Annotated in this window: 57 protein-coding genes (2 of these 57 running past the window's edge); 33 read left to right on the top strand and 24 right to left on the bottom strand. The window is 53.9% G+C overall.

Features of this window, described 5'->3' with window-relative positions; all coding sequences use genetic code 11:
- On the bottom strand, positions 1-10 hold the 5' end (the start) of the coding sequence (locus NQ230_RS10255) for a hypothetical protein (protein ID WP_257261030.1). The gene continues 113 nt to the left of window position 1, outside the view; 10 of the gene's 123 nt are visible here — the first part of the coding sequence; it begins with the start codon at positions 8-10; its stop codon lies beyond the left edge, outside the window.
- A 163-nt stretch (positions 11-173) separates the two neighbouring features.
- Between NQ230_RS10255 and NQ230_RS10260 the strand changes: the two genes are divergently transcribed.
- Positions 174-608, top strand: coding sequence for a hypothetical protein (locus NQ230_RS10260; RefSeq protein WP_257261032.1), 435 nt, complete (start codon positions 174-176; stop codon positions 606-608).
- Between the two features lie 159 nt (positions 609-767).
- On the opposite strand, the gene NQ230_RS10265 is transcribed toward NQ230_RS10260, so the two are convergent.
- Positions 768-1,157 (bottom strand): hypothetical protein, encoded by a 390-nt coding sequence (locus tag NQ230_RS10265; protein WP_257261034.1) that lies wholly within the window; start codon positions 1,155-1,157, stop codon positions 768-770.
- 112 nt (positions 1,158-1,269) lie between these two features.
- Here NQ230_RS10265 and rluB point away from each other — a divergent pair, with 112 nt between their 5' ends.
- Positions 1,270-2,145 carry a 23S rRNA pseudouridine(2605) synthase RluB gene (gene rluB / locus NQ230_RS10270; RefSeq protein ID WP_023312076.1) on the top strand — a complete coding sequence of 292 codons (876 nt, stop codon included), beginning with the start codon at positions 1,270-1,272 and terminating at the stop codon, positions 2,143-2,145.
- 36 nt (positions 2,146-2,181) lie between these two features.
- Here rluB and cobO read toward each other — a convergent pair whose 3' ends face one another.
- On the bottom strand, positions 2,182-2,772 hold the full coding sequence (gene cobO, locus NQ230_RS10275) for a cob(I)yrinic acid a,c-diamide adenosyltransferase (RefSeq protein ID WP_024907116.1): 591 nt from the start codon (positions 2,770-2,772) through the stop codon (positions 2,182-2,184).
- Entirely contained in the window at positions 2,769-3,530 is a 762-nt protein-coding gene (locus tag NQ230_RS10280) for a YciK family oxidoreductase (protein ID WP_213820836.1), read from the bottom strand. The genes cobO and NQ230_RS10280 overlap by 4 nt, the downstream gene beginning before the upstream one ends.
- 251 nt (positions 3,531-3,781) lie before the next feature.
- Here NQ230_RS10280 and sohB point away from each other — a divergent pair, with 251 nt between their 5' ends.
- On the top strand, positions 3,782-4,828 hold the full coding sequence (gene sohB / locus NQ230_RS10285; RefSeq protein ID WP_257261037.1) for a protease SohB: 1,047 nt from the start codon (positions 3,782-3,784) through the stop codon (positions 4,826-4,828).
- A gap of 34 nt (positions 4,829-4,862) precedes the next feature.
- Here the strand turns inward: sohB and NQ230_RS10290 are convergent, their stop codons facing one another.
- Positions 4,863-5,114, bottom strand: a complete 252-nt coding sequence (locus NQ230_RS10290; RefSeq protein ID WP_023312072.1) for a YciN family protein — start codon at positions 5,112-5,114, stop codon at positions 4,863-4,865.
- Positions 5,115-5,513: 399 nt separating this feature from the next.
- Between NQ230_RS10290 and topA the strand changes: the two genes are divergently transcribed.
- The 6 genes from topA (at position 5,514) to acnA (ending at position 12,999) form a co-directional block, all read left to right on the top strand.
- Positions 5,514-8,111: a type I DNA topoisomerase gene (gene topA, locus NQ230_RS10295; protein ID WP_029740526.1), complete on the top strand. Its 2,598-nt coding sequence runs from the start codon at positions 5,514-5,516 to the stop codon at positions 8,109-8,111.
- Between the two features lie 187 nt (positions 8,112-8,298).
- Complete coding sequence (gene cysB, locus NQ230_RS10300) at positions 8,299-9,273, top strand: HTH-type transcriptional regulator CysB (RefSeq protein ID WP_024907120.1); 975 nt, start codon at positions 8,299-8,301, stop codon at positions 9,271-9,273.
- A gap of 338 nt (positions 9,274-9,611) precedes the next feature.
- Positions 9,612-9,752 carry a YmiA family putative membrane protein gene (locus NQ230_RS10305; protein WP_213327741.1) on the top strand — a complete coding sequence of 47 codons (141 nt, stop codon included), beginning with the start codon at positions 9,612-9,614 and terminating at the stop codon, positions 9,750-9,752.
- Between the two features lie 2 nt (positions 9,753-9,754).
- Positions 9,755-9,925, top strand: a complete 171-nt coding sequence (locus NQ230_RS10310) for a YciX family protein (RefSeq protein WP_257261041.1) — start codon at positions 9,755-9,757, stop codon at positions 9,923-9,925.
- A gap of 138 nt (positions 9,926-10,063) precedes the next feature.
- Positions 10,064-10,162, top strand: a complete 99-nt coding sequence (ymiC, locus tag NQ230_RS10315) for a small membrane protein YmiC (protein ID WP_032623144.1) — start codon at positions 10,064-10,066, stop codon at positions 10,160-10,162.
- 161 nt (positions 10,163-10,323) lie between these two features.
- Positions 10,324-12,999 carry an aconitate hydratase AcnA gene (gene acnA, locus NQ230_RS10320; protein ID WP_257261043.1) on the top strand — a complete coding sequence of 892 codons (2,676 nt, stop codon included), beginning with the start codon at positions 10,324-10,326 and terminating at the stop codon, positions 12,997-12,999.
- A gap of 36 nt (positions 13,000-13,035) precedes the next feature.
- Here acnA and ribA read toward each other — a convergent pair whose 3' ends face one another.
- Positions 13,036-13,626: a GTP cyclohydrolase II gene (gene ribA, locus NQ230_RS10325; protein ID WP_121423974.1), complete on the bottom strand. Its 591-nt coding sequence runs from the start codon at positions 13,624-13,626 to the stop codon at positions 13,036-13,038.
- A 197-nt stretch (positions 13,627-13,823) separates the two neighbouring features.
- On the opposite strand from ribA, the gene pgpB reads away from it, so the two are divergent.
- The 5 genes from pgpB (at position 13,824) to yciH (ending at position 17,473) form a co-directional block, all read left to right on the top strand.
- The gene (pgpB, locus tag NQ230_RS10330) at positions 13,824-14,591 is read left to right on the top strand and encodes a phosphatidylglycerophosphatase B (RefSeq protein WP_121424395.1); all 768 of its coding nucleotides are present in this window, start codon (positions 13,824-13,826) and stop codon (positions 14,589-14,591) included.
- A gap of 148 nt (positions 14,592-14,739) precedes the next feature.
- Complete coding sequence (locus NQ230_RS10335) at positions 14,740-15,048, top strand: LapA family protein (protein WP_023312067.1); 309 nt, start codon at positions 14,740-14,742, stop codon at positions 15,046-15,048.
- Between the two features lie 6 nt (positions 15,049-15,054).
- Positions 15,055-16,224, top strand: coding sequence for a lipopolysaccharide assembly protein LapB (gene lapB / locus NQ230_RS10340; protein ID WP_023312066.1), 1,170 nt, complete (start codon positions 15,055-15,057; stop codon positions 16,222-16,224).
- 185 nt (positions 16,225-16,409) lie between these two features.
- Positions 16,410-17,147, top strand: coding sequence for an orotidine-5'-phosphate decarboxylase (gene pyrF, locus NQ230_RS10345; RefSeq protein WP_159514348.1), 738 nt, complete (start codon positions 16,410-16,412; stop codon positions 17,145-17,147).
- Complete coding sequence (gene yciH, locus NQ230_RS10350) at positions 17,147-17,473, top strand: stress response translation initiation inhibitor YciH (protein WP_257261044.1); 327 nt, start codon at positions 17,147-17,149, stop codon at positions 17,471-17,473. Before pyrF ends, yciH begins: the two co-directional genes overlap by 1 nt.
- Before the next feature lie 105 nt (positions 17,474-17,578).
- On the opposite strand, the gene osmB is transcribed toward yciH, so the two are convergent.
- From osmB to NQ230_RS10365, 3 genes are all read right to left on the bottom strand, one after another.
- Positions 17,579-17,797 carry an osmotically-inducible lipoprotein OsmB gene (osmB, locus tag NQ230_RS10355; RefSeq protein ID WP_008501216.1) on the bottom strand — a complete coding sequence of 73 codons (219 nt, stop codon included), beginning with the start codon at positions 17,795-17,797 and terminating at the stop codon, positions 17,579-17,581.
- Positions 17,798-18,060: 263 nt separating this feature from the next.
- The gene (yciT, locus tag NQ230_RS10360; RefSeq protein ID WP_257261047.1) at positions 18,061-18,813 is read right to left on the bottom strand and encodes a DNA-binding transcriptional regulator YciT; all 753 of its coding nucleotides are present in this window, start codon (positions 18,811-18,813) and stop codon (positions 18,061-18,063) included.
- A gap of 43 nt (positions 18,814-18,856) precedes the next feature.
- Complete coding sequence (locus tag NQ230_RS10365) at positions 18,857-19,039, bottom strand: YciZ family protein (protein ID WP_121423970.1); 183 nt, start codon at positions 19,037-19,039, stop codon at positions 18,857-18,859.
- 193 nt (positions 19,040-19,232) lie between these two features.
- On the opposite strand from NQ230_RS10365, the gene NQ230_RS10370 reads away from it, so the two are divergent.
- Positions 19,233-20,102, top strand: coding sequence for a crotonase/enoyl-CoA hydratase family protein (locus NQ230_RS10370; protein WP_257261049.1), 870 nt, complete (start codon positions 19,233-19,235; stop codon positions 20,100-20,102).
- Here the strand turns inward: NQ230_RS10370 and pdeR are convergent.
- The 7 genes from pdeR to crrC form a co-directional block, all read right to left on the bottom strand.
- The gene (gene pdeR, locus NQ230_RS10375) at positions 20,099-22,090 is read right to left on the bottom strand and encodes a cyclic di-GMP phosphodiesterase (protein WP_032658288.1); all 1,992 of its coding nucleotides are present in this window, start codon (positions 22,088-22,090) and stop codon (positions 20,099-20,101) included. The two genes, NQ230_RS10370 and pdeR, sit on opposite strands and share 4 nt — an antisense overlap.
- A 322-nt stretch (positions 22,091-22,412) precedes the next feature.
- Positions 22,413-24,347, bottom strand: coding sequence for an exoribonuclease II (locus NQ230_RS10380; protein WP_257261050.1), 1,935 nt, complete (start codon positions 24,345-24,347; stop codon positions 22,413-22,415).
- A gap of 88 nt (positions 24,348-24,435) precedes the next feature.
- On the bottom strand, positions 24,436-25,422 hold the full coding sequence (locus NQ230_RS10385) for a CMD domain-containing protein (protein ID WP_257261052.1): 987 nt from the start codon (positions 25,420-25,422) through the stop codon (positions 24,436-24,438).
- Between the two features lie 153 nt (positions 25,423-25,575).
- Complete coding sequence (fabI, locus tag NQ230_RS10390) at positions 25,576-26,364, bottom strand: enoyl-ACP reductase FabI (RefSeq protein ID WP_003856831.1); 789 nt, start codon at positions 26,362-26,364, stop codon at positions 25,576-25,578.
- Between the two features lie 270 nt (positions 26,365-26,634).
- Complete coding sequence (locus NQ230_RS10395) at positions 26,635-29,730, bottom strand: multidrug efflux RND transporter permease subunit (RefSeq protein ID WP_257261054.1); 3,096 nt, start codon at positions 29,728-29,730, stop codon at positions 26,635-26,637.
- Positions 29,731-29,734: 4 nt separating this feature from the next.
- Positions 29,735-30,646, bottom strand: coding sequence for an ABC transporter six-transmembrane domain-containing protein (locus NQ230_RS10400; RefSeq protein WP_121423961.1), 912 nt, complete (start codon positions 30,644-30,646; stop codon positions 29,735-29,737).
- Positions 30,647-30,769: 123 nt separating this feature from the next.
- Positions 30,770-31,156: a colistin resistant protein CrrC gene (gene crrC, locus NQ230_RS10405; protein ID WP_201283096.1), complete on the bottom strand. Its 387-nt coding sequence runs from the start codon at positions 31,154-31,156 to the stop codon at positions 30,770-30,772.
- A 271-nt stretch (positions 31,157-31,427) separates the two neighbouring features.
- Here crrC and NQ230_RS10410 point away from each other — a divergent pair, with 271 nt between their 5' ends.
- On the top strand, positions 31,428-32,132 hold the full coding sequence (locus tag NQ230_RS10410; protein WP_121423960.1) for a response regulator: 705 nt from the start codon (positions 31,428-31,430) through the stop codon (positions 32,130-32,132).
- Complete coding sequence (locus NQ230_RS10415) at positions 32,129-33,193, top strand: ATP-binding protein (RefSeq protein ID WP_213820854.1); 1,065 nt, start codon at positions 32,129-32,131, stop codon at positions 33,191-33,193. The genes NQ230_RS10410 and NQ230_RS10415 overlap by 4 nt, the downstream gene beginning before the upstream one ends.
- On the opposite strand, the gene NQ230_RS10420 is transcribed toward NQ230_RS10415, so the two are convergent.
- From NQ230_RS10420 to pspF, 7 genes are all read right to left on the bottom strand, one after another.
- Complete coding sequence (locus tag NQ230_RS10420) at positions 33,174-34,115, bottom strand: ATP-grasp fold amidoligase family protein (protein WP_257261058.1); 942 nt, start codon at positions 34,113-34,115, stop codon at positions 33,174-33,176. The two genes, NQ230_RS10415 and NQ230_RS10420, sit on opposite strands and share 20 nt — an antisense overlap.
- Before the next feature lie 149 nt (positions 34,116-34,264).
- Entirely contained in the window at positions 34,265-35,071 is an 807-nt protein-coding gene (gene sapF, locus NQ230_RS10425) for a putrescine export ABC transporter ATP-binding protein SapF (protein WP_023312051.1), read from the bottom strand.
- Between the two features lies 1 nt (position 35,072).
- Positions 35,073-36,065 carry a putrescine export ABC transporter ATP-binding protein SapD gene (gene sapD / locus NQ230_RS10430; RefSeq protein WP_023335931.1) on the bottom strand — a complete coding sequence of 331 codons (993 nt, stop codon included), beginning with the start codon at positions 36,063-36,065 and terminating at the stop codon, positions 35,073-35,075.
- Positions 36,065-36,955 (bottom strand): putrescine export ABC transporter permease SapC, encoded by an 891-nt coding sequence (sapC, locus tag NQ230_RS10435; RefSeq protein ID WP_032656751.1) that lies wholly within the window; start codon positions 36,953-36,955, stop codon positions 36,065-36,067. The genes sapD and sapC overlap by 1 nt, the downstream gene beginning before the upstream one ends.
- Positions 36,942-37,907, bottom strand: coding sequence for a putrescine export ABC transporter permease SapB (gene sapB / locus NQ230_RS10440; protein WP_257261061.1), 966 nt, complete (start codon positions 37,905-37,907; stop codon positions 36,942-36,944). The genes sapC and sapB overlap by 14 nt, the downstream gene beginning before the upstream one ends.
- Positions 37,904-39,544 (bottom strand): ABC transporter substrate-binding protein SapA, encoded by a 1,641-nt coding sequence (sapA, locus tag NQ230_RS10445; RefSeq protein ID WP_257261063.1) that lies wholly within the window; start codon positions 39,542-39,544, stop codon positions 37,904-37,906. The genes sapB and sapA overlap by 4 nt, the downstream gene beginning before the upstream one ends.
- An 88-nt stretch (positions 39,545-39,632) precedes the next feature.
- On the bottom strand, positions 39,633-40,610 hold the full coding sequence (pspF, locus tag NQ230_RS10450; RefSeq protein ID WP_121423950.1) for a phage shock protein operon transcriptional activator: 978 nt from the start codon (positions 40,608-40,610) through the stop codon (positions 39,633-39,635).
- 166 nt (positions 40,611-40,776) lie between these two features.
- On the opposite strand from pspF, the gene pspA reads away from it, so the two are divergent.
- The 15 genes from pspA to NQ230_RS10525 all read left to right on the top strand — a co-directional run bounded on the left by pspA (position 40,777) and on the right by NQ230_RS10525 (position 55,211).
- The gene (gene pspA, locus NQ230_RS10455; RefSeq protein ID WP_029740507.1) at positions 40,777-41,445 is read left to right on the top strand and encodes a phage shock protein PspA; all 669 of its coding nucleotides are present in this window, start codon (positions 40,777-40,779) and stop codon (positions 41,443-41,445) included.
- 49 nt (positions 41,446-41,494) lie between these two features.
- Positions 41,495-41,719, top strand: coding sequence for an envelope stress response membrane protein PspB (gene pspB, locus NQ230_RS10460; RefSeq protein ID WP_121423948.1), 225 nt, complete (start codon positions 41,495-41,497; stop codon positions 41,717-41,719).
- Entirely contained in the window at positions 41,719-42,078 is a 360-nt protein-coding gene (pspC, locus tag NQ230_RS10465; RefSeq protein WP_023617934.1) for an envelope stress response membrane protein PspC, read from the top strand. The genes pspB and pspC overlap by 1 nt, the downstream gene beginning before the upstream one ends.
- A gap of 12 nt (positions 42,079-42,090) precedes the next feature.
- Positions 42,091-42,315, top strand: coding sequence for a phage shock protein PspD (gene pspD, locus NQ230_RS10470; RefSeq protein WP_023312043.1), 225 nt, complete (start codon positions 42,091-42,093; stop codon positions 42,313-42,315).
- Positions 42,316-42,511: 196 nt separating this feature from the next.
- Positions 42,512-44,209, top strand: coding sequence for a sugar phosphorylase (locus NQ230_RS10475; protein ID WP_306671198.1), 1,698 nt, complete (start codon positions 42,512-42,514; stop codon positions 44,207-44,209).
- Between the two features lie 14 nt (positions 44,210-44,223).
- Positions 44,224-45,516, top strand: coding sequence for an ABC transporter substrate-binding protein (locus tag NQ230_RS10480; protein WP_257261070.1), 1,293 nt, complete (start codon positions 44,224-44,226; stop codon positions 45,514-45,516).
- Positions 45,517-45,538: 22 nt separating this feature from the next.
- Complete coding sequence (locus NQ230_RS10485) at positions 45,539-46,420, top strand: carbohydrate ABC transporter permease (RefSeq protein WP_028013373.1); 882 nt, start codon at positions 45,539-45,541, stop codon at positions 46,418-46,420.
- Positions 46,407-47,249, top strand: coding sequence for a carbohydrate ABC transporter permease (locus NQ230_RS10490; protein ID WP_121423943.1), 843 nt, complete (start codon positions 46,407-46,409; stop codon positions 47,247-47,249). The genes NQ230_RS10485 and NQ230_RS10490 overlap by 14 nt, the downstream gene beginning before the upstream one ends.
- Before the next feature lie 28 nt (positions 47,250-47,277).
- Positions 47,278-48,330 carry a D-guloside 3-dehydrogenase gene (gene ycjQ, locus NQ230_RS10495; protein ID WP_257261078.1) on the top strand — a complete coding sequence of 351 codons (1,053 nt, stop codon included), beginning with the start codon at positions 47,278-47,280 and terminating at the stop codon, positions 48,328-48,330.
- Positions 48,331-48,347: 17 nt separating this feature from the next.
- Positions 48,348-49,136 carry a 3-dehydro-D-guloside 4-epimerase gene (ycjR, locus tag NQ230_RS10500; protein ID WP_121423940.1) on the top strand — a complete coding sequence of 263 codons (789 nt, stop codon included), beginning with the start codon at positions 48,348-48,350 and terminating at the stop codon, positions 49,134-49,136.
- Between the two features lie 11 nt (positions 49,137-49,147).
- The gene (ycjS, locus tag NQ230_RS10505; protein WP_257261080.1) at positions 49,148-50,206 is read left to right on the top strand and encodes a D-glucoside 3-dehydrogenase; all 1,059 of its coding nucleotides are present in this window, start codon (positions 49,148-49,150) and stop codon (positions 50,204-50,206) included.
- Positions 50,200-52,479 carry a glycoside hydrolase family 65 protein gene (locus NQ230_RS10510; RefSeq protein ID WP_257261082.1) on the top strand — a complete coding sequence of 760 codons (2,280 nt, stop codon included), beginning with the start codon at positions 50,200-50,202 and terminating at the stop codon, positions 52,477-52,479. The genes ycjS and NQ230_RS10510 overlap by 7 nt, the downstream gene beginning before the upstream one ends.
- A complete protein-coding gene (pgmB, locus tag NQ230_RS10515; RefSeq protein ID WP_159514327.1) occupies positions 52,469-53,134 on the top strand; it encodes a beta-phosphoglucomutase in 666 nt (221 codons plus the stop codon). Before NQ230_RS10510 ends, pgmB begins: the two co-directional genes overlap by 11 nt.
- Positions 53,135-53,147: 13 nt before the next feature.
- A complete protein-coding gene (locus NQ230_RS10520) occupies positions 53,148-54,230 on the top strand; it encodes an ABC transporter ATP-binding protein (protein ID WP_193940644.1) in 1,083 nt (360 codons plus the stop codon).
- A gap of 66 nt (positions 54,231-54,296) precedes the next feature.
- Positions 54,297-55,211, top strand: coding sequence for an OmpG family monomeric porin (locus NQ230_RS10525; protein ID WP_257261084.1), 915 nt, complete (start codon positions 54,297-54,299; stop codon positions 55,209-55,211).
- 34 nt (positions 55,212-55,245) lie between these two features.
- Here NQ230_RS10525 and NQ230_RS10530 read toward each other — a convergent pair whose 3' ends face one another.
- Positions 55,246-56,256 carry a LacI family DNA-binding transcriptional regulator gene (locus NQ230_RS10530; protein ID WP_257261086.1) on the bottom strand — a complete coding sequence of 337 codons (1,011 nt, stop codon included), beginning with the start codon at positions 56,254-56,256 and terminating at the stop codon, positions 55,246-55,248.
- A 155-nt stretch (positions 56,257-56,411) separates the two neighbouring features.
- Between NQ230_RS10530 and NQ230_RS10535 the strand changes: the two genes are divergently transcribed.
- Positions 56,412-57,304, top strand: partial view of a YcjX family GTP-binding protein gene (locus NQ230_RS10535; protein WP_257261087.1) — the 5' portion only. 505 nt of this gene lie beyond the right edge of the window; the window shows 893 of its 1,398 coding nt (coding positions 1-893); the start codon lies at positions 56,412-56,414; its stop codon lies off the right edge, out of view.

Below are 57,304 nucleotides of genomic sequence, written 5' to 3' on the forward strand. Positions count from 1 at the left end.
ACTGTTTCATAAGTCCCTCTACTTGTTATAGAAATAATCACAGAGGTCATTTTACAAGCAATAACCACATGCGCAACAAGTATTAGGCCTAAGTGAAACTTCGTTTCGTAACAGAAGGTTATCCGGTAAAGTGGTGAGCATTAATCTTCAACAAATCTCAGACATGGGACGCTATGGCAGGCATTTTGGCAGGTACGGCGGCAGCGGTTGGAATCCTTGATAAAGCGGTGAGCATCACCCAGAAACTGGCGAATAACAGTGATGAACTGGACAAGGCAACGCTCAAACTTGAGTTGGCTAATCTGATGGTTGAACTTGCTAACGCCAAAATCGAAGCGATAACTACCCAGACTTTGCTTTTCGACGCTGAACAAAAAAACAAGCACCTTGAAGAACAGTTGGTAGATAAATCAACGTTCGTATTTAAGCCGCCGTTGTACTGGAAAGAAGGTGATGAAACTCCTTTCTGTCCGAGATGCTACGAAGGGGACAATAAGAAGCTTCACCTGCGCTCTGTCGTTCATGACGGTGTACCAGGATACGGGATTAAGCCGACCAATAATTGGTCATGTATGCACTGCAAGTTTTCCCAAAAAAAGAGTAGTTAAAAACCTATTTTGTTTAGCTGCTTAGGATCATTCCGGGCCGTGATTACGGTCACGTAGAAGAGATGATCGGGGGGTATGTAATGTTTACCAAGGCAAGGGGGTGATGCTCTTCGCCATTGTATGAGCTATTAAGCGCGAATTTTGAGGCTCTCCCGGTTTTTACCCCGACCATCCCCAAATATCCGAGGGGGAGGATGTACGGTAGAGCACCGAGGAGTAGCGGGGGCACTGTTGGCCCAACTCTGGGAGGCGCTCCACTTCGGCAACATCTCTTTCAAGGGCACATAGTAGATAGCTATCAAAGTCCTGCTTAGTGGCGGCTCGGTAGCCTTGAATCGTCCGCTTAAACTCTTCAATACCCATTGTCCCATTCTGAACGAGAGGAATGTATGGGCGGATCTGATTCATGACCACTTCGGCTTGTTTTTGACTGTCAGTACCAAGACTCAGACGCACAAAACTTGTTGAATCATTTAGTCTAAAATTCGTGTAGTATGTGCGCCCACGAATCATTGTGTGTGACAGCTTGTGTGACACGTTGTTTGCCATGCTGTGTGCCATGAAATAGTTACAGATCAGCGAGTTAGTCTAATTTTAGCGTTAACTCGTTGTTTTAGAAAGTACACCAGACGCCTGTGAAGGCGACACCTGAGGAAGCTCAATGAGCGAGAAGTTACAGAAAGTGCTGGCGCGCGCCGGCCACGGCTCACGCCGTGAAATCGAAGCCATTATTGAAGCGGGCCGCGTGAGTGTGGACGGTAAAATCGCCACGCTGGGTGACCGCGTTGAAATCGTACCGGGGCTGAAGATCCGCATCGACGGTCATCTTATCTCCGTGAAGGAATCTGCTGAACAAATCTGTCGCGTACTGGCTTACTACAAGCCGGAAGGCGAGCTGTGCACCCGCAACGACCCGGAAGGTCGCCCGACGGTGTTTGACCGTCTGCCTAAACTGCGTGGCGCTCGCTGGATTGCCGTCGGTCGTCTGGACGTAAACACCTGCGGTCTGCTGCTGTTTACCACCGATGGTGAACTGGCAAACCGTCTGATGCACCCAAGCCGTGAAGTGGAACGTGAATACGCGGTGCGCGTATTTGGCCAGGTTGATGAGAACAAACTGCGCGATCTGTCGCGTGGCGTTCAGCTGGAAGACGGCCCTGCGGCGTTCAAAACCATTAAGTTTACCGGTGGGGAAGGCATTAACCAGTGGTACAACGTGACCCTGACCGAAGGACGTAACCGCGAGGTGCGTCGTCTGTGGGAAGCGGTAGGCGTCCAGGTAAGCCGTCTTATCCGTGTCCGTTACGGCGACATTCTGCTGCCGAAAGGACTGCCACGCGGCGGTTATACCGAACTGGATCTGACCCAAACCAACTACCTGCGCGAGCTGGTCGGCCTGACGCCGGAAACCACCTCAAAAGTGGCGGTGGAAAAAGACCGTCGTCGCATGAAGGCGAATCAGATCCGTCGTGCGGTGAAGCGTCACAGCCAGGTGAGCAGCAGCCGCCGCTCCGGCAGCCGTAATAACAACGGTTAATATAAAAGCCCGGTGAATTCACCGGGCTTTTTTCTTTTAGTAATCAACACCAATTTGCGCTTTGATGCCCGCATCAAACGCGTGTTTGACCGGACGCAGCTCGCTGACGGTATCGGCCATTTCCAGAATATCCCGATGACACCCGCGCCCCGTGACGATAACCGTCTGGTGTACAGGACGGTTCTTCAGAGCATCCAGCACGGCTTCCAGCGGCAGGTAGTCGTAGGCGACCATATAGGTGATCTCATCCAGCAGAACCATATTCAGCGAGGGATCGGCCAGCATTCTCTTTGCATGCTCCCAGACGGCGAGACAGGCGGCGGTGTCCGTTTCCCGGTTCTGGGTATTCCACGTAAACCCGGTCGCCATGACCTGAAACTCGACGCCGTGAGGCTCGAGCAAATTCCGCTCGCCGTTGGGCCATGTGCCTTTAATAAACTGGATCACGCCCACTTTTTGCCCGTGACCGACGGCGCGTGTCGCCGTGCCGAATGCGGCGGTGGTTTTCCCCTTGCCGTTGCCGGTAAAGACGATGACGATCCCACGCTCGTCCTGTGCCGCCGCGACGCGCGCATCGACCTGTTCTTTCAGACGCTGCTGGCGCTGCTGATGACGTTCTTCACTCATTGCGAAATTCCTGGTTTACGGCCCGGCTGGGCGTCAAAGGTCATCCCGGTTTTGCGGCGGCTGTCGTCGCCCATCAGCCAGAGATAGAGCGGCATAATGTCTGCCGGGGTTTTCAGCTTCTGCGGATCTTCGCTCGGGAACGCGCTGGCGCGCATTTTGGTGCGCGTACCGCCCGGGTTAATGCAGTTTACGCGCAGATGGCGGCTCTGATACTCCTCCGCCAGCACCTGCATCATGCCTTCGGTCGCGAATTTTGATACGGCATAGGCTCCCCAGTTAGCGCGACCCTCACGGCCAACGCTGGAAGAGGTAAAGACCAGGGACCCTGCCTCGGATTTCAGTAATAAAGGAAGCAATGCCTGTGTGAGGAAAAACGTGCCGTTGACGTTGACCTGCATCACCTGCTGCCAGATATCAGGATCCTGTTCATCCATCGGACGCACTTCACCTAACAAGCCGGCGTTATGCAGCACGCCGTCGAGTCTCGGATAGTGGGCGCCGATGCGCTGGGATAACTCCTGGCACACCGCGGGCGTGCAGGTCAGCAAATCCAGTGTATACCACGGGGCCGGCGTGCCGCTTACAGCCTCAATCTCCTGAGCGACGTTTTTCAGTTTTTCTTCGTTGCGCCCAATCAAAATAACGTTTGCGCCGTATTCGGCGTATGTCAGGGCCGCCTCGCGGCCAATCCCGTCGCTGGCACCTGTGACAAGAATGATCCGGTTTTGCAGCAGATTTTTTTGCGGTTGATAATGCACGGTGACTCCTCAGGCGACCGGTAACGCAGTGGCGCCTTTATGATGACTTTTCGGCTTTATGCCCGAATTAGCCTAATAATTCAATCAGTCTACAGGACGCATTACTGTAAAATTAACAATTTGCAAATATTTAAACTCCAGGGCGGGGATTCCTGAAGGCGGCTCGCAGAGGTAATGTCACGAGCGAGACGCATGAGCAGGGCTGTTGTACACTGCCGTGAAAGATTCGTGGTTAAATCAAGGTGGAACGCGTGGAATTACTTTCTCAATATGGGTTGTTTTTGGCCAAAATCGCGACGGTGGTGATTGCCATTGCGGTGGTTGCCGTTCTGATTGTCAACCTGACGCAGCGCAAGCGTCAGCGAGGGGAGTTACGCATCACCCGCCTGAGTGAGCAGTATAAAGAGATGCAGGAAGAGATGTCTCTGGCGCTGCTTGATAGTCATCAACAGAAACTCTGGCTGAAAGCACAGAAGAAAAAGCATAAACAGGAAGCCAAAGCGGCAAAGGCAAAAGCAAAGCTCAATGTGCCGCAGGATAAGGCTACGCCACGTGTCTATGTGCTCGATTTTAAAGGCAGTATGGATGCGCATGAGGTTTCCTCTCTGCGGGAGGAAGTGACTGCCGTACTGGCCGTGGCGACGCCGCAGGATCAGGTTGTCGTGCGTCTTGAAAGCCCCGGCGGGGTGGTTCACGGTTACGGGCTGGCCGCCTCACAGCTGCAGCGCCTGCGTGAAAAACAGATCCCGCTGACCGTGGCGGTGGATAAAGTGGCGGCCAGCGGTGGCTACATGATGGCCTGCGTGGCGGACAAAATTGTTGCCGCGCCGTTCTCCATTATTGGCTCGATCGGCGTGGTCGCGCAAATTCCGAACTTTAACCGCTTCCTGAAAAATAAAGAGATTGATATCGAACTTCACACGGCGGGTCAGTACAAACGTACCCTGACGCTGCTAGGGGAAAACACGGAAGAAGGGCGTCAAAAATTCCGTGAAGATCTCAACGAAACGCATCACCTCTTTAAAGATTTTGTGCACCGTATGCGTCCGACGCTCGATATTGAACAGGTCGCGACGGGGGAGCACTGGTACGGCGTCCAGGCGCAGGAGAAAGGGCTGGTGGATGACGTCGGAACCAGCGACGATCTGCTGCTCAACCTGATGGAGGGCCGGGAACTGGTGGGCGTGCGCTTTACCCAGCGTAAGCGACTCCTTGACCGCTTTACCAACAGCGCGGCGGAAAGCGCGGACCGCCTGCTGCTGCGCTGGCTACAGCGCGGACAAAAACCGCTGCTGTAAACAAAAACGCGAGGCACATGCCTCGCGTTTTGCATTAATCGACCAGGTGATATTTCTCGGAAAGCGTATGCGCCAGGTATTTGAACATGTTAAACACGGCGGTGCTTTTCGGGGTCGGCAACCCCTGCTCGTCAAGGAAGTATTCGCCGCTGAAAATCAGCACGCCATTACGCTGCTCGACGCCGGTGGCTTCAATGCCCGCCAACGTATCTTCATGGTCACGAATAAGCTTGTTTGCTTCGATAAGCAGAGAGGCTCGGTCAATAGGTTGGGTCGTATTCTGCATAATCCACTCCTTAAACAGTGACAATAGTCTACGCCGAGGGCGCTTTGGGGGCAAATTTTCCCTGTAATGTGAGGGGATAAGGTGCAGGGGCCTGGCTGGCGGGATTTGCTTTTGCATGCTAATAAAGTTGCGTAACGAATTTTATCAGGTAGAGTGTGCGCTTTCGTCATTCTGGCAACAGAATTGCTTGACATTCAACCGGGAATTCGTCACGAATTACACGAGATGTGAGAAAAATACCCGAAAACTCAATCACCTGGGCGTCTTTTCTTTAACGCCCGGTAAGACAAAGGGGTTGATATCTCCTGACGCAGTCGCAATATCATTGGCTCGTCGTCAGCGGAAGGGAAATCAACGTGCGGCGTATTCCTGGAAGAATTAAATTAGGTAAAGGTGAATATGGGTAAAGCTCTCGTCATCGTTGAGTCCCCGGCAAAAGCCAAAACGATCAATAAGTATCTGGGTAATGACTACGTGGTTAAGTCCAGCGTGGGTCATATCCGCGATTTGCCGACCAGTGGCTCAGCCAGCAAAAAGAGCGCAGACTCTACCTCCACCAAAGGGGCTAAAAAGCCTAAAAAGGATGAACGTAGCGCGCTTGTCAACCGCATGGGTGTGAACCCATGGCACAACTGGGATGCACAATATGAAGTGCTGCCCGGGAAAGAAAAAGTCGTTAACGAGCTGAAGCAGCTTGCTGAAAAAGCAGACCACATCTATCTCGCAACCGACCTTGACCGCGAAGGGGAGGCCATTGCGTGGCACCTGCGGGAAGTGATTGGTGGTGATGACAAACGCTACAGCCGTGTAGTGTTTAACGAAATTACGAAGAATGCGATTCGTCAGGCGTTTGAGAAGCCGGGCGAACTGAATATTGACCGTGTAAACGCACAGCAGGCACGTCGCTTTATGGACCGCGTTGTGGGCTACATGGTTTCTCCACTGCTGTGGAAGAAGATTGCCCGTGGCCTGTCCGCAGGTCGTGTGCAGTCCGTCGCCGTGCGTCTGGTCGTTGAGCGTGAGCGCGAAATTAAAGCCTTCGTGCCGGAAGAGTTCTGGGAAGTTGACGCCAATGTGACCACGCCGGGCGGTGACGCTCTGCCGCTGCAGGTCAGTCATCACAACGATAAGCCTTTCCGTCCAGAAAACCGCGACCAGACCATGGCCGCCGTTGCGCTGCTGGAAAAAGCACGCTATCAAGTGCTGGAACGTGAAGACAAACCGACCAGCAGCAAGCCGGGTGCGCCGTTCATTACCTCTACGCTGCAACAGGCTGCAAGCACGCGTCTGGGTTATGGCGTGAAGAAAACCATGATGATGGCGCAGCGCTTGTATGAAGCGGGTTACATCACTTACATGCGTACTGACTCCACCAACCTGAGCCAGGACGCTGTGAATATGGTTCGCGGCTATATCAGCGACAATTTCGGCAAAAAATATCTGCCGGAAAGTGCGAATCAGTACGCCAGCAAAGAGAATTCCCAGGAAGCGCACGAAGCAATTCGTCCTTCCGACGTCTCCGTCCTCGCGGAATCGTTAAAAGATATGGAAGCGGATGCGCAGAAGCTGTATCAGCTGATCTGGCGCCAGTTTGTCGCTTGTCAGATGACGCCTGCGAAGTACGACTCCACAACGCTGACCGTCGGCGCGGGTGATTTCCGCCTGAAGGCGCGGGGTCGTATTCTGCGCTTCGACGGCTGGACGAAAGTGATGCCTGCGCTGCGTAAAGGCGATGAAGACAGAACGCTGCCTGCGGTTAATAAAGGTGACGAGTTGTCGCTTGTCGATCTGGTTCCGGCACAGCACTTCACCAAGCCGCCTGCGCGCTTCAGTGAAGCGTCCCTGGTGAAAGAGCTGGAAAAACGCGGTATTGGTCGTCCGTCGACCTACGCGTCCATCATCTCGACGATTCAGGACCGTGGCTACGTACGCGTTGAAAACCGTCGTTTCTATGCGGAAAAAATGGGTGAGATCGTCACCGACCGTCTGGAAGCTAACTTCCGCGAGTTGATGAACTACGATTTCACCGCGCAAATGGAAGACAGCCTCGACCAGGTTGCCAGCCATCAGGCGGAATGGAAAAAGGTACTCGACAGCTTCTTCAGCGACTTTACCGACCAGCTTGAAAAAGCGGAGAAGGATCCTGAAGAGGGCGGCATGCTGCCTAACCAGATGGTTCTGACCAGCATCGACTGCCCAACATGCGGCCGCAAGATGGGGATCCGCACCGCAACCACGGGCGTCTTCCTTGGCTGCTCCGGCTACGCGCTGTCACCAAAAGAGCGCTGCAAAACCACCATCAACCTGGTGCCGGAGAACGAAGTTCTCAACGTGCTGGAAGGTGACGATGCGGAAACTAACGCTCTGCGTGCCAAACGCCGCTGCAAAAAATGCGGCACGGCAATGGATAGCTACCTGATCGATCCAAAACGTAAGCTGCACGTCTGCGGTAATAACCCAACGTGTGACGGGTATGAGATCGAAGAGGGTGAGTTCCGCATTAAAGGCTATGACGGCCCGATTGTGGAGTGTGAGAAGTGTGGCTCTGAAATGCACCTGAAAATGGGGCGTTTCGGTAAGTACATGGCCTGTACCAACGACGAGTGTAAAAACACGCGCAAAATTCTGCGTAACGGTGAAGTGGCTCCGCCGAAGGAAGATCCGGTTCCGCTGCCAGAACTGCCGTGCGAGAAATCCGACGCGTACTTCGTGCTGCGTGACGGGGCTGCGGGTGTCTTCCTCGCCGCCAACACCTTCCCGAAATCGCGTGAAACTCGCGCGCCGCTGGTGGAAGAGTTGCACCGCTTCCGCGATCGTCTGCCTGAGAAACTGCGTTATCTGGCCGATGCGCCACAGCAGGATCCGGAAGGCAACAAAACCGTGGTGCGGTTTAGCCGTAAAACCAAGCAGCAGTATGTTGCGGCCGAGAAAGAGGGTAAAGCGACCGGATGGTCAGCTTTCTTTGTCGATGGCAAATGGGTTGAAGGCAAGAAATAATCTTCCCTTACCGTAACTTACCTGTAAAAGGGCCGGATTTCCGGCCCTTTTTTATTGCCTTGTTATTATTTTTTGTTCCGTACTATACAGTCAGGCTATAAATGATATAGTGGTTATAGTTAACCTGTTTCTTATTATTAAATCGTCTTAAGCGATTGACCGCATGCGCTAAATCGGATGGTCTGGCATGAAATTACAGCAGCTTCGTTATATCGTTGAGGTGGTGAATCATAACCTTAACGTCTCTTCAACCGCCGAGGGGCTATATACCTCGCAACCGGGCATCAGCAAACAAGTTCGTATGCTGGAGGATGAGTTAGGTATCCAGATATTTGCCCGCAGCGGTAAGCATCTTACCCAGGTGACGCCTGCGGGGCAGGAAATCATCCGCATTGCGCGGGAAGTCCTCTCCAAAGTCGATGCGATTAAGTCAGTGGCAGGGGAACATACCTGGCCGGATAAAGGTTCGCTGTATATTGCCACGACGCATACCCAGGCGCGCTATGCGCTTCCCGGTGTTATCAAAGGCTTTATCGAGCGTTATCCTCGCGTCTCTTTGCATATGCACCAGGGCTCGCCAACGCAAATTGCTGAAGCCGTTTCCAAGGGTAATGCAGACTTTGCCATCGCCACCGAAGCGCTTCACCTGTATGACGATCTGGTCATGCTTCCATGCTATCACTGGAACCGTTCTATCGTGGTGACCCCGGATCACCCCCTGGCGGGTAAAGGATCGGTCTCTATCGAAGAGCTGGCGCAATATCCGTTGGTGACGTACACGTTTGGCTTTACCGGCCGGTCCGAGCTTGATACGGCCTTTAACCGGGCAGGACTAACGCCGCGCATAGTCTTTACCGCGACGGATGCCGACGTGATTAAGACCTATGTGCGGCTTGGTCTGGGGGTGGGCGTCATTGCCAGCATGGCGGTGGATCCGGTGTCAGACCCTGACCTGGTGCGTCTTGATGCGCACGATGTTTTCAGTCATAGCACCACCAAGATTGGATTCCGTCGCAGCACCTTCCTGCGCAGCTATATGTATGATTTTATTCAGCGCTTTGCCCCTCATTTAACGCGTGATGTGGTTGATACCGCCGTTGCATTACGCTCAAATGAAGATATTGAAGAGATGTTTAAAGACATCAAACTCCCCGAAAAATAATCACACCCGGTATCTTTCCCTTACGGAAAGATACCGAAATAACGCCTCAAAGCTAAATTAGAATTATCATCATCTACGCACTCCCTGTCATATAATGTCATTATCCATTTAACGTGTAAGGTTATAATGTCGTGAATTGGCGACAAAAGTAGAAACTAATTTACGCCTTCGCAAATTTTTCTTTTCAATTATTTATTTCTGGTCAAAAGATTGAATATTTCATACCTCCCGGTGCGTAAATTCACTGGCTTTTCGGCTAAAGTTTCTTTAGGATTTATCTCAACAGATGATTAATTGTACCAATTGTTTGGTCCTAAATGATAAGCGATATCGATTGTATGAGGTTAGCAATGCCTTCAGGAAGTGAAGAACCGCAAAGGGATCCTGCGCTCAAGCGTAAAGCCTGGCTGGCGGTCTTTCTCGTCTCTACCCTGTTTTGGGTGGTGGTTGCTCTCCTGGCCTGGAAATATTGGGGTTAAATATGGCAGTGACGGTACGTACAGAAACGGTAAAACAGATTTGTCAACATCGTGACAACGGCCACAGAGGGCGTAAAGCACCTGCGACTGTTGTACCCGCGTCCTGGAAACTGACGCCGCAGCAGCAAGCGTTTATTGATGTGTTCGCAGAAGACGAACCCAAAAAACAATAATTTAGTTAATTGCGTAATGATGCAAATAGTCTGAATATCGACTCTGCACTTTTGTACTCTTTAATAAATACACATCAGCAATATAGCACTGAGGACTTACCTCGGAACTTTTTATAAATAATGCCTGGTGTCCCTATGATGAATAACATGACGTCTCACAAATACTGGTCATGGATCGGCGTTTTTACCGTGTCGATTCTGTTCTGGAGTCAGCTCATCTGGTTGGCCCTCCACTAAATTGTAAAACCTCGCTACGGCGGGGTTTTTTGTTTTCCCATTCTGGACCAATCCGAAATTTATCAATTTGGGTTGTTATCAAAACGTTACGACATCTTTGTGTTATCTTTAATTACGGCCCTGATGATTGTCGGGGCATCTCTGTGATTAAGGAGGAGCTTATGTCGTTAACCCTACGCGAAGCCAGTAAGGACACATTACAGGCAGAAAACAAAACCTGGCATTACTACAGCCTGCCGCTGGCTGCCAGAACGCTTGGGGACATTTCGCGTTTACCCAAGTCATTGAAAGTTTTACTGGAAAATCTGTTGCGCTGGCAGGACGGTGACTCTGTCACCCTCGACGATATCCAGGCGCTGGCAGGGTGGCTTGAAAAAGCCCATGCCGACAGAGAAATCGCCTACCGCCCGGCAAGGGTGCTGATGCAGGACTTTACCGGTGTCCCTGCCGTCGTTGATTTAGCCGCGATGCGCGAGGCCGTTAAGCGTCTCGGCGGAGATACGGCCAAAGTGAATCCGCTTTCCCCTGTTGACCTCGTCATTGATCACTCCGTAACCGTTGACCGCTTTGGTGATGACGACGCCTTTGGCGAGAACGTGCGTCTGGAGATGGAGCGTAACCACGAGCGCTACGTGTTCCTGAAGTGGGGCCAGCAGGCATTCAGCCGGTTTAGTGTGGTCCCGCCGGGTACCGGTATTTGTCACCAGGTTAACCTTGAATATCTGGGTAAAGCCGTCTGGAGTGAATTGCAGGATAAAGAGTGGGTCGCCTATCCGGACACGCTGGTGGGCACGGACTCCCATACCACCATGATCAACGGTCTGGGCGTGCTCGGCTGGGGCGTCGGGGGTATCGAAGCGGAAGCGGCCATGCTCGGCCAGCCGGTGTCCATGCTTATCCCTGACGTGGTGGGCTTCAAGCTCACCGGCAGGCTGTCTGAAGGCATTACCGCCACCGATCTGGTGCTGACCGTCACCCAGATGCTGCGTAAGCATGGTGTGGTGGGCAAGTTTGTCGAATTCTACGGAGACGGACTGGATTCACTGCCGCTGGCCGACCGCGCTACCATTGCCAATATGGCGCCGGAATACGGCGCAACCTGCGGCTTTTTCCCCATTGATGATGTCACGCTGGAATACATGCGCCTTAGCGGGCGCAGCGAAGAGCAGGTCGCGCTGGTGGAGGCCTATACCAAAGCGCAGGGCATGTGGCGAAACCCGGGCGATGAACCGGTCTTCACCAGCACGCTTGAACTCGATATGGGGAGCGTCGAGGCGAGCCTCGCCGGGCCAAAACGTCCGCAGGATAGGGTTTCGCTGAGTGACGTGCCAAAAGCCTTTGCCGCCAGCAATGCGCTGGAAGTGAACGTGGCGCAGAAAGACCATCGTCCGGTCGATTATGTTCTGAACGGACATCAGTATCAGCTCCCGGATGGCGCGGTGGTTATTGCCGCCATTACCTCCTGCACCAACACCTCGAACCCCAGCGTATTAATGGCGGCCGGTCTGTTGGCGAAAAAGGCGGTAGAGCTTGGGCTAAAACCTCAGCCATGGGTCAAGGCCTCGCTGGCGCCGGGTTCCAAAGTGGTGTCGGATTACCTGGCGCAGGCCAAACTGACGCCGTACCTTGACGAACTGGGCTTTAACCTTGTGGGCTACGGCTGTACAACCTGTATTGGCAACTCCGGTCCGCTGCCTGAACCCATTGAAACGGCGATCAAGCAGGGCGACCTGACGGTAGGCGCGGTTCTGTCCGGCAACCGTAACTTTGAAGGGCGTATTCACCCGCTGGTAAAAACCAACTGGCTGGCCTCACCGCCGCTGGTGGTCGCTTATGCCCTGGCAGGGAACATGAATATCAACCTGGTGACCGACCCGATTGGCCACGATCGCAAGAATGACCCTGTCTACCTGAAAGATATCTGGCCATCTTCGCGTGAAATCGCGCAGGCCGTTGAAAAGGTCTCAACCGAGATGTTCCGCAAAGAGTATGCGGAGGTCTTTGAAGGCACGCCGGAATGGAAAACCATTAACGTTATTGGCTCAGATACCTATGACTGGCAGGATGACTCGACCTATATTCGTCTGTCGCCGTTCTTTGATGAGATGCTGGCCGAACCTGCACCGCTTAAGGATATTCACGGCGCGCGCATCCTGGCGATGCTGGGGGATTCTGTCACAACTGACCACATCTCTCCGGCAGGGAGTATCAAAGCCGATAGTCCGGCGGGTCGTTATCTGCAAAGCCGGGGCGTCGAACGCCGTGATTTTAACTCCTACGGATCGCGTCGCGGCAACCATGAGGTCATGATGCGCGGGACGTTTGCCAACATCCGCATTCGTAACGAAATGGTGCCGGGCGTAGAAGGGGGCATGACCCGCCATCTGCCGGGAACGGAAGTCGTTTCGATTTATGATGCAGCGGTCAAATATCAACAGGAAGGTACGCCGCTGGCGGTGATCGCCGGGAAAGAGTACGGTTCCGGCTCCAGCCGCGACTGGGCGGCGAAAGGTCCGCGCCTGCTTGGCGTTCGCGTGGTCATCGCCGAATCGTTCGAACGTATTCACCGCTCGAATCTGATCGGTATGGGGATCCTGCCGCTTGAGTTCCCGCAGGGCGTGACGCGTAAAACGCTGGGGCTGACCGGGGAAGAGCAGATTGAAATTAGCGGTCTGCAAAACCTGCAGCCGGGTAAAACGGTGCCGGTGAAGTTAACGCGGGCAGACGGGAAAACCGAGGTGCTGGACTGCCGGTGTCGTATTGATACGGCAACCGAGCTGACCTATTACCAGAACGACGGCATTTTACATTATGTGATTCGTAAGATGCTGGACTGAAGAAACAAGCCCGGCACGCGTGCCGGGCTTTTAGCATCACTCTTTCAGCAGATGGCCCATCTTGGCGGCTTTGGTATCCAGGTAGTGGGCGTTTTTCGGGTTACGGCCGACAATCAGCGGTACACGCTCGACGATGTTGATCCCCGCTTCGGTCAGGATCTCCACTTTTTTCGGGTTATTGGTCAGCAGACGAACTTCGTCCACGCCCAGCAGCTTGAACATATCGGCGCACAGGGTGAAGTCGCGTTCGTCAGCGGCAAAGCCGAGCTGATGGTTTGCTTCAACCGTATCGTAGCCCTGATCCTGAAGCGCGTAGGCGCGGATTTTATTCAGCAGACCAATATTACGACCTTCCTGACGGTGATAAAGCAGCACACCGCGACCTTCTTCTGCAATATGAGACAGGGCGGCTTCCAGCTGGAAACCACAATCACAGCGCAGGCTGAATAGCGCGTCGCCGGTAAGACACTCTGAATGGACGCGGGACAGCACCGGCGTCTGCCCTGAAATGTCGCCAAACACCAGCGCGACATGATCCTGTCCGGTTGCCAGTTCTTCAAAACCCACCATCAGGAAATCGCCCCATGGGGTTGGCAGTTTGGCTTCTGCCACACGTTTAAGCTGCATGTGATTCTCCAGAGTAGGCTGACACGTTTCGTGCCTTTGCCCTGTTTTGCTTTCTGTATCAGTTCATTTTGCCACAAGCTCAGCAGGTTCGCCTAATGGGCACCATGCTATATGAACGTTAAACGCACGATCCGACATATCCACCCAAAGGATTAATTTCAGTTATGATTGTGACGCTTAGCGAAAAAGGAGAAGACATGCTTTCAATCGCCAGACGTACGGCAGCAGGCGCGGCCATTTTACTGATTATGCCTTTGGCCGTTTGGGTATCCGGCTGGATGTGGCAGCCCGGGCAGAATGCTACGTGGCTTAAAACGTTGTACTGGGTTACGGAAACGGTCACCCAGCCCTGGGGCATTATTACCCACGTCATTCTCTGCGGCTGGTTTCTGTGGTGCCTGCGCTTTCGACTGCGTGCGGCGCTGATGCTCTTTGCTATCCTGGGTGGGGCAATCGTTATTGGTCAGGGCCTGAAGTCATGGGTAAAAGACAACGTTCAGGAGCCAAGGCCGTTTGTCGTCTGGCTGGAAAAAGCACACCATGTTCCGGTGGATGAGTTCTACACTTTAAAGCGTAAAGATCGCGGCGCGCTGGTGAAAGAACAGCTTGCGGAACAGGAAGATATTCCAAAATTCCTGCGTAAACACTGGCAGAAAGAGACCGGGTTTGCGTTTCCTTCCGGTCATACCATGTTTGCGGCCAGCTGGGCGCTGCTGGGGGTCGGGCTGCTTTGGCCGAGGCGTCGCACGATCACCATCGCGGTGTTACTGGTTTGGGCAACAGGGGTAATGGGCAGCCGCTTGCTACTGGGGATGCACTGGCCGCGGGATCTGGTGGTCGCCACGCTGATCTCATGGCTGCTGGTGACGCTGGCCACCTGGCTTGCTGAACGATTCTGCGGCCCGCTAACGCCACCGCCGGAAGAGAAAGAAGAAATAGCCGAAAGGGACCAAACCGACGCCTGACGGTTGATATTCCGCATTTTGCCCATAGATCCATGACCTGCGCGTCACTTTTTCCGTTTCGCGCTCGTCGCTAAAATGGTAGTTTATAAGGCTGATTGCGGTGAGTTGAACACACTTTATTCGCTTGAACCACATAACGGGAAGTAATGTGAAATATTTACTCATTTTCTTACTGGTATTGGCGATTTTTGTCATTTCAGTCACGTTGGGTGCACAAAACGATCAGCAGGTGACGTTTAACTATCTGCTGGCTCAGGGTGAGTATCGCGTCTCGAGCCTGCTGGCGGTCTTATTTGCTGCTGGCTTTGCCATTGGCTGGCTGGTTTGCGGTCTGTTCTGGCTGAAAGTCCGTGTTTCTCTTGCGCGCGCTGAACGTAAAATTAAGCGACTCGAAAATAACATTGCCCCTGCGTCTGACATCCCGGAAAGCTCTGGTGTGCCGGTCGTGAAGGAATAATCGACTATGCTGGAGTTGTTGTTTCTGCTTTTGCCTGTAGCCGCAGCCTATGGCTGGTATATGGGCCGCAGAAGTGCGCAACAAACAAAACAGGATGAGGCCAACCGGCTCTCCCGCGACTACGTTGCGGGGGTAAACTTCCTCCTGAGCAATCAGCAGGACAAAGCGGTAGACCTGTTCCTCGATATGCTGAAAGAGGATACGGGGACGGTTGAAGCGCATCTCACCCTGGGTAACCTGTTCCGCTCGCGCGGCGAGGTCGATCGCGCCATTCGTATTCACCAGACCCTGATGGAAAGCGCCTCGCTGACCTACGATCAACGTCTCCTTGCGGTACAACAGCTGGGGCGGGATTACATGGCCGCAGGGTTGTACGATCGCGCAGAAGATATGTTCGCGCAGCTGGTGGACGAAACAGATTTCCGCATCGGCGCGCTGCAGCAGCTCTTGCAGATTTATCAGGCCACCAGCGACTGGCAGAAAGCCATTGATACCGCCGAACGTCTGGTGAAGCTGGGTAAAGATAAGCAGCGCGTTGAGATAGCCCATTTCTACTGTGAGCTTGCGCTTCAGCAGATGGGCAACGACGACATGGATAAAGCCATGGCGCTGCTGAAGAAAGGCGCCGCCGCGGATCGCAACAGCGCGCGAATCTCCATCATGATGGGGCGCGTCTTTATGGCGAGTGGCGACTACGCCAAAGCCGTTGAAAGCCTGCTGCGGGTTATCGACCAGGACAAAGAGCTGGTCAGTGAAACGCTGGAAATGCTGCAAACCTGCTATCAACAGCTCGACAAGCAGGAAGAGTGGGTAGCATTCCTGCGTCGTTGCGTGGAAGAAAATACCGGCGCCACCGCTGAACTGATGCTATCAGACGTTGTTGAGCAGTATGAGGGAAGCGACACCGCGCAGGTTTATATTACGCGTCAGCTGCAGCGCCATCCGACCATGCGGGTGTTCCATAAGCTGATGGATTACCACCTGAACGACGCAGAAGAAGGGCGCGCCAAAGAGAGCCTGATGGTGCTGCGCGACATGGTTGGCGAGCAGGTGCGCAGCAAGCCGCGCTATCGTTGCCAGAAGTGTGGTTTTACCGCCTATACGCTCTACTGGCACTGTCCTTCCTGCCGCGCCTGGTCCACCATTAAGCCAATTCGAGGCCTGGACGGGCAGTAATTTTTTAAAACATCCCATTTTAGTTACAACATACTGATGGCTTTTACCACACGCCGTGCATCGTGCGGTTTGCCGGCCTGGCAGGCGCGTAAATGGATCCTGTCAATTTGCGGCGTCGGCAGGTAGAATGCTGGCCGTTTATCTGTTCCGCGCCGCTGCGCGCCCATAGACGAAAAGGGCTGGTCATGACGTCTGTTACATCCTCCACTTCCCGCGTAATTACGGATTCTCCTGTTGTTGTTGCGCTTGATTACAATAAGCGTGATGCCGCACTGGCGTTTGTCGACGGCATTGACCCTCGCGACTGCCGTCTGAAAGTTGGCAAAGAGATGTTCACGCTGTTTGGACCGCAAATCGTTCGCGATCTGCAGCAGCGCGGCTTTGACGTTTTCCTCGATCTCAAATTCCACGATATCCCGAATACCACGGCGCACGCCGTTGCCGCAGCCGCAGAGCTGGGCGTATGGATGGTCAACGTCCATGCATCGGGTGGGGCCAGAATGATGACGGCCGCCCGTGAGGCGCTCCTGCCGTTCGGTAAAGATGCACCGTTGCTGATTGCGGTCACCGTGCTGACCAGTATGGACGAAAACGATTTACGCGACCTGGGCGTGACGTTGTCACCCGCCGAGCATGCCGAACGTCTCGCGCGTCTGACGCAGCAGTGCGGCCTGGATGGCGTTGTTTGCTCCGCGCAGGAAGCGGTACGTTTCAAATCAGCGCTGGGCAAGGATTTTAAACTGGTCACGCCGGGGATCCGTCCTGCAGGCAGCGACGTGGGCGATCAGCGCCGCATTATGACGCCTGAGCAGGCGCTGGCTGCCGGTGTTGACTACATGGTCATCGGGCGTCCGGTGACGCAGTCTGCAAACCCGGCTGAGACGCTTAAAGCTATCAACGCATCGCTGAAAAAGGGGGCATAATGATCGATTCCAACAGCCGTCTGGTCTATTCAACCAATAGCGGGCGTATAGATGAGCCGAAAGCGAAAGTGGAACGTCCTAAGGGAGACGGCATCGTTCGGATCCAGCGCCAGACCAGTGGACGAAAAGGGAAAGGGGTTTGCCTTATCTCCGGCATTGACCTGGATGATGCGGAACTGGCAAAGCTGGCGGCCGAATTGAAAAAGAAATGCGGCTGCGGCGGTGCCGTGAAAGACGGCATTATTGAAATCCAGGGCGATAAGCGCGATTTAATAAAATCTCTGCTGGAAGCCAAAGGGATGAAAGTCAAACTGGCAGGCGGCTAAAATAAATGAGCCACGGCAAATGCCGTGGCTCGTGTTATATACGTGCGTATGTCAGACCTGAAATGCGTTCAAATATCGCAATACCGGGGAAGGCTTAGATAATAATTATTTGCCAACCTGGTGACCGATAATACCACCGACAGCAGCGCCACCTAATGTACCCAGCGTACTACCATCCGTTAATACTGCACCACCGAGAGCACCGGCACCGGCACCAATCGCGGTGTTACGGTCACGTTTAGACCAGTTAGAGCACGCGCTCAGGGACATTGCTACAGTGATTGCCAGAACAGCGGCGGCTAATTTTTTGCTGGTTAAGGTCATAATACTTTCTCCTGAATTATCGATTCACGGAAAGATGTACACGTTAAGTATAGACGAATCGAATACTTAATTCTGTTCTCCGTGAAAGCTGGTCGCGCAGGCGTTACGTAATCACGCAGGTGATAGTCACTTCCTGTTATATCGCTAACATTAATTTTACGACTTTAATGCAGGTTAAACAGGTAAAAACTCTTAAAGAAGTACCAGGAATCATCTCAGAGAAAGAAGGGCGTGTGCGCCCGAAATTCGGGCGCGGAGGGGACTCAGGCGGTCGTTTTAATAATATTGACGATCAGTCTGTCATCTTCCAGCTTATTACGGTGCGCGTCGCTCAATCTTTCGTCGGTAATCACGCGGCTAAAGCGTGAAACGGGGCCCATCGTATAAGGATGAACGGCGCCAAATTTAGAGCTGTCGGTGAGCACAATGGCTTCACACTCTTTTTCCAGCACGGCATTCACGACGTCAGAGCGCATCATATCCCGGCCGGTAAAACCCGTCTCCGGCTGCCAGCCGTCAATTCCGATGAAGGCCTTGCTGAAATGAACCTGCTGGACATACTGACGGGTCAGCGGGCCTACCATGCTTTCACTTTTTTTCTGGTAAATACCGCCGAGCAGAATTACCTCGCAGCGCGTCTCTTTGAGCAAATGCGCGATATAACTGCTGACGGTAATGATAGTAACATCCTTTTGATCGGCAAGCGTGCGCGCCAGAAGGGCATTACTGCTGCCGTTTTCAATAAAGACGGTCTCACCGTTGTTCACCAGGGACGCGGCAAACTCCGCCAGTTCACGTTTGAGAGCGTAGTTATTCATCATGCGCGTCTCCACGTCATCGCTGTCCAGCGGGACAGCATATCCGTGCGCGCGACGCAGGTAGCTCTGTTTTTCCAGCAGATTAAGATCCTGACGGATTGTGACTTCAGACACGCCGGTGGTTTTAGCGAGATCGACTACGCTTACGCGTCCCTGATCGATGACCATCTGCAAAATGAGTTGTTGTCGGGAATTCATAGCATCCATTTAATAAAGCGAAACGAGGTCGGAGACGGTGGGGTTAAACTTCCCACGGCGCTTTTGGCTGTCTGTTTTCAAGCGCATTGTCAGCACCATTCTGAGCAAGAAGTTCAGACTTCAGGATCTCGAGATTACGGATAGCAGAGTGATAATCGCCCGCCACCAGGATATCCAGCACGGTATCAATTCGTTGTGCTACAGCTTGTGCGTCAATAGTCGACATATTCTCACCCCAGGCGCGAAAAGTTAATATTTTCAATGATGCAGAAATTAGGATCAAAAGAGAAGGGAAAAAATGCAATAACTAAATTACATAAACGTAAGTGATAAATTTATTCCCCCTCATGCAGCAGGCTTATTGAGTGGATTAGTCTAAAACTGCGCGCAAGGCGCTTTTTTATAAGAGGAATTAGACTATGACAGTTATCAATCAGCCTACCTGCACACTGTTTACCGATACTGAACGGTTCACGCAGCTGTCAGGGTATTACGAGGCGGAGCGTCACACGGTCTGGATGATGCTGCGGGCTCAGCCACGCCCTTGCTTTAACCATGCGTTAATTGAGGAGATCATGAACTTTTCATGGCTGGTTCGCCAGTCTGGTTTTGCGGTTGATTTTTGGGTAACCGGTTCGCTGGTTCCTGAAATGTACAATGCGGGCGGTGATTTACAGTTCTTCGTTGAGTGCATTCAGCACGGACGTCGGGAAGCGTTACGGGCGTACGCTCGCGCCTGCGTTGATTGCGTCCATGCGGCCTCACGGGGGTTTGATACGGGGGCCATCTCTCTGGCAATGGTCGAAGGCAGTGCGTTAGGGGGCGGGTTTGAGGCCGCTCTGGCGCACCATTTCGTCCTGGCTCAGCGCGATGCCCGTCTGGGTTTCCCGGAGATTGCCTTCAACCTGTTTCCGGGTATGGGGGGGTATTCCCTGGTTGCACGGCGTTCAGGCATGAAGCTGGCGGAGGAACTCATCTACAAAGGGGAATCCCATACGGCTGAATGGTACGAACAGCACGGGCTGGTGGATGTCCTGTTTGAACCCGGACAAAGCTATGTCTCCACCCGAACCTTCATCGATACGCTGCGGCCAAAACTGAATGGCGTCAGGGCGATGCTGCGCGCCCGTACGCGCGTTCTGCAATTGCCCCGCAGTGAACTTATGGACATCACGGAAGACTGGGTAGATGCCGCTTTCTGCCTTGAGCCGAAAGATATTGCCTACATGGAGCGACTGGTCACGCTGCAAAACCGCCATCACGCGGCGGGCTTGCGCAAAGCCAGTTAACGTTGATTTCGCGCTTGATATCGTTTTAGCCATCGCTCGAATGCGGCAGCGGGCATCGGCTTAGCAAACAGAAAACCTTGCCGTTCGTTGACGCCGTTCTTGGTGAGAAAGGCGTCTTCTTTTGCACTTTCCACCCCTTCGGCAATCACCTGCAGATTTAACGCCTGCGCCACCGCGACGATAGCGCGCACCAGAGACTGGGAGATGGACTGCTTATGAATATCCCTGACAAAAGATTGATCGAGTTTAATGGCGTCGATAGGGAAGCGGGCCAGTTGAGAAAGGGAAGAGTAGCCGGTGCCAAAATCATCCAGATGAATTTGTGCCCCGAGTCGGCTGAACTGCTGGATCACGGACAGCGCCAGCTCTTCGTTCTCAATAAGACAGCTTTCGGTTAATTCGACGTCAACAGGGCAGTATTCAAAATTCAGATCCTTCAGCGCCTGCTTTAAGTCACTGAAAATAGTCTGGTCGGCCAGCTGGCGCGCAGAGACGTTTACCGCCACGCGCAGGTTTATTCCCTTATCGCGCCATTTCGCCACCTGGCGAACAACGTCGAGCATCACCCAGCGGCCCAGCGGCACAATCAAGCCCGACTCCTCGGCATAAGAGATAAACTCCAGCGGCGGGATCAAACCGCGCTCTGGCGATTGCCAGCGGACCAGCGCTTCGAGGCTTCTGACTTCCCCGCGCCAGGTTATTTTCGGCTGATAGTGGATCAGAAGCTGATCGTTATCCAGGGCCTTGCGCAGGTTGGTATCCAGCCAGAGATACTCAAACACGCGCTGGTTCATCTCGGGTGAGAAGACGCAGAACTTGCCCCGGCCGTTCTCCTTGGCGGTGTACATGGCGGTATCGGCGTTACGAATGACGCTTTCCCTGTCGTTCCCATGCTGCGGGGCGAGGGCGATACCCAGGGAGCAGCCGGTATAAATCTCAATCAGCCCGATTCGGAACGGCTGGCGTAGACGGGTTAAAATGCGCGACGCCATCGCCTCCAGAGAGCCCTGCGAGGTATTGGTGGCCATGACGATAAACTCATCACCGCCAAGCCGCGCCAGCACCTGCTCCTCGTCCAGACAGCTTAAAATGGCGAGGGCGACGGCCTGTAACAGCTGATCGCCAAACATATGACCGTAAGCGTCGTTGACCTTTTTAAAGTTATCCAGATCGAGATACACCACGCCTACCTGCGTGTCGCCACGGTTGTCGATGGCGTCAGAAATCAGGTCGTGGATCGCATTGCGGTTTGGCAGGCCGGTGATGGTATCGGTATTGGCCAGCACGCGCAGCCGCTCCTGAGCGCGGCGCTCCTCGGTAATATCGGTCCCGGAACAGATAAGGAAAATTTCATTTTTACCGCTGCCGCTGTGCACGAATTTGTTTCTGAACAGAAACAGCCGCTGCCCTTTACGCGTTTTGATCCAGCGTTCGACTTCGTAGGAGCTGCCGTTGCGAAAAAAACCGGTAATGTTGCGCTTTGAAGCGGCCGCTTCGCTACGGCTCATAAACAGCTTAAAGACGTTCTGGCCAATCACTTCCTGCTCTTTCAGGCCGGTGTACTCTTCGCTAAGCCGGTTAAAACGCTGGATATTGCCGTGCCGATCGAGAATAACAATGACGGAATTAGCCTCAGAGACAACCTGTTCCGCGAATGAGAGCCCCTGAGCCAGATCGCGCGCCACGGAGGGCGTATCGTTCCAGGCGGAAGCGGTTCCGGCCCACTCGTTACGGGTAATTTTACGGCCCACAAGATGAACCGGAACATCTTCCCCGTACAGGGAGAGCGACATGGAAATGCTGGAGGTAATAACGGTTAAATGACGGATGAGATCGGCCTGTTCATCGTCCAGCGCCACGACCTGAGTGACATCGGCATTTTCGCTGGTGGAAAGGTGCAGAGCGTTGCTGTCGGCTGACAAGCGCCACCACGGGCTGTGAGTTCCCATGTAGCGAAACAGCAAATTCTGCTCCAGATCGTCCATCATGTTTTCTCCCGCAGCTTTCATTAGCGCACAAATTATTCAATTGCTGTCGACTTTTCCGTTGAGAAACAGCGGCAAAACCGAAGTGAACTTATTGTTTTTCCCTGTTTTCTTATAATAAAACGAGACAGGTTAAAAAGGATACTGAGCGTATAAAAATTCACGTAACCGAATATAACAACACTCTTTTACTGTAGATAATTATGGCGGGTTTGGGCGAAGGGATGCTGAAAATAGTAAGGAAAAATAATGATTTTGTGGCGGGTATAAAAAGAAAAATTGTCGGCCCTTCCGGAAAGGAAATGGCCGACAATTGAACCGGTTATCAGGCGACAGGACGCGCGATAATACTGCGGGTTTCCATGCGAACTTCGGCGATAGTGACGTCAATCACGTCGGTGACTTTGTAAACTGTTTCACCTTTAATTTGTACGGTACCGTTTTCCTGGCTACAGACCATTTCGTCACGAACCGCATGCAGGAACGGCGCAGGAATAAACGCGACAGCACCGTTATCGACCAGGCGGACGCGCATGCCCCCGCGGCTGATATCGATGATCTCTGCGGCGAAACGGGTATCCGTACCGGCTTTATCCTGCAGGAAGCGTGCGTACAGCCAGTCTCCAACGTCACGTTCCGCCATGCGGTTCAGGCGGCGGCGATCGGCCATCTGCAGCGTGGTGTCCTCCTGAGGACGGGCAATGGTTTCACCTTTGATAATCGCTTTCAGCAGACGGTGGTTAACCATATCGCCATACTTACGGATCGGCGATGTCCAGGTGGCGTAAGCTTCGAGGCCAAGACCAAAGTGCGGGCCCGGCTCGGTACTGATTTCAGCGAAGGACTGGAAGCGGCGAATGCGGCTGTCCAGGAAGCCCGACGGCTGCGCGTCCAGTTCGCGGCGAAGCTTGCAGAAGCCCGGCAGCGTCAGCACTTCTTCCGGATCGACGTGCACATCGTGATTCTTCAGCAGGGCCGCCAGCGCTTCGGTATTCGCCGGATCAAACCCGGTGTGAACGTTGTAAATGCCAAAGCCCAGCTTGTCGCGCAGCACGCGTGCGGCACAGATGTTCGCGGAAATCATCGCCTCTTCAACGATGCGGTTCGCAATGCGTCGCGGTTCGGCCACGATGTCCAGCACTTCGCCTTTCTCGCCCAGAACAAAGCGATAGTCCGGGCGGTCTTTGAACACCAGCGCGTGGGTTTTACGCCACTCGCCACGGTTCAGGCAGATGCGATGCAGCAAACGGATTTGCGCGGCAATGGCGTCGGATTCAGGTTTCCAGCTACCGGTATTTTCAAGCCAGTCGGAGACGTTATCGTAGGCCAGCTTGGCTTTCGATTCGATAGTGGCGGCAAAGAACTCGATATCGTCTTCAATCGCCCCATCTGCGGCGATGGTCATGCGGCAGGCAAGAACCGGACGCACTTCGTTTGGACGCAGCGAGCAGAGATCGTCTGACAATTCGCGCGGCAGCATCGGAATGTTGAAGCCCGGCAGATAGTTGGTGAACGCACGGATTTTCGCGGCGTCATCCAGCTTGCTGCCTTCGCCAATCCAGGCGGTTGGATCGGCAATGGCGACGGTCAGATGCAGTTTGCCATCGGCGCTCTCTTCTGCGTACAGCGCGTCATCCATATCTTCTGTGCTGGCGCTGTCGATGGTGACAAACTCCAGCGAGGTGAGATCGCGGCGCGTCAGACCTTCGTCCTGCATCTCGGTCGCGACGCCGTTCGGCGCTTCTTTTTCAAGATTGTGGCGTGCCAGCGTGACCCACCATGGTACGAAATGGTCTGCGCCAAAGGTGATGAACTGGGTCAACTCGGCATAAAAACCGCGATCGCCTTTCAGAGGATGACGGCGCATTTCTGCTACGGCCCAGTCACCTTCTTTAAAATCATGCTCAACGCCACGGGCGGCGCGGCAGGGAATGGCATCTTTCAGCAGGGGATGATCCGGCACGATACAAAGACGATCGTTTTTTCCCTGCACCTTACCCACAAAACGGGTCAGGAACGGTTCGATCAGTTCTTCCGGCTCGGCAGACTCTCGGTCCTTCTCGGTATGAATGACAGCCATAACGCGATCGCCATGCATCACTTTCTTCATCTGCGGTGGCGGAATGAAGTAGCTTTTCTGCGCGTCAACCTCAAGGAAGCCAAAGCCCTTTTCCGTGGCTTTTACGACCCCTTCTGCACGCGGCGTCTGGGAATGCAGTTGCTGTTTAAGCTGCGCTAGCAGCGGGTTGTCCTGAAACATAATGTTCTATTTTCGTAGCCATTGAGCGGCTGACAGTTTTACGCGATTCTCACTGTCTCAGCAAGCGGTCTTTGGGTAATTAGTATGGTTATTCCTCTTTACCAAACGCGACTTTCAGACGATTGAGCCAGCCGTCAAACGCACTCTGGGTAAGCAGCGTGATGGCATGTTCGCCGGAGAGTCCTTGATCCATGAGAGGGGTAAACTGCGCGGCGCTGAAGCGGTCCGGAGAGCGTGTCAGCAGTTCGACAGCAGCCGAAAGTGCGGGGGACGTCAGCGGGATCGCTTCGCGGGTGTTTAACAGGATCTCTCCGGTCAGGTCGAGCAGCGACGGCTCATGGCAAAGGACCGGCGTCAGCGCCTCCAGCGCGGGTTCTGCCTGCCAGCGAGACAGCGATTCAAGCTGATGCGCACTCGCATAGCGCAGCTCGACGACGGGCAAAAGCGGCACCCACGCGGCGTGGCGCGTAGGCAGCGTGTGCGGCTGAATATGATGGCCTGGCAGCCAGCGTACAGGGTGTCCCAACAGCGCCTGAAAAATCGCGACGACGCGCGCCTGAAACCCGATAAACCCGATAATCTGGTTTATCACCACAATGTCATACGTTGACAGGCCAACTTCATCAAGCTGGTTCTGCGCTTTATCATCAATGACATCAGGGGAGCTGGCGAGCTGGCGGGCATACTGCGTAATTTGCGCCAGACGTCGGTTGCTTTCGCGTGAGGAGTCCGGGCCGGGAAGCGGGGCGAGAAGGGCGGCGTAATGGTTACAGAGCCGCTGAACGCCGCAGGCCTGTGCGACCGTTAGCGCGGTGCTGAGTCGATCGTAAGCGCTGAGCGTATGCAGGCGGTTAACGGGAATCGAGAGCGGAAACAGCTGGTGGCATAAGGCCCTGGCAGGGGTAAGCCAGCCAGAACAGGCGGCGACAATCTCATCAGGCAGGGCTAAATCGAGCAAAAAACGATCGTCGACGTTAGCGGCTTCGGGCACCAGAGGCAGAACATCCGTCTGCGCGTGGTTTGACTGGGTTTCGTGATACCAGTGGCCTTTGCCGGAAAAACGGCGTTGTTCCATGTGCGTTCCTTGATCTCAAAATGGCGATCAATATCCTGGCGTAAGGCAGATAAAGGGAAAAATATTGTTAGGTGATAACAAATAGCAGAACGGAATAACGAAGGGGTGGTGCGGGGGGAAAACTCTCTTCCCGGGCGGGAAGAGAGCCACAGCTTATTTAATTTCCAGCTCGTTCATTGCAGCGATATTGAAGCCGCCGTCAACGTGAACCACTTCGCCGGAGATACCAGCGGAAAGGTCAGAGCACAGGAATGCTGCAGAGTTACCCACATCTTCAATGGTAACGGTACGACGAATCGGGGTAACCGCTTCGCAGTGTGCCAGCATTTTACGGAAATCTTTAATACCGGAAGCGGCCAGGGTGCGGATAGGACCTGCAGAGATGGCGTTAACGCGCACGCCTTCAGGACCCATTGCGTTCGCCATGTAGCGTACGTTCGCTTCCAGAGACGCTTTAGCCAGACCCATAACGTTGTAGTTAGGGATAGCACGTTCAGCGCCCAGGTAGGACAGGGTCAGCAGGGCTGCGCCCGGGTTCAGCATCGCGCGGCAGGATTTCGCCATCGCCACGAAGCTGTAGGAGCTGATGTCGTGAGCGATTTTGAAGCCATCACGGGTAACCGCGTTCACGTAGTCGCCGTCCAGCTGGTCGCCAGGAGCGAAGCCAATGGAGTGAACGAAACCGTCGAATTTCGGCCATGCTTTTGCCAGTTCAGCAAACATGCCGTCGATGCTTTCGTCTTGTGCAACGTCACATTCCAGAACAATGCTGGAACCCAGCTGCGCGGCAAACTCTTCAACACGGCCTTTCAGCTTGTCGTTCTGGTAGGTGAACGCCAGCTCAGCGCCTTCGCGATGCATTGCCTGTGCGATGCCGTATGCGATGGACAGTTTACTGGCAACGCCAGTTACCAGAATGCGCTTACCGGAAAGAAAACCCATAGCTTTAATCCTTATATTCATTGCTAATTTTGCCTTGTAATTCATAGCGTTACAGGCAGTATTTCAAAATCATTCGAAATTAGCTCGAAATTATAGCCCACTCACAGCCCCTTGTGTCACGATATTTCTCGCACTTCTCCGAAGACGCTTGCCCCGAAGAATGCACCGCGGAGTCGCGGGGGCTCAAAATTTCAGCATTCGTCCAGTATATCACCCGGCAACAGCTTCACCTCATCCAACCAGAGAGGGAGCGCGATTCCACCAGGGTATTCACGCTTTCCTGATGTTGTCGACAAAACGCGCAATGACGATAAAGAAAACCGGTACGAAGAAGATCGCGAGAAGCGTACCGCTGATCATGCCGCCAAATACGCCGGTACCGATGGCGTGCTGCGTACTGTCGCTCGCACCACTGGCCAGCATCAAGGGAACAACCCCTAAAGTGAAGGCTAACGAGGTCATCAGAATGGGGCGCAGGCGCTGGCTGGCGGCGTGAACGGTTGCCGCCAGCAGGGGCTGTCCTTCGCGATGGAGCTGCCTGGCAAATTCAACAATCAAAATGGCGTTCTTGGCCGACAGGCCGATAAGCGTGATCAGGCCGACCTTAAAGAAAACGTCATTCGTCATGTCGGCAACAGACACCGCTATCACGGCGCCGATAAGGCCCAGCGGAACCACCAGCATGACCGCAAAAGGAATAGACCAGCTCTCATACAGCGCGGCGAGAACCATAAATACGACCAGTATCGACAGGACGATAAGGCCCGGAAGCTGAGACTCCGATTTTCGCTCCTGCAATGAACTCCCGGCCCACTCGCCCGCCATGCCCTGCGGTAAATCTCGGGACAAACTCTCCATCACCTTCATTGCGGTGCCGCTGGACTCTCCCGGGGCCGCACTTCCGGTAATGCGAATAGCAGAATATCCCTGGTAACGCGTCAACTGCTGCGGCGCAACGTTCCAGGAAAGCGTGGCAAACGTCGATACCGGTACCATCTGACCCATCCGGTTTTTCACAGATAACGTCAGTATCTGCTCAGGCTGCATTCGGTAGGGCGCATCGGCCTGAATGATCACCTGCTGAACGCGGCCGCTATTCGTATAGTCATTGACGTAATTTGAGCCCAGGGTGACGGAGAGCGTCTGGTTGATTTCATCAAATGAGACGCCCATCGCTTCCGCCTTTTCTCTGTCCACCTGGAGCGCAAGGCTTGTTCCTTCCGGAAGACCGTCTATATACACGTCACTCAGTTCAGGACGTTCATTGGCTTGCAGGACCAGCGCGTCGGCAGCGCGCTTTAACGCCTCGTAGCCCAGACCCGCTCTGTCCTGCACGTACCAGGTGAACCCCGAGGAGGTGCCCATATCCGAAATGGCCGGCGGGAGCAGGCTCATCGTGACGGCATCAGAGACGTTCGCCATGCTGGCCTGTATATGGTCGGCTTCATCCTGAGCCGTCGAGCCCTGCCGGTTTTTCCAGTCCTTCAGCGTGGTGAAGGCCATAGCCGAATTCGGCCCTGAACCTGAAAATCCAAACCCCAGGATCATAATATTGCTTTCAATATCCGGCCGGGCCGCAATTTCCTCTTCAAATTTTTTAACCACGTTGAGGGTGCGCTGCATCGTGGCATCAGAAGGCAGCTGGATTGAGGACATAAAGTAGCCCTGATCTTCGTCCGGCAGAAAGGACGACGGTAACGAAGACAATCCTAAAAACAGCGCAGCGCAAAGCGCAACGTACAGGAGCAGCATCCGTCCGGTTCGCTTCAGAACGGCTCCCAGCCCGGCTTCGTAACAGACGGTGAGCGAACGGAAGCGCGCGTTAAACCTGGCCGCGAACCGTCCACTTCCGCTCTTTCCTGCCTTGTGCGGCTTGAGTAACGTTGCGCACAGGGCGGGCGTCAGCGTCAGGGCAAGAAACGCGGACAGCAGTATGGATACCGCCATGGAAATACAAAATTGTCGGTAGATAATCCCGACGGATCCTTCGGCAAACCCCATGGGGATAAAGACGGCGGTTAGCACCAGCGTGATCCCTATAATCGCCGGGGTGATTTCCTGCATGGCTTGCCGCGTGGCGTCACGCGGGGACAGGCTTTTTTCCTCCATCAGCCGTTCAACGTTTTCTACGACCACAATGGCATCATCAACGATAATCCCTATCGCCAGCACCATGCCGAACATCGTCAGAATATTGATGGAGTATCCGCTCAACAGCATCACCGTGAAGGTGCCAAGAAGTGCGACGGGAGCAACAATCGCCGGGATAAGCGTACAGCGTATCTTGTGCAGAAACAGCAGCATAACCAGGAAGACGAGGACCATCGCTTCCACAAATGTCTGAACAACCTTCACGATAGAAAGTTTCACAAACGGCGCGGTATCGAAGGGAACCGTAAACGTCATTCCGTCGGGTAACACCCGGGAAAGCTCGTCGATGCGCGCGCGCACGCCTGAAGCCGTACTCATTGCGTTGGCGCCTGGCGAAAGCTGAATTGCCGCCGCCGTTGCGGGCACGCCATTTTCGCGAATACCAAAGGCGTAGCTTTGCAGGCCAGATTCAATCCGTGCAATGTCGGACAGTTTCAGGCGGGCGCCGGATGCGTCAGATTTCAGGGTGATATTCCTGAACGCCTCGACCGAGGAGAGTTGTCCCTTCACGGTGATGGGATACGTTACCCCTTGTCCTGCAGCTGTGGGCTCATCTCCCGTTTTACCGGGCGAAACCAGGGCATTTTGCTGGCCAACGGCGGTAAGAACATCACTTACCGAAAGCCCATAGCTATGGAGCTTCATGGGATCCAGCCAGATGCGCAGCGCTTTTTCGCCACCAAACAGCTGAACTTTCCCTACGCCGGGCACGCGGCGAAGCTCGTCACTGACGTTTCTGGCAAAATAGTCACTTAAATCAGCTTCCTCAAATTGACCTGTCGTGGACTTCAGCCCCACCATCATCAAAAAGCCAGAGTTAGCGGCCTCGACGTTAATGCCGTTTTGTCTTACCGCCTGAGGCAGACGAGGCTCGACGATCTTAATCTGATTCTGCAGGTCCATCTGCGCCAGCTTGATGTCCGTGCCCGGTTTAAACGTGACGGTAATCGATGCCGAACCGGTTGTGTCACTGGATGATTCGAAATAGAGCAAGTTATCGACTCCAGAGATTTCGCGCTCGATTAACGACACCACCGACGTATTCATGATATCGGGGCTGGCACCCGGGTAACTGACGGAAATAATGATTCCCGGCGGTGCCACCGCCGGATACTGCGCAACCGGTAAACGGGGAATAGACAGAAGTCCCGCCAGAACGATAAACAGCGCCACTACCCAGGCGAAAACGGGGCGTTCGATAAAAAAATGAGGCATTAAATTAACGTCCAGTTACGTGAATTTCATCATCAGTGGATACGCGTTTACCGATATCCCTGAGCTGCGAAAATTTCTCAAGAAGCTGCGGTGCGTCATCGAGGCTCGTCGCGAACATCCACATGTAGGTCATCACGGAATAAATATGCCCGGCGGTGATGCCGGTTGAGCGCGTCATCCAGACGATGGTCAGTGTAAAAAGCGCGGCAACAAGTACGCCAACCCACAAATAGCCCCACGCCTCGCGGTCAGATAATGCGATACGTAAACGCGCCAGCGTGGCGTAATGTCGGTGAAGGGTCGCCGTGCCAGCCTTATGAACATAATCCACTTCTTTTTCCAGCCGATTATTCAGGCGCATGAATAGCCATTCATTTTTACGGGCATATCCGGAGACAAATCCGAGCAGGATAAATACAATCGCAAAGCACATGACGCCGGCCCAAAATTCAATAAACAGCAACATGATGGCGGCACCAAAAAGTGAGCTCAGCGATGTAATCAGCAGGGGAAGGTGCATTTCAAAGAAATCCACATATTCGCGCGAGAGCGTGACTCTGGCGGCGATTGCCGAATGGTTTAGCTGATATTTGCGCTGTGCCAGGACGACGGATACCGCGAGTCCGGCATAAATGCGTGCAAACGTGCGCGTGTCGATGCTGCGTCTGGCCGCGCCGATGAACCACATACAAAGTACCATCAGGCCATACAGCGCGGCGTTAAGCGTCTCACCTGCGAGGATGGCATTTATCGCGATGCCTGCCAGAACGGGATAAAGTAAAAACGTCACGTTTTCGGCCACCACCAGGAAGAAAGTGACAGCCAGTTTTTTTCGGTGTCGTATCGCGAGTTTTTTAAGCGAGTGCATCACACCGGCAGGTTCAGAAGAACGAAGATTATTATTACGGTTCATCATTATGGGTAAGTCGTGTCAGACTTTTCAGTGAGTTATTTTTGTGCAAAAGCGTGAGATAGAGAGTCTATCGCGAGCCTGTTTAGCGGACATGGGCGGTTTATGGAGGACGTGTGGAGCAGCGACTCAAATCATTCTCATAATGAGGTACAGCGGTGCTCCGCCAAAAAAAATGATCAAATAACACTCGTAGTAAAAGACCAGATCCTCGAGATCGGGTATCGCGTTTAACAGCACGGTGAACGTAATAATGAGATAGACAAAAATCACTATTAGCCAGAAGGCGATGACAAGCAGCTCCGTCAACGCGCCAGCTTTATTTTGGATTATTAAAGAGACCACCGACAATGCGATGCAGCCATAGATAATGGGTGAAGAGAGCAGCGTCGAGGCGACTTTTTCATCCATTCTGTGCACCAGCACCAGCCAGGTATAAAGTAATCCCCAAGACAGCAGCAGAAACAGGGAATATATGCCCAGTTTTTTAGGAGAGAAATATTTTGAAAGTTCCATGTTCATTATTTCAGCCAACTTCATAAAATCTTTAAGAAACAGTGGTAATTTGCAACGCGCAATGCACAAAGGGCTATGCCTCAATAGCGATTATGAGCGGACATTGTCGAGTCTTTATTGACTGAATGTGTAGGCTGTGTGGAGAAATAACCGGGCATTTAAATCAACCAGGAAATTTTCGTGACCACGGCACTTTTTCGCGGAGGCTGTGTCTTATTGTGCTAAAGATATCTGATAGCGTGCTCAAAGGGATTTCACCCACGGAGATAAAATGCACAAAAATACGCTGATCCTTATTGTTGAAGATGAAGACGAAATCGCCGATATACTGATGAGCTACTTAGAGCGTTCGGGAATGAAAACGCTCAGAGCCAGGCAGGGCGAGCAGGCCATAACGCTCAATCGACTCCATAAACCGGATCTCATATTGCTGGACATTCACCTGCCCGTATGTGACGGCTGGAGCGTACTTACCACGCTTCGTCAGGAAAGTTCTGTCCCGGTCATTATGGTTTCCGCTCTCGATCAGGATGTCGATAAGCTCATGGGGCTGAGGCTGGGCGCGGATGATTACGTGATCAAACCCTTCAACCCTTCTGAGGTTGTCGCACGGGTTGAGGCGGTGCTGCGCAGAACAAAAACTGCGCTTCAGCAGGCGGGTTCCCTGCCGCTCAGAACGCCCTTTATTACGGTCTATCCGGATGATTTCTACGTGGAAGTCACCGTGGGAGAAGAGGTTATCTCCCCGGTATTAACAACGACCGAATTTAAATTACTTACCTGGCTGATGCGATATCCGAGAAAGGTCTGTTCCCGCGAAGAGTTACTCAACGCGTGTCTGCCGGAAGGTGACGCGCTCGACAGAACCGTCGACAGCCATATGAGCAAGTTGCGTAAAAAACTGGAGCTTGCCGGCCTTTACGGTGTTCCCGAGAGCATCAGAGGCATGGGCTACCGGCTTGGGGAAAAGAAATGAACAGAGAGTCTGTCCTGAGTCGTCAGATCTTAACGTATATGCTGTTGCTGACGTTTACGATAATTGCCATCGCCATACTCGGCTCCTGGTTTTTTTACTCCTTTATTCTGGATCACCTCCCGGGCGGCCCTGCTGCGGGCGATGACGAGCAGATGACGATGTGGGACTGGGTGTGGATTGGGACCGCGACTACGATCAGTATGATTATTGCCCTCTTTTTCACGGTCAAACTGTCATCCCGAATACTCACCCCGCTAAACGCGGTAGCGTCCAGCCTGAAAAGGATTTCTCAGGGCGATCTGGACGCACGGGCATTTTGCGCCAGTTCCCGGCTGGGTGAAATCAATCACCTTGTGACGGATTTCAATGAAATGGCGGAAAAATTACAGACCCTGGATATTCAGAGAAAATCCTGGAATGCCGCTATTGCGCATGAGCTGAGAACGCCGGTCACGATTTTACGCGGACGGCTTCAGGGGTTGGTTGACGGTGTTTTTACCCCGGACCCGGTACTGTTTAATAATCTTCTCAAACAGACGGAAGGGTTAACCCGTCTGATTGAAGATCTCCGGGTTGTCAGTTCGAATGGCGGGGCGGGATACACGCTGTGCCAGTCAAGAACGGATCTAAAAGGGACAATACAGGATGCACTCGATACATTCATGCCCGAGTTCAACCGTAAGGCATTTACCGTCAATACAGAACTGAGGGAGCAGCAATGCGTATTCGATCCGTTACGCATCAATCAGTGTCTGACCGTTTTATTTGACAATGCCTTACACTATTCAACCTCGCGCAAACTCATCGTGAAAAATGGCGTTTCTGATAAAGGCAATTATATTCTTATTCAGGACGGGGGACCGGGCATCCCCAGGGAGTTTCATGATTTCTTATTTCAGCCCTTTCAGCGCGATAATGGCGCCAGACATGTGAACCCGGAAGGCTGTGGTTTGGGCTTGTCGGTGGTAAAAGCCATCATGCTGGCTCATGGTGGCGATGTTACCTATACCTTATCGACGCAAAACCACTCGATATTTAAGCTCACCTGGCCCGACTCGTGAGTTTCAGCGGCAGGTCAAATGCGCCTGCCGGCGATAAATGCCATATTTTCCCTAACTTAGCATCCCATTCCTGCGGGGTAATCGTCAGTTTACCGCGTCTCGGGCTTAGGGTTATTTCACTGAAAAAGATTTCATCTTTCTTTAGCATCAGGTCAACGCGGCAGTAGTCAATTCCATCCGCCAGCTCCTGGGACGCCAGCAATGCCTGTCGGAACAAGACCGGTTCGCCTGGATCTGCTGAAGTATTCGGATATTCCATCTGGAAGGGTTGTAAGTTCCAGTGCCTGTCATAAACGTTGATAAAACCGTTGCCGTTATCATCCGTAAAATCCGCTTCAACATAGTGGGCAACGCCGTGAAAGCAATGGATCCTCAGCATTTCGGGCGTTGTATTTCTGTCAGCATCATCGAAGAGATCGACAAACGGCTCGCAAAGTATACTCGGCGTAATGTTTTTGTATTGCCATTCGCGCGTGGTGTAGTACAAATTTTTCTTTAACGCGAGGCTCAGCTTTTTACACGCTTCCCCGACATTAAATTGCGCTTTATTTGTACATATTATTGTGCTGCCACTGTCATGGTTGCACTTAAGGACGAATTTGTCAGGGAGTACTGAAAAATCAATCTGCGACGGCCGGGAATACACACCAATTAATGGCACCGTTTTCACGCGAGTTGTTCTGGAGGAAACGTATGCCCGAACGGCGAGTTTATCAGCGAGCATCGTGTAGAGGTTATTATGGTCATAAACCAGACGATGACATATTTTTTCACTCAACGTCGTGGGTGATTGAATGTCAGGGGTTTTCCCGGATGTTTTCCTGAGCCTCACAGTATGAAAGTGCAGGTCCGTCATTAAAAATGAGCGGCATTTTCTGATGAGATACTCGGTGTATTTTAGAACGTAAGTGCTGGTGTTCATTTCTTCTCCTCCGTAATGTCCGGATATTCTGAAGAAGAACTGTTGATTTATTTTGCTTAGAATATGGAGCAGGAGTGGAGATGAAAAAGTTAAAGGATTAAACAGCGTGTAAAAGCTATTTAATCCTTATTGAACAGTGCAACTTTTTTTTAACGGTCTTTGCGCCATGCATCGGCGGTTAATGCTTCGCCGAAATGACCGGCAATCAGTCGTTTCGTCAGCTCATGAAGTGGGGAGGCCATCACATCCGCCGTGCTGCCGCGTTCGACAACTTCTCCCTGGTGCATGACCATCACCTGATCGCTGATGTGCTTCATCATTCCCAGATGTTGGGTGACGTAGATATACGAGATCCCCTGTTTTTCCTGCAATTCCAGCATCAGGTTAATCAGCTGTGAGCGCATCGACATATCCAGCGAGGCAAGCGCTTCATCCGCAATGATCACTTTTGGCCGCAAAATCAATGCACGCGCCAGACCCAGACGCTGTTTCTGGCCGGGGGCCAGCATATGCGGGTAGTAGCTTTCGTGGTCCGGTAACAGGCCAACCATACGCAGGGTTTCAAATACGCGCTTACGGCGCGCCTCCGGCTCCAGGTCGGTGTTCAGACGCAGCGGAAAATCGAGGATCTGCGAAATACGCTGGCGCGGATTAAGCGAGGTAGAAGGATCCTGGAAGATCATGCGGATGCGCTGGCTGCGGAAAGAGTAATCGCCGAACGTCAGAGGATGATCGTCAATCAACACTTCGCCTGCAGTCGGTTCAACCATGCCGGCGAGCATTTTCGCCAGGGTGGATTTCCCGGAACCGTTCTCGCCGATGATCGCCAGGGTCTGTTTTTCACGCAGCGTAAAGCTCAGCGGCTTCACCGCGTCGACAGTTTGACGATGAAACAGCCCCGTGCGGTAGCGAAAGGTCTTACTCAGGTTGCGAACTTCCAGTAAGGTTTCGACCATTTCACTCTCTCTCCATGTTCAGCGGGAAATGACAGGCGTAAAGATGATTTTTGGCACCGGTCAGGCGCGGCGTCTCGATACATTTACGCTGAGCATAAGGGCACCGCGGCCCCAGACGACAGCCTATCGGCAGGGATTCCAGCAGCGGGATCGCCCCCGGCAGGGTATTCAGGCGGCTTTTATGCGGCATGGCGCTGCCAAAATCCGGAATGGCGCGGATGAGCGCCTGCGTATACGGATGATGCGGGGCGTTAATCAGATCTTCACTCGGCGCGGTTTCGACCGTTTGCCCGCAATACATCACATCAATTTTATCCGCCCATTTGCTGAGCATTTGCAGGTCATGGCTGATCAGCAAAATGGTGGTGTTGTTATTCTGGTTGAGGCGCGACAGCAGGCGGAAAATTTGCGCCTGCGTGGTGGGTTCCATCGCATTCGTCGGTTCATCCGCAATCAGCAGACGCGGCTGATTGGCCAGCGCGATGGCAATCATCACTTTCTGACATTCGCCGTCGGTCAGCTCATAAGGGAAGCTGCGCATCGCATCTTTGTGATCTTTAATCCCAACGCGGTGTAAAAGCTCAATGGCGCGACGCTTGCGCCAGCCAACGCGTTGCCACCAGCGGCCTTTATAGGTCCAGCCGGGAATGTTCTGCATGAGCTGCTTACCCACGCGTTCGGACGGATCGAGACAGGACTGCGGTTCCTGGAAAATCATCGAGACGTTATGTCCGACCAGCTTACGCCGCTCGCGGGGGGAGAGGCGCAGCAGATCGATATCATCAAAACGCATACGGTCTGCGGTCACGCGCCAGTTGTCTTTCGCCACGCCGCAGATAGCCTTGGCAATCAGGCTTTTTCCCGAGCCGGATTCCCCCACCAGCCCGCGAATTTCACCCTCCGCGAGGGTGATGCTGATGCGATCGACGGCTTTAACCCAGCCTTCACCGGTTTTGAATTCGATGGTGAGGTTGCGAATATCAAGAAGCGGCATTATTGCACCCCCGCGTTAATTGCACGGCGAATACCGTCGCCCAGCAGGTTGATGAGCAGCACGCTCACCATAATGGCCGCACCCGGCAGCATGACCGTCCACGGTGCCACGTAGATGAGTTCCAGCGCGTCGCCGAGCATCGCACCCCATTCGGGTGACGGCAGCTGTGCACCGAGGTCGAGGAAGCCGAGTGCCGCGATGTCCAGGATCGCCATCGACAGGGCGCGGGTGATCTCGGTGACCAGTCCGGCGGCGATGTTGGGCAGCACGGCAAACCACAGAATGTTGAAGGTCGTCGCGCCGTCCAGACGGGCTGCGACGACGTACTCTTTTTCCAGCTCATCATGCACCATGCTGTAAACCGAGCGCACGATGCGGGGCAGGATAGCCAGCCAGACGGCGAACATGGCATGCGACAGATGCGGACCGGCAAAGGCAACAACAATGATCGCCAGCAGCAGGGACGGGATCGACAGCAGCGTATCCAGAATGTGGTTAAGCACCGCCGAACGCAGGCCGTGCGTGGATCCTGCAAAAATACCAAGCGCCAGCCCACAGATCGTTGCCGCGAGCGTCACCACAAATGCGCCGCCCACCGTCGGGGCTGCACCGCTCAGCAGACGGCTCAACACGTCACGTCCAAGGTCGTCCGTTCCCAGGAAGAAAGAGACTTCGCCGTAGCGCGACCAGGACGGCGGCAGCAACTGATAGCCAAGGAACTGCTGGTCGATGCCGTACGGCGCAAACCACGAGCCAAAGACGCAAAGCAACACCAGGCCGGCACAGCCGTAAAGGCCGATCATTGCCGTGGTATCACCATAGAATTTACGCCACACGGTGCGCAGCACACCGGGCGTGCGCTTTTCACTGTATACGCTATCGTAAGGCATACCATTCCTTATGCTTCAATGGGTTGGCCATGGCACCCAGAATATCGGACAACACGTTAACAATAATTACCAGCGAACCAATCACCATCACGCCCGCAGAAATCGCGGCGTAGTCCTGCTGGCGGATGGCGTTAATCAGCCATCGCCCGAGGCCTGGCCAGCTAAAGACCATCTCGGTGATCATGGCCAGCGTCAGCATGGTGGAAAACTGTAATCCCAGACGCGGAATAACCGGCGGCAGCGCGTTGTGCAGGACGTTGCGGCGCAGTATGGTCAGGCGTGACAACCCGCGCGTGGCGGCGGCTTTGACGTAGTTCTGGTCAAATACCTCAATGGTGCTCAGGCGCATCAGGCGGATCACTTCAGTTGTCGGCGCAACCGCCAGGGTCAGCACCGGCAATACCATATGGCGCAGGGCGCTGACGATCATCTCATGGCGCCACACCGAATCGGACAGCCACGCGTCAATGATGGCAAAACCGGTTACCGTTTTAACCGTATAGAGCAGGTCAAAACGACCTGAAACCGGCAGCCAGCCCATCGTCAGCGAGAAGAACAGCGTCAGCAGCAGCGCCAGCCAGAAGACCGGGATGGAGAAGCCGAACAGGGCGAGGGCGCTGATAAACTTATCCTGCCATTTGTTGCGATAGATCCCGGCCAGCATCCCCACGGGAATGCCAACCATCAGGGCAAAGCCGAAGGCCAGAATGCACAGCTCCATCGTGGCCGGGAACACCTCTTTCAGTTGCTCGGAAATCAGCTGTCCGTTAATGCTGGACACGCCGAAATCCCAGTGCAGCAGCCCGTTAAACCAGAAGAGCCAGGCATCCCACAGGGACGACCCCTGGAGCGGGGCGTGAGGCGTGAAATAGCTCAGGCTGAAGCCGACAAAGTTCAGGAAAAAGAGCGTCACCAGCAGCAAAAGGAGCCGACGTAAGGTAAAAATAATCATGGTTTTTTCACCTCTTGTTCTTTTTCACGCGACACGCCGGCGAACGAGGCGTTGCCGAACGGACTCAGCACCAGACCTTTAATATCATAACGATAGGCCTGAAGACGCAGGGAAGAGGCCAGCGGCAGCACCGGCAGTTCCTGGGCGAGGATCTTCTGCGCTTCATCATAGGCGTCGATGCGCGAGGCCAGCTGCTGGGAAGCCAGCGCTTTTTGCAACACGGCGTCAAACTCCCGGTTACACCAGTGGGCGTAGTTGGTCTGCGAGTTTATCGCCGCACAGCTCAGCAGCGGCCGGAAGAAACTGTCCGGATCGTTACTGTCGGTCGCCCAGCCGGTCAGGGTTAAATCATGATTCATGTCCATCAGGCGCGCCTCCTGGAAACGGCCCTCAACCGGTACGATGATCACTTTCACGCCCACCTGCGCCATATCCGCCTGCAGCAGTTCGGCGGTCTTGAGCGGGCTCGGGTTCCACGCCTGGGAACTGGTTGGCACCCAAAGCTGCAGCGTGAGGTTTTCCGCCCCCAGCGCCTTCAGCTGTTCACGCGCTTTTGCCGGATTGTATTCCGTAATTTTAGCTTCACCGTCATAGGCCCACGAGGCGCGCGGTAAAATTGAGGCGGCGGTTTCCGCCGTGCCGTAGTAGATCGACTGCATCAAACGCTGGTTGTTAATCGCCAGCGCCAGAGCATGACGAACGGCAGGGTTATTCAACGGCGGCTTATCGGTGTTAAAGGCCAGATAAGCGATATTCATGCCGGGGCGCAACGTCAGACGCAGGCGCGGATCGTCGCGCAGAATGGTGAGCTGGCTGGCCGCGGGCCAGGCGAGCACGTCACATTCCCCGGTGAGCAGTTTCGACAGACGTCCCGTTCCGCCTGAACCGAGATCGACCACCACCTGCGGCATCAGCGGGGTGCCGCGCCAGAAATGCTCATGGCGCTGCAGGCGAATATACTGCCCGGCGCGGTATTCGGCCAGCTGGAACGGACCGGTGCCGACCGGCTGACGATCGAGTAACTCCTGGCGATCCTTTTTCGTCAGGTTCGCGGCGTACTCAGCGGACATGACCGACGCATAGTGGGTCGCCAGGTGCCAGAGGAAGGAGGCATCCGGGCGCGTCAGCGAAAATTCTACCGTGCGGTTATCCAGCTTGCGCACGCTCTTGACGGTGTCGGCAAACTGCAGGCTGTCGAAATAGGGGAAGTTGCTGCCGTTAACGTTATGCCACGGGTGGTTGCGGTTAAAGATGCGCTGGAAGGTGAAGACCACGTCATCTGCGTTCAGCTTGCGCGTGGGGGTAAACCACGGTGTGCGCTGAAACGCGACGTCATCGCGCAGGTGAAAACGGTAGGTTGCGCCGTTATCCAGCACTTCCCAGCTTTCCGCAAGCTCAGGCACCAGACGATAGGTGTACGGGTCAACATCAAGCAGACGGTCGTAAAGCTGTGCGGCCAGGGTATCCACGATCAGGCCGCTGCCCGCTTTTTGCGGGTTGAAAGTATCCACCTGGCCGCTTACGCAATAGACGAAGCCGCTATCACGAATGTCAGGCTGCGGAGTAAGCCCGGGCGCGGCAAAGACCAGGCTGCTAAACAGACCGAGTGCAAAAAAGGACGATAAAACCAGACGCATAATTTTTAAGGTTTTTAGGTTCGATCTGCAAAGTGTATCGCACTTACGCCTGCTTCGTAAAAATGTCTGCGGGTAAGTGCTGATATTGTCAGCGCATTTGATGCTTTTTAAGCAATGCCCTTAACTGATGGTAGGTCAGACCCAGCAGTTCAGCCGCCCGTTTCTGGTTATATTTTGCCGTCTTCAGGCTTTGCTCAAGCAGCTGTTTCTCCTGGTCGTTCTGGAACTGGCGTAAATCAAGGGGGAGAGTAGGGAGATCGCCTGAAGACGTTGGTGCGGACAGCGGCGGCACGCTGCGCTGGAAAGGATCGATAATGATGTTGTCCAGCTCCGTCTCGCTGCTGCCGTGGCGATAGACGGAACGCTCCACGACGTTTTTCAGTTCGCGGATATTTCCCGGCCAGTGGTAAGCAAGCAGCGTCTCCTGTGCATAATCGCTGAAGCCGGGGAACAGCGGCAGTCCGAGCTCGCGGCACATCTGAATCGCAAACTGGTCTGCCAGCAGCATGATGTCGCTTTTGCGCTCGCGCAGCGGAGGAAGCTGAACGACGTCAAAGGCCAGACGGTCAAGCAGGTCGGCACGGAATTTCTCCTCCGCCACCATCTCCGGCAGGTTGGCGTTCGTGGCGCACACCAGACGCACGTTAACCTGCAGCGGCTGGCTACCGCCGACGCGCTCCAGCTCGCCGTACTCAATCACACGCAGCAGTTTTTCCTGTACCAGCATGGGCGCGGTGGCCAGTTCATCAAGAAACAGCGTACCGCCGTCGGCGCGCTCAAAGCGCCCGGGATGACGCTTCTGGGCACCGGTAAACGCACCCGCCTCATGGCCAAAGAGCTCGGTGTCGAGCAGGTTTTCATTCAGTGCCGCGCAGTTAAGGGAAATGAAGGGGCCGTCCCAGCGCCCGGATAAATAGTGCAGACGGTTGGCTATCAGCTCTTTCCCCGTTCCGCGTTCACCGATGATCAGCACCGGTTTGTTGAGCGGCGCCAGGCGAGAGACCTGTTCCAGCACTTCAAGGAAACTGTTTGCTTCACCAAGTAAATTGTCTTTGTATCCAGGCATGATGAAATTAACCACTCCTTAGCGATAATCACCAGGAAAGGATAGTTCTTCACTGCATGAAAATCAATCAGTGTCAGTGAAATCAATAAGATAAAAAGTTGGCATGATGTTTGTATTATCTGTACAGCAGGGCATAGCCCGATAACAGAACTATGAGGATTTGATTATGGGTATTTTTTCTCGTTTTGCCGACATCGTGAACGCCAACATCAACTCACTGCTTGAGAAAGCGGAAGATCCGCAGAAGCTGGTACGCCTGATGATTCAGGAGATGGAAGACACGCTAGTTGAAGTGCGTTCTACCTCCGCCCGTGCGCTGGCGGAGAAAAAACAGCTTACGCGTCGTATTGAACAAGCTACCGCTCAGCTGAACGAATGGCAGGAAAAAGCGGAACTGGCGCTGCGCAAAGATAAAGAGGATCTGGCCCGTGCGGCGCTGATCGAAAAACAGAAGCTGGCCGATATGGTCGCGACGCTCGAGCATGAAGTGACGCTGGTGGATGACACGCTCACCCGTATGAAGAAAGAGATTGGTGAGCTTGAAAACAAACTGAGCGAAACCCGCGCGCGTCAGCAGGCGCTGACTCTGCGTCACCAGGCGGCAAGCTCTTCCCGCGATGTGCGTCGTCAGCTGGACAGCGGTAAGCTTGATGAAGCGATGGCGCGTTTTGAATCGTTTGAACGTCGTATCGACCATATGGAAGCCGAAGCCGAAAGTCACGGCATCGGTAAGCAGAAGTCGCTGGATCAACAGTTCGCCGACCTGAAGGCCGATGATGAAATCAGCGAGCAGCTGGCGGCACTGAAAGCCAAAATGAAGCAAGACAACCAATAATAATTCCTGCGGCACCTGAGCATGCCGCATCGTAAGACAAGGAGTACACATGAGCGCGCTTTTTCTGGCCATTCCCCTGACAATTTTCGTGCTGTTCGTTTTGCCGATTTGGCTGTGGCTGCACTACAGCAACCGTTCTTCACGGGGTGAACTTTCCCAGAGTGAACAACAGCGTCTGGTACAGCTCTCCGGTGAGGCGAACAAAATGCGCGAACGCATTCAGGCGCTGGAAGCCATCCTGGATGCTGAACATCCAAACTGGAGGGACCGTTAATGTCTGGACTGAATCTGAACAAAAAGTTGTGGCGTATTCCACAGCAGGGCATGGTGCGCGGCGTTTGTGCCGGGCTGGCTCATTATCTTGATGTCCCGGTCAAACTGGTGCGCGTGGTCACGGTGCTATCGATCTTCTTCGGTCTGGCGTTTATTACCCTGGTGGCATACATCGTCCTGTCGTTTGTCCTTGACCCGATGCCGGAAGGAGAACTGGCTGCGGAAGGCGCCCCTACCAGCAGCGATCTTCTCAATGCGGTTGATGAGCAACTTGCCGCCGGTGAGAAGCGGCTACGGGAAATGGAACGCTATGTCACGTCGGATACCTTTACGCTGAGAAGTCGTTTTCGTCAGCTTTAAGAGAGAGATGAGATGAAACAACACTGGCAACAGGCCGGTCAGAAGGTAAAACCCGGCCTGAAAATCGCAGGTAAACTGGTCCTGCTGACCGCGTTAAGGTTCGGCCCGGCAGGAGTGGCGGGGTGGGCGATTAAATCCGTTGCCCGCAAGCCGGTCAGAATGGTGCTGGCCGTGGCGCTCGAACCGCTGTTGCAAAAGGTGGCAAAACGGCTTTCTCGTCGTTACTTATCCCAATAATTCCCGCTGGCGTTAGCCCTTTCCCTTCCGGGAGAGAGACTGGCGACGGTTAACCGCATTTCTCTTTTCCCCGTGCTTTCTTTGCGGCAGCTCACAATATTGCGCTGAGCTGCTTTGCAAACACCTTTTTCTCCTCCCTGGTCCGTTGACAGATATTTTTCATGGGAGTAGATTGCCACTCCGTGGGACCGCTACCATGGAAAATGAAATGAAGATAAAAATTAAAGAGCTCATTAATCTTGTTTACGGGGAAACGTTTTCTGAAGCCCATCTTAATGCGCTTTTGGAAAATATTGAAAAGGCTGCTTCTGTTATTACAGAAAAACGTAAAATGGCCTGGGATGAAAAAGATGTTGTTCTGATTACCTATGCCGATCAGTTTTCAGCGAAAGGGGAGAAGGCACTGCCGGTTTTTACACGTTTTTATAACAAGTGGCTTTCTCATTCTTTTTCTCATGTCCATCTCTTGCCTTTTTATCCATGGTCTTCGGACGACGGGTTTTCTGTTATTGATTATCATGAGGTTGCACCTGACACGGGTACGTGGCGAGATGTTGCTGAGTTAAAAAAGTCAGCCAGCTTAATGTTTGATTTCGTCTGCAATCATATGTCAGCCAAAAGCAAATGGTTCGCTAATTATCTGAAGCAAACGCCTGGCTATGACGATTTCTTTATTTCTGTCGATCCTGAAACAGACTTATCCGCGGTGACGCGTCCGCGTGCCTTACCGCTTCTTACGCCTTTCACGCTGCATGATGGCAGCGTGCGACACCTGTGGACCACCTTCAGCGAGGACCAGATTGACCTCAATTTCGCCTCTCCGCAGGTGCTGATCGCGATGGTGGATGTGCTTCTGCATTACCTGATTGAAGGGGCGCGGTACATTCGTCTGGATGCTGTGGGCTTCATGTGGAAAATACCCGGAACAAACTGCATCCACCTTGAGCAAACCCACCAGCTCATCCAGCTTTTCCGCGCTATTACCGAGGCTGTCGCCCCGGGAACGGTGATTATCACCGAGACGAACGTTCCGCATAAAGATAACGTTGCTTACTTCGGTGACGGTGAAAATGAAGCGCAGATGGTGTATCAGTTCTCATTGCCCCCGCTAGTACTGCATGCGGTGCATAGTCAGAACGTACGGACGCTGAGCCAGTGGGCAGCGTCGCTGACGCTGCCTTCCACCAAAACCACCTGGTTTAACTTCCTGGCCTCTCATGACGGAATTGGTCTGAATCCGCTACGCGGCATTTTGCCTGAGTCGGAAATCCTCTCGCTTGTGGAGAAACTTCAGGCTGAAGGGGCGTTGGTTAACTGGAAAAATAACCCGGATGGGACACGCAGTCCTTATGAAATTAATGTGACCTATCTGGATGCATTAAGTACGCGTGACAGTCTTGATAGCCATAGGATTGCCCGGTTTATTCTGGCGCATGCCGTCCTCTTAAGCTTCCCCGGCGTGCCAGCGGTTTATATCCAGAGTATTCTCGGCTCGCGAAATGATTATGCAGGTGTTGAGCGCCTGGGATACAACCGCGCAATAAATCGTGAGAAATACGCTGCGGGACAAATTGATAGCGTGCTTGAGGATAAAAATAGCCTGCGTTCTCAGGTCTATTGTGCGTTGAGTCAGTTAATCGCGCTGCGCCGGGCCGAAAAAGCATTCCATCCTGACAGTGAGGCTTATTTCAGTGCATCAGGTGAACATGTATTAAAAATCGTTCGCGTGGCGAGCTGTGGCGAGAAAATAACGGCGCTGTTTAATTTCAGTGATGGCATTCAAACGGTGGAATCGGATATTCAATCCGGAACGGAGTTGATAGCCGGAAAAGATATTACAGATAAAACGCTGACCCTACATCCATGGCAGGTGTTGTGGATTAAAGAAAACTAAAAAGGACCTTAAAAATGAAAATGCCCAAAATTGTGCTGATATCAGCGCTGGTTTCGTGCGCCCTGTTATCGGGCTGTAAGGATGACAAAAAGTCTGCTGTCACCATTGAGTTTATGCACTCATCGGTCGAACAGGAGCGCCAGGCGGTTATCACGAAGCTGATCGAAAAGTTCGAGAAAGAGAACCCCGGCATCACGGTGAAACAGGTGCCGGTAGAAGAGGATGCCTACAACACCAAGGTCATTACGCTCGCCAGAACGGGCGCGCTGCCCGAGGTGATTGAAGTCAGCCATGACTACGCGAAAGTCATGGACAAGGAACAGCTGCTGGATCGCAAAGCTATCGGTGAAGCCATTAAAGCGGTAGGTGAAGACACCTTCTATGACGGCATTTTGCGTGTTGTTCGTACAGAGGACGGTTCTGCCTGGACGGGTGTGCCAGTCAGTGCCTGGCTATCCGGGGTCTGGTATCACAAAGATGCGCTTGCTGCGGCGGGTATCCAGGAGCCCCATAACTGGGAACAGCTGCTGAAAGCTAGCCAGAGCCTTAACGACCCGGCCAAAAAACGTTACGGCATTGCGCTGCCCACCGCGGAAAGCGTGATGACAGAGCAGGCATTCTCCCAGTTTGCGCTTTCCGGCGGCGCGAACGTTTTTGATGCCAAAGGGAACGTCGACATCGAAACCCCTGAAATGGCAAAGGCCCTGGCGTTTTATAAATCCCTGGCCGCGACCACCATGCCGGGTTCAAACGACGTCATGGAGATCAAAGATGCCTTCATGAACGGGTCTGCGCCGATGGCGGTTTACTCCACCTACATCCTGCCGGCGGTATTCCATGACGGAAACCCTGCCAACCTGGGCTTCGTCGTCCCAACAGAAACCTCTTCTGCTGTTTACGGCATGGTCACGTCGCTGACGATTACCACCGGTCAAACCGAAGATGAAACTCAGGCGGCTGAAAAGTTTGTCACCTGGATGGAGCAGGCTCAAAACGCAACCGACTGGGTCATGATGTCACCGGGTGCGGCACTGCCGGTGAACAAGCTGGTGGTGGGCACTGATACCTGGAAAAACAACGATGTGATTAAAGCGTTTGGGCAACTGCCTTACGAACTGATTGCGCAGTTCCCAAATGTGCAGGTCTTTGGCGCCGTGGGCGACAAAAACTTCACACGCATGGGCGATGTAACCGGGTCCGGCATCATCAGTTCCATGGTGCACAACGTCACGGTGGGGAAACACGATCTCAGCAGCACGCTTAGTGACAGCCAGAAGCGACTGACTGATCTGATTTCACAACGATAGGAGCGCTCTGCGGAAGGAAATTATGAAGACGTTGTTTTCTGGTCGTTCAGATATGCCTTTCGCCATGCTGCTGTTGGCCCCCAGCCTGATTTTGCTGGGGGGCCTGGTGGCCTGGCCAATGATTTCCAATATTGAAATCAGTTTCTTACGTCTGCCGCTTAACCCGCGTATTGATGCGGTGTTCGTCGGGCTCGATAACTACATCCGCATTCTCGGTGATGCTGCGTTCTGGCACTCGCTGTGGATGACGTTCTGGTACACCGCGCTGGTCGTGCTCGGCAGTACCGGGCTGGGGCTTGCCGTCGCCATCTTCTTTAACCGGGAGTTTCGTCTGCGGAAAACGGCGCGTTCGCTGGTGATTTTATCCTACGTTACGCCGTCCATTTCGCTGGTGTTTGCCTGGAAATACATGTTCAACAACGGCTACGGCATTGTGAACTACCTGGGCGTTGACCTGCTGCATCTGTATGACCAGGCGCCCCTGTGGTTCGACAATCCGGGCAGCAGCTTTGTACTGGTGGTGCTGTTCGCCATCTGGCGTTACTTCCCGTACGCGTTCATTTCGTTCCTGGCGATTTTGCAGACCATTGATAAGTCGCTGTATGAAGCGGCGGAAATGGACGGCGCGAATGCCTGGCAGCGTTTTCGAATCGTTACGCTGCCCGCGATTATGCCGGTGCTGGCAACGGTGGTGACGCTTCGCACTATCTGGATGTTCTACATGTTTGCGGATGTCTACCTGTTGACTACCAAGGTCGATATTTTGGGCGTCTACCTCTACAAAACGGCATTCGCGTTCAATGATTTGGGTAAAGCTGCGGCGATTTCCGTCGTGCTGTTCGTGATCATCTTCGCGGTGATTCTGCTGACCAGAAAAAGGGTAAACCTCAATGGCAACAAATAAACGCGTACTGAGCCGCATTGGTTTTTATTTGGGGCTGGCGGTATTTCTGATTATCACGCTGTTCCCGTTCTTCGTGATGCTAATGACGTCGTTTAAGAGCGCGAAAGAGGCCATATCGCTGAATCCGACCATATTGCCGCAGGCGTGGACGCTTCAGCATTATGTCGACATCTTTAACCCGCTGATCTTCCCGTTTGTGGATTACTTCCGCAACAGCATGGTCGTGTCGCTGACCTCCTCGGTAATTGCCGTGTTCCTCGGCACGCTGGGGGCTTACGCCCTGTCCAAACTGCGTTTTAAGGGCCGCACGACGATCAATGCGAGTTTTTACACCGTCTACATGTTCTCCGGGATATTGCTGGTGGTGCCGCTGTTCAAAATCATCACGGCCCTTGGGATCTACGACACCGAGCTGGCGCTGATTATCACCATGGTGACCCAAACGTTACCGACAGCGGTGTTCATGCTGCGCAGCTATTTCGACACCATCCCGGACGAGATCGAAGAAGCCGCGATGATGGACGGCCTGAACCGCCTGCAAATCATCTTTCGCATCACCGTGCCGCTGGCGATTTCCGGGCTCGTGTCGGTGTTTGTCTACTGCTTCATGGTGGCGTGGAACGACTACCTGTTTGCGTCCATTTTCCTGTCCAGCGCCAGCAATTTCACCTTGCCGGTCGGGCTGAACACGCTCTTTAGCACGCCAGATTATATCTGGGGTCGCATGATGGCGGCATCGCTGGTGACGGCGCTTCCGGTGGTCATCATGTACGCCCTGTCTGAACGTTTTATTAAAAGTGGTTTGACCGCCGGTGGCGTGAAGGGCTGAGGCGGCCAATTTTAACAAGGAGTCAGTCATGAAAAAATTAGTTGCGACAGCGCCACGCGTGGCGGCGCTGGTGGAATATGAAGATCGTGCTGTGGAAGCACATGAAGTGAAAATTCGCGCCCGCTTTGGCGCGCCGAAACACGGTACCGAAGTGGTGGATTTCCGCGCCGCCAGTCCATTTATCGACGAAGAGTTCAACGCTGAGTGGCAGATGTTTACCCCGCGTGAAGAGGGGACGGCCCGCGGGATCGAATTCGGTAAGTTCCAGCTGGGCAACATGATTGTTGGCGACATTATCGAATGCGGTGATGACGTCACTGAATATCAGATCGGCGACAGCGTCTGCTGCTACGGTCCGCTGCAGGAAACGGTCATCGTTAACGCGGTGAATAACTACAAGCTGCGCAAAATGCCGCAGGGGGCCTCCTGGAAAAACGCCGTTTGCTACGACCCAGCGCAGTTCGCCATGAGCGGCGTGCGTGATGCCAACATCCGCGTGGGCGACTTTGTGGTCGTGGTCGGTCTGGGAGCCATTGGGCAGATTGCGATTCAGCTGGCGAAAAAAGCCGGTGCGTCAGTGGTTATCGGCGTTGATCCAATCGAACACCGCTGCGAGATCGCTCGTCGTCACGGTGCGGACCACTGCCTGAATCCAATCGGTACCGATGTCGGTCTTGAAATCAAGAAGCTGACCGGGAAGCAGGGCGCGGACGTGATCATCGAAACCAGCGGTTTTGCAGACGCGCTGCAGTCCGCGCTGCGCGGACTTGCCTACGGCGGCACCATCTCCTACGTAGCCTTCGCAAAACCGTTCGCGGAAGGATTTAACCTTGGCCGTGAAGCACATTTCAACAACGCGAAGATTGTCTTCTCCCGCGCAGGCAGCGAACCCAACCCGGACTACCCGCGCTGGAGCCGCAAACGTATTGAAGAGACCTGCTGGGAACTGCTGATGAACGGTTATCTGAATTGTGACGATCTGATTGACCCGGTCGTGACTTTCACCACCAGCCCGGAAAGCTACATGACGTATGTCGATCAGCACCCGGAACTCAGTATCAAAATGGGCGTCACTTTTTAAGCTAAGGAGAGCACATCATGAAGATCGCGACACAAAACCAGGCCTTTTTCCCAACCAACATCATGGAAAAATTCGAGTACATCAAAGCGATGGGCTTTGATGGCTACGAAATTGACGGCCGCCTGCTGGTGGAAAACCTCGACGACGTAAAAGCCGCTATCAAAGCCACCGGTCTGCCGGTGACAACGGCCTGTGGTGGATACGATGGCTGGATCGGTGATTTCATCGAAGAGCGTCGTCTGAACGGATTAAAGCAGATTGAACGCATTCTGGAAGCGCTGGCTGAAGTGGGCGGCAAGGGCATTATCGTGCCTGCCGCGTGGGGGATGTTTACCTTCCGTCTGCCGCCAATGACCTCGCCGCGCAGCCTCGATGGTGACCGCAAAGCGGTAAGCGCCTCCCTGCGCTGGCTGGATGAGGTGGCGGCTCGCACCGGGACGACCGTCTACCTGGAGCCGCTGAACCGCTACCAGGATCATATGATCAACACCCTTGCGGACGCGCGTCGCTATATCGAAGAGAACGGCCTGAAGCACGTGCAGATCATCGGCGATTTCTATCATATGAACATCGAAGAAGACTCGCTGACGGATGCGCTGCATCAGCACCGCGATCTGCTGGGCCATGTGCACATCGCAGATAACCACCGCTATCAGCCGGGCAGCGGCAGCCTTGATTTTGCCAGCCTGTTCGACCAGCTGCGTGCCGATAACTATCAGGGATACGTGGTGTATGAATGCCGTGTTCGCGCCGAGGATCCGGCTCAGGCATACCAGGACTCACTCATTTATCTGCGTGAATGCTAAGGATGACGAGCGTGATGAGTGCTTCTACACCTTCGCCTCTGCGCGTTGCCATCATTGGCGCCGGGCAGGTCGCGGATAAAGTGCATGCCTCGTATTACGCCACGCGCAGTGATGTTCAGATGGTGGCTGTCATGGACAGCCATCCTGAACAGGCTCGGGCGTTTGCGGAACGTCATGGTATTTCCTCGGCATGGCAGGATGTGCGAGAGATGCTCGAGGCGGTTAAGCCGGATGCGGTGAGCGTCTGTTCGCCTAACCGGTTCCATTTCGAGCACGTCATGGCCGCGCTGGAAGCGGGCTGCCACGTGATGTGTGAAAAACCACCTGCTATGACTCCACAGGAGGCCGATCGGATGCGCATGGCCGCGCACAGCGCGGGAAAAGTGCTGGCGTATGATTTTCACCATCGTTTTGCTCTCGATACGCAACTGCTGCGTGAGGCTGTGATGAAGGGCGCGCTGGGAGAAATTTATTACACCACGGCGCAGGCGCTACGGCGCTGCGGGGTTCCTGGCTGGGGCGTCTTTACCAATAAAACGCTACAGGGCGGTGGGCCTCTGATTGATATCGGCATCCATATGCTAGACGCCGCAATGTATGTTCTGGGTTTCCCGGCGGTAAAACGGGTGACCGCACACAGCTTTCAGAAGCTGGGAAACCGTAAAAGCAGCGGCCAGTTTGGCGAGTGGGATCCCACGCGGTTTACCGTTGAGGATGCTCTGTTTGGCACCATTGAGTTCTGCAATGGCGGCATTCTGCGTCTGGACACGTCGTTTGCGCTTAACATCCGCGAGCAGTCGATCATGAACGTCGCATTCTGCGGTGAAAAGGCGGGGGCAACGCTGTTCCCGGCGCACATCTACAGCGACGAAGCCGGTGATTTAGTCACCCTCACGCAGCGTGAAGAGGCTGACGACCAGCGTCATATGCGCAGTATGGATGCCTTCGTACGCCATGTGTTGGGAGAGCCCGTCACGATCGCTGATGCGGAGCAGGGGCTGATTATCCAGCAGCTTGTCGCCGCGCTGTATGAATCAGCAGAAACAGGGGAAAGCGTGACGTTATGCTAAACGTGTCTGTATTAACCGACCCGGGATTTTGTCCACATAGCCTGAATAAATACGCCTCCATCATGGCCTGCGGTAATGGCTACATGGGGATCCGGGCTGCGCATGAAGAAGATTACACCCAGCAAACCCGAGGCATGTATCTTGCAGGTCTCTATCACCAGGCGGGTCGTAACGAGACCACTGAGCTGGTCAATCTGCCGGATATCACCGGTATTGATGTTGAGCTGGATGGCGTCAATTTCACGCTCCTGTCAGGCGAAATTCTTGAGTGGCAGCGCGAGCTGGCATTTGCAAATGGCGAACTTCGTCGCAGCGTCGTCTGGCGCTCGCCTGACGGGAAACGCTATCGTCTGGAAAGTCGTCGTTTCGTGTCGCTGGACCAGTTGCCCCTGGTGGCCATGCAGCTTTCGATCACACCGCTTGATGCCGCCACGCAGGCCGTGCTGAAAACCGGCATTGATGCAACGCAAACGAACAGCGGCAGACAGCATCTGGATGAAATGTCGGTCAGAGTGTTCGACCAGCAATACATGCAGGGCGTGTATGAAACGCAGGACCGTGCCTCAGAAGTTGTTGTTTCGGCGTTTTGTCAGCTCTCCGCGAAGAGCGACAGCTGCTTCACCGCCAAAAATCGTCGTCTCAGCGTTCATCATTCGCTGACGATTTCGATGGGTGACACTGTCACGCTCGAGAAAATCGTCTGGCTGAAGCATCGCAGTGATAAAGCGCTGTCGCAGGCCTCTTTCGCCCGCAACGCGCTGGCCGATCTTAAAGTCTGTGCGGCAAGAGGCTACGACGCGTTGCTTGAGAGCTCATCGTATGCCTGGGAGGAGGTCTGGCGTGACGCTCGGGTGGAAGTGGACTCTACGGAGTATCAGGATCAGGTAGCGCTGGATTACGCCGTCTGGCACTTGACGACCATGACGCCTGCCCATGATGAGCGAAGCAGTATCGCCGCCAAAGGGCTGACGGGCGAGGGGTATAAAGGCCACGTCTTCTGGGATACCGAAATTTTCCTGCTGCCTTTTCATCTGTTCACCCGCCCGAAGATAGCCCGCAGCCTGCTTCGCTATCGCTGGCTTAATCTCTCAGGCGCACGGGAAAAAGCCCGTCGCAACGGCTGGCCCGGCGCGTTGTTCCCGTGGGAAAGTGCCGCCAGCGGCCTGGAAGAGACGCCGGAGTTTGCGGCTATTAACATCCGAACCGGCACGCGCCAGAAGGTGGCCTCCGCGCTGGCGGAACACCACATCGTGGCGGACATTGCCTGGGCCGTCGTCGCTTACTGGCAGGCGACACACGATGATGCCTTTATGCGAAGTGAAGGCCTGACGCTGCTGATGGAAACCGCTGCGTTCTGGATGGGCCGCGCAACGGAAATCAATGGTCGTCTCGAAATCCATGACGTCATCGGACCGGACGAATACACCGAGCATGTGAACAACAACGCGTATACCAACTATCTGGCCTGGCACAACGTCGCCTGCGCTCGCCGGTTTATGGCGATGTTTGGGCGCGAGGATGACGGTTTTACGCAGAATGCCACACGGTTCCTGGCGCGCTTATGGCTACCGGAGGGCGACGCGGACGGTGTGATCCCCCAGGATGATACCTTCATGGCAAAACCTGCCATCGATCTGAGCCGCTACAAAGCCAAAGCGGGTAAGCAGACCATTCTGCTCGATTATTCCCGTGCGGAAGTTAACGAGATGCAGATCCTTAAGCAGGCCGATGTGGTGATGCTTAATTATCTACTGCCGGAGCGGTTTACACCGCAGCAGTGCGCCGCCAATCTGGCGTTCTACGAGCCCCGCACGATCCATGATTCGTCGCTGAGCAAGGCCATTCACGGCATTGTGGCCGCCCGCTGCGGTGACACCGAAGGTGCCTACGCCTTCTGGCGTGATGGCGTCGCCATTGACCTTGGGGACGACCCGCACAGCTGCGATGACGGGATTCACGCCGCTGCGACCGGCGCTATCTGGTCCGGCGTTATTCAGGGCTTTGCCGGTATGCAGATAGTGGAAGGGGAGCTGCATCTTTCGCCCAGGTTGCCGGCCCACTGGCGAAGGCTTGCTTTCCCCCTGCGCTGGCGGAACGCAGCGCTGCACTTTACGTATGAAAACGAGGTTTTAACCATTGAAGCTTCAGCACCGGTCACGCTGACGCTGTGGGGCAAAACGCTACTCGTATCGGGGCATAAAGTTTGCACCTATAAGGACTTTCTTACACCTGTAAATGGGACCGCTACCACGGAGGTGCGCCATGACGCTTAAGGCTGTTGTATTCGATCTGGACGGTGTGATCACCGATACCGCACACCTCCACTTTTTGGCCTGGCGTGCAGTGGCGGAGGAGATAGGCATCACCTTCGATGAAGTCTTCAACGAACAGCTGAAGGGGATAAGCCGTATGGATTCCCTCCAGCGCATCCTGAAGCATGGTGGGAAAGAGGGGACGTTTAGCGATGAGCAGTGCCTCGCGCTGGCGACGAAAAAAAACGCGCTCTATGTCCAGTCTCTGGCGTCACTGACGGAAGATTCTCTGCTTCCCGGTATTCGCGACGTGCTGGCGGATATTCGTGCGGCGAACGTCAAAATTGGGCTCGCCTCCGTTTCCCTGAATGCCCCCGGCATATTGCGTGCCCTGGGCATTCAGCACGCTTTTGATTTTTGCGCTGATGCCTCCCTGATTATCTGTTCGAAGCCGGACCCGGAGATCTTCCTCGCCGCCTGTGCAGGCCTGAATGTGCGTCCTGAAGAGGCCATTGGCATCGAAGATGCACCTGCAGGCGTTGAGGCGATCAACGCGGCGGGAATGCTGTCGGTTGGGATTGGATCTGGCCTGAACCATGCGGGATTACAACTTCATTCAACGCGGGAACTGACCTGGAAATGTCTGACCGAGTTTTGGGCATCCCGGACGTATTGATAAGGAATTAACAATGGCTCAACTGTCTCTGAAACACATTCAGAAAATCTATGATAACCAGGTCCACGTGGTTAAGGATTTCAATCTCGAAATCGAAGACAAGGAGTTCATCGTCTTCGTCGGGCCTTCGGGCTGCGGTAAATCCACGACGCTGCGTATGATTGCCGGTCTGGAGGAGATCAGCGCGGGAGAGCTGGTCATTGACGGGGTTTGCATGAATGACGTGCCCGCCAAGTCTCGCGATATCGCGATGGTGTTCCAGAACTATGCGCTTTATCCGCATATGACGGTCTACGACAACATGGCGTTTGGCCTGAAGATGCAAAAAATTGCGCCTGCGGTTATCGAAGAACGCGTTAACTGGGCGGCACAGATCCTCGGTTTACGCGAGTATCTCAAGCGTAAGCCGGGCGCGCTGTCCGGCGGCCAGCGTCAGCGCGTGGCGTTAGGCAGGGCGATCGTGCGCGAAGCGGGCGTGTTCCTGATGGATGAACCACTCTCCAACCTCGATGCCAAGCTTCGCGTGCAGATGCGGGCTGAAATCAGCAAGCTGCACCAGAAGCTCAACACCACCATGATTTACGTGACCCACGATCAGACGGAAGCCATGACGATGGCGACCCGCATCGTGATCTTAAAAGACGGCATTATTCAGCAGGTCGGTGCACCGAAGCAGGTGTACAACGAACCGGCAAACATGTTTGTCGCCGGGTTCATTGGATCGCCTGCCATGAACTTCATTCGCGGCGCTATCGACGACCGCTATTTCGTCACGGAAACGCTGCGTCTTGAGATCCCGGAAGACACGCTCGCTTCACTGAATGCCGCAGGGTACCAGCGTAAAGCCGTGGTTTTTGGGATCCGTCCGGAAGATATTCTCACGCTGCAGAGCAGTGGTGAAAACATCGCGGCGAAAGTCAGCGTAGCCGAACTGACCGGTGCGGAGTTCATGCTCTACGCCACCGTTGGCGGCCATGAGCTGGTTGTTCGCGCTGGCGCCGCGAATGATTATGCCGCTGGGGATAATATCGACATCCAGTTCGATATGAATAAGTGCCATTTCTTCGACGCTGAAACCGAAGCGGCTATTAGATAAGAAAGGTGTTCGCCGGAAATGCAAATTTCCGGTTTTTTTGTTTGTTACTTATAAAGGGAATATTTAATGGGTACTCTACTAAGAAGTGCTGCGCTCGTTCTGTGCGCAGGGGTTAGCTGTGCACAAGCATCAGAAACAGCTAAACAGTGGGAATTTAATATTGGTGCAATGTATGAAATCGAAAACGTCGAGGGGCAGGGTGACGATAAAGATGGATTATATGAACCTTCCGTGTGGTTTAATGCAACCTGGGACGCGTGGACTATTTCGCTGGCGATGTATCAGGAGGGGCCGGTTGATTATAGCAGTATGACCCGTGGAACCTATTTCGACCGTCCTGAATTTGAATTACGCTATCGCTTTATCGGAACCGATGATTTTACTTTCGGTCTGACCGGCGGTTTCCGAAATTATGGCTATCACTTTAAAGATGAACACGGCGCCAAAGACGGCAGCGCGAATATGCAGCGCTACAAAGTTCAGCCTGACTGGGATATTAAATTAACCGACGACTGGCGTTTTGGCGGCTGGTTTGCCATGTATCAGTTCGCCAACGATCTGGAAAAAACCGGCTATGCTGACAGCCGCGTCGAAACCGAAACGGGCTTTACCTGGACCATTAACGAAACCTTTGCGGCTAAAGTGAATTACTATTTAGAGCGCGGTTTCAATATGGACAGTTCCCGTAATAACGGCGAGTTTTCTACCCAGGAAATTCGTGCCTATCTGCCCATTTCGTTAGGCCAGACCACCCTGACGCCTTATACCCGCCTGGGGCTCGATCGCTGGTCGAACTGGGACTGGCAGGACGATCCTGAGCGTGAAGGACACGATTTCGACCGACTCGGTCTCCTCTACGCTTACGATTTCAACAATGGTCTATCCATGACGCTGGAATACGCCTATGAGTGGGAAAACCACGATGAAGGCGACAGCGACCGCTTCCACTATGCGGGGGTTGGCGTAAACTACGCGTTCTGACCGGGGGCACGCCAGGGGCATTACGCCCCTGGTTTTAGCGAAGGGATGCAGCCAACAGAAAGTGGGTATCAACCAGCACTTTTTGCGGGGCGGGCTGACCGGCAATACGCTTGAAAAGAAGATCGCAGCTCTCTTCCCCCAGCTTACGGGTGGGGATATCAAAGCCGCCAGGTGCGGGCGTTAAAATGAGAGACAGCATCGGGTCACTGTATCCGGCTATCACCACCTGCTCCGGGATCATCAGATTTAACTCATCCGCCGCGCGATAGAGGCTGAGCAACTTCATGCTGTCGGTAGCAAATACCGCATCAGGCGGTGTGGGTGACGACAACAGTTCCAGAGCCGCCGCAAGCGCACTCTCATGGGTATAACCGCCATCCCTGATCCAGTCCGGGTTAATGGCAATTTGGTGCTTTTCCAGACTGGCTTTATAACCCGCCAGACGATCGATAGAAACATGATAATCAAGGGGCGCATGCAGGCAGGCAATTTTTCGGCGACCGTTTTTTATAAAGGTTTCGGTCAGCGTGGCGCTGTCATGGAAATTATCCGTGTCGACGGAATAAATATTCTGATACTCACCTTCAACTTTGCCGATAACCACTACCGGTACGCCATACGCATCCAGCGTGGTGAAAAAGGATTCATTTGCCGGTGAGCTCAGCATAATGATCCCTTTGATCATCTTCTGTTTTATTTTACTCACACATTTCAGCAGATCGTCTTCGCTGCTTTTTGAGGTCTGTAAAATAACGTCAAAACCTTCTTCTTCCGCTTTTGCCGTAATGGCATGAAGGACATCGGAGAAAAAAGGATTACCGGCGGTGGTTTTGGTTGATCGGGTCGAAATAACCATAATGGCATCGAAGCCTGAAGAGGTCAGGGCGCGGGCCAGTTTGTTGGGCTGATAATTTAATTCGTCAATCGCCTTAAGCACTTTTTCACGCGCTTCGGGAGAAATATTCGTTTGTTTATTCAGAACGCGGGAAACGGTTGATTTCGATACGCCCGCAACCCGTGCGATATCATAGATGGTGGGTGACATACACCTTACTCACTCCGGACTGACAGCAATGCCGTTCATCTTACTGGAGAGAAAACGGCAATAGCAATAAATAAGAATTGATAATCAACGATCTGCCCCCATTTATTGTATTCTGAAGTCATGCATTCAAGGCTTCCAGGCAACGAAGGACGGCGATGAAGCGACTTAAAAACGAAATCAATTCACTGGTGAACCGCGGCGTTGACCGTCATCTGCGTCTGGCCGTGACGGGGCTGAGCCGCAGCGGTAAGACGGCGTTTATCACCGCAATGGTAAACCAGCTCCTGAACCTGCACGCCGGGGCGCGTCTGCCGTTGCTTAGCGCGGTGCGGGAAGAACGCCTGCTGGGCGTGAAGCGCGTCCCTCAGCGTGATTTTGGTATTCCACGCTTTACCTATGACGAAGGGCTGGCGCAGCTCTACGGCGATCCGCCTACGTGGCCGACGCCGACGCGAGGGGTCAGTGAAATTCGCCTCGCGCTGCGTTTTCGCTCGAATGAATCCCTGATGCGCCACTTCAAGGATACCTCCACGCTGTACCTGGAAATCGTCGATTACCCAGGCGAATGGCTGCTCGACCTGCCGATGCTGGCGCAGGATTACCTCAGCTGGTCGCGGCAGATGACGGGCTTGTTGCAGGGGCAGCGCGCCGGGTGGTCGGCCAAATGGCGACAGCTGTGCGAAGGCTTAGACCCGCTTGCCCCGGCCGATGAAAACCGTCTGGCCGCCATTGCCGAAGCCTGGACGGCGTATCTGCATCAGTGTAAGCAGGAAGGGTTGCACTTCATTCAGCCGGGTCGCTTTGTCCTGCCGGGTGATTTAGCGGGAGCACCTGCGCTTCAGTTCTTCCCCTGGCCGGATGTGGATGGGGCGGGCGAGTCGAAGCTGGCGCAGGCCGACAGGCACACTAACGCCGGGATGCTGCGCGAGCGTTACAATTACTACTGTGAAAAAGTGGTCAAGGGATTCTATAAAAACCACTTTTTGCGATTTGACCGTCAGATTGTGCTGGTGGATTGTCTGCAGCCGCTCAACAGCGGTCCACAGGC

Origin of the sequence: Enterobacter asburiae (assembly GCF_024599655.1) — a bacterium.
Taxonomy (GTDB): Bacteria; Pseudomonadota; Gammaproteobacteria; order Enterobacterales; family Enterobacteriaceae; genus Enterobacter; species Enterobacter asburiae_D.

Coding starts and splice junctions, on each gene's coding strand:
- NQ230_RS10475 (WP_306671198.1), top strand. CDS start 42,512: ATGGAAAATGAAATGAAGATAAAAATTAAAGAGCTCATTAATCTTGTT.
- NQ230_RS10365 (WP_121423970.1), bottom strand. CDS start 19,039: ATGTCGACTATTGACGCACAAGCTGTAGCACAACGAATTGATACCGTG.
- fabI (WP_003856831.1), bottom strand. CDS start 26,364: ATGGGTTTTCTTTCCGGTAAGCGCATTCTGGTAACTGGCGTTGCCAGT.
- NQ230_RS10260 (WP_257261032.1), top strand. CDS start 174: ATGGCAGGCATTTTGGCAGGTACGGCGGCAGCGGTTGGAATCCTTGAT.
- NQ230_RS10290 (WP_023312072.1), bottom strand. CDS start 5,114: ATGCAGAATACGACCCAACCTATTGACCGAGCCTCTCTGCTTATCGAA.
- NQ230_RS10385 (WP_257261052.1), bottom strand. CDS start 25,422: ATGGAACAACGCCGTTTTTCCGGCAAAGGCCACTGGTATCACGAAACC.
- cysB (WP_024907120.1), top strand. CDS start 8,299: ATGAAATTACAGCAGCTTCGTTATATCGTTGAGGTGGTGAATCATAAC.
- pspF (WP_121423950.1), bottom strand. CDS start 40,610: ATGCCTGGATACAAAGACAATTTACTTGGTGAAGCAAACAGTTTCCTT.
- NQ230_RS10410 (WP_121423960.1), top strand. CDS start 31,428: ATGCACAAAAATACGCTGATCCTTATTGTTGAAGATGAAGACGAAATC.
- pspC (WP_023617934.1), top strand. CDS start 41,719: ATGTCTGGACTGAATCTGAACAAAAAGTTGTGGCGTATTCCACAGCAG.
- NQ230_RS10480 (WP_257261070.1), top strand. CDS start 44,224: ATGAAAATGCCCAAAATTGTGCTGATATCAGCGCTGGTTTCGTGCGCC.
- lapB (WP_023312066.1), top strand. CDS start 15,055: ATGCTGGAGTTGTTGTTTCTGCTTTTGCCTGTAGCCGCAGCCTATGGC.
- sapB (WP_257261061.1), bottom strand. CDS start 37,907: ATGATTATTTTTACCTTACGTCGGCTCCTTTTGCTGCTGGTGACGCTC.
- NQ230_RS10530 (WP_257261086.1), bottom strand. CDS start 56,256: ATGTCACCCACCATCTATGATATCGCACGGGTTGCGGGCGTATCGAAA.
- ribA (WP_121423974.1), bottom strand. CDS start 13,626: ATGCAGCTTAAACGTGTGGCAGAAGCCAAACTGCCAACCCCATGGGGC.
- NQ230_RS10490 (WP_121423943.1), top strand. CDS start 46,407: ATGGCAACAAATAAACGCGTACTGAGCCGCATTGGTTTTTATTTGGGG.
- crrC (WP_201283096.1), bottom strand. CDS start 31,156: ATGGAACTTTCAAAATATTTCTCTCCTAAAAAACTGGGCATATATTCC.
- NQ230_RS10380 (WP_257261050.1), bottom strand. CDS start 24,347: ATGTTTCAGGACAACCCGCTGCTAGCGCAGCTTAAACAGCAACTGCAT.
- NQ230_RS10310 (WP_257261041.1), top strand. CDS start 9,755: ATGGCAGTGACGGTACGTACAGAAACGGTAAAACAGATTTGTCAACAT.
- NQ230_RS10395 (WP_257261054.1), bottom strand. CDS start 29,730: ATGCCTCATTTTTTTATCGAACGCCCCGTTTTCGCCTGGGTAGTGGCG.
- NQ230_RS10415 (WP_213820854.1), top strand. CDS start 32,129: ATGAACAGAGAGTCTGTCCTGAGTCGTCAGATCTTAACGTATATGCTG.
- NQ230_RS10520 (WP_193940644.1), top strand. CDS start 53,148: ATGGCTCAACTGTCTCTGAAACACATTCAGAAAATCTATGATAACCAG.
- NQ230_RS10525 (WP_257261084.1), top strand. CDS start 54,297: ATGGGTACTCTACTAAGAAGTGCTGCGCTCGTTCTGTGCGCAGGGGTT.
- NQ230_RS10420 (WP_257261058.1), bottom strand. CDS start 34,115: ATGAACACCAGCACTTACGTTCTAAAATACACCGAGTATCTCATCAGA.
- ymiC (WP_032623144.1), top strand. CDS start 10,064: ATGAATAACATGACGTCTCACAAATACTGGTCATGGATCGGCGTTTTT.
- acnA (WP_257261043.1), top strand. CDS start 10,324: ATGTCGTTAACCCTACGCGAAGCCAGTAAGGACACATTACAGGCAGAA.
- ycjQ (WP_257261078.1), top strand. CDS start 47,278: ATGAAAAAATTAGTTGCGACAGCGCCACGCGTGGCGGCGCTGGTGGAA.
- NQ230_RS10400 (WP_121423961.1), bottom strand. CDS start 30,646: ATGATGAACCGTAATAATAATCTTCGTTCTTCTGAACCTGCCGGTGTG.
- rluB (WP_023312076.1), top strand. CDS start 1,270: ATGAGCGAGAAGTTACAGAAAGTGCTGGCGCGCGCCGGCCACGGCTCA.
- pgpB (WP_121424395.1), top strand. CDS start 13,824: ATGCTTTCAATCGCCAGACGTACGGCAGCAGGCGCGGCCATTTTACTG.
- sapD (WP_023335931.1), bottom strand. CDS start 36,065: ATGCCGCTTCTTGATATTCGCAACCTCACCATCGAATTCAAAACCGGT.
- yciH (WP_257261044.1), top strand. CDS start 17,147: ATGATCGATTCCAACAGCCGTCTGGTCTATTCAACCAATAGCGGGCGT.
- cobO (WP_024907116.1), bottom strand. CDS start 2,772: ATGAGTGAAGAACGTCATCAGCAGCGCCAGCAGCGTCTGAAAGAACAG.
- ycjR (WP_121423940.1), top strand. CDS start 48,348: ATGAAGATCGCGACACAAAACCAGGCCTTTTTCCCAACCAACATCATG.
- pyrF (WP_159514348.1), top strand. CDS start 16,410: ATGACGTCTGTTACATCCTCCACTTCCCGCGTAATTACGGATTCTCCT.
- osmB (WP_008501216.1), bottom strand. CDS start 17,797: ATGACCTTAACCAGCAAAAAATTAGCCGCCGCTGTTCTGGCAATCACT.
- sapA (WP_257261063.1), bottom strand. CDS start 39,544: ATGCGTCTGGTTTTATCGTCCTTTTTTGCACTCGGTCTGTTTAGCAGC.
- topA (WP_029740526.1), top strand. CDS start 5,514: ATGGGTAAAGCTCTCGTCATCGTTGAGTCCCCGGCAAAAGCCAAAACG.
- NQ230_RS10370 (WP_257261049.1), top strand. CDS start 19,233: ATGACAGTTATCAATCAGCCTACCTGCACACTGTTTACCGATACTGAA.
- pgmB (WP_159514327.1), top strand. CDS start 52,469: ATGACGCTTAAGGCTGTTGTATTCGATCTGGACGGTGTGATCACCGAT.
- pspB (WP_121423948.1), top strand. CDS start 41,495: ATGAGCGCGCTTTTTCTGGCCATTCCCCTGACAATTTTCGTGCTGTTC.
- sapC (WP_032656751.1), bottom strand. CDS start 36,955: ATGCCTTACGATAGCGTATACAGTGAAAAGCGCACGCCCGGTGTGCTG.
- pspD (WP_023312043.1), top strand. CDS start 42,091: ATGAAACAACACTGGCAACAGGCCGGTCAGAAGGTAAAACCCGGCCTG.
- yciT (WP_257261047.1), bottom strand. CDS start 18,813: ATGAATTCCCGACAACAACTCATTTTGCAGATGGTCATCGATCAGGGA.
- NQ230_RS10265 (WP_257261034.1), bottom strand. CDS start 1,157: ATGGCAAACAACGTGTCACACAAGCTGTCACACACAATGATTCGTGGG.
- NQ230_RS10485 (WP_028013373.1), top strand. CDS start 45,539: ATGAAGACGTTGTTTTCTGGTCGTTCAGATATGCCTTTCGCCATGCTG.
- sapF (WP_023312051.1), bottom strand. CDS start 35,071: ATGGTCGAAACCTTACTGGAAGTTCGCAACCTGAGTAAGACCTTTCGC.
- NQ230_RS10305 (WP_213327741.1), top strand. CDS start 9,612: ATGAGGTTAGCAATGCCTTCAGGAAGTGAAGAACCGCAAAGGGATCCT.
- pspA (WP_029740507.1), top strand. CDS start 40,777: ATGGGTATTTTTTCTCGTTTTGCCGACATCGTGAACGCCAACATCAAC.
- pdeR (WP_032658288.1), bottom strand. CDS start 22,090: ATGATGGACGATCTGGAGCAGAATTTGCTGTTTCGCTACATGGGAACT.
- NQ230_RS10510 (WP_257261082.1), top strand. CDS start 50,200: ATGCTAAACGTGTCTGTATTAACCGACCCGGGATTTTGTCCACATAGC.